The organism is Paenibacillus sp. MAHUQ-63 (assembly GCF_028765165.1).
Taxonomy (GTDB): Bacteria; Bacillota; Bacilli; order Paenibacillales; family NBRC-103111; genus Paenibacillus_E.
Window position 1 is genome coordinate 1,299,055 of record NZ_JARADB010000003.1, and the last position, 57,671, is coordinate 1,356,725.

General features: G+C 45.3%; 49 protein-coding genes and 4 pseudogenes (2 of these 53 only partly in view). 10 read left to right on the forward strand and 43 right to left on the reverse strand.

Features of this window, described 5'->3' with window-relative positions:
- Positions 1-1,537: the 5' portion of a flavin monoamine oxidase family protein gene (locus PUT07_RS21570; protein ID WP_274470509.1), read on the reverse strand. 71 nt of this gene lie to the left of the window's left edge; only the first 1,537 of its 1,608 coding nucleotides appear in the window; its start codon is at positions 1,535-1,537; its stop codon lies beyond the left edge, outside the window.
- A gap of 223 nt (positions 1,538-1,760) precedes the next feature.
- Here PUT07_RS21570 and PUT07_RS21575 point away from each other — a divergent pair, with 223 nt between their 5' ends.
- The 3 genes from PUT07_RS21575 to PUT07_RS21585 all read left to right on the forward strand — a co-directional run bounded on the left by PUT07_RS21575 (position 1,761) and on the right by PUT07_RS21585 (position 3,798).
- Complete coding sequence (locus PUT07_RS21575; protein WP_167064274.1) at positions 1,761-1,997, forward strand: MerR family transcriptional regulator; 237 nt, start codon at positions 1,761-1,763, stop codon at positions 1,995-1,997.
- 28 nt (positions 1,998-2,025) lie between these two features.
- Positions 2,026-2,790, forward strand: coding sequence for a twin-arginine translocase subunit TatC (gene tatC / locus PUT07_RS21580; RefSeq protein ID WP_274470510.1), 765 nt, complete (start codon positions 2,026-2,028; stop codon positions 2,788-2,790).
- A gap of 81 nt (positions 2,791-2,871) precedes the next feature.
- Entirely contained in the window at positions 2,872-3,798 is a 927-nt protein-coding gene (locus PUT07_RS21585) for a LysR family transcriptional regulator (RefSeq protein WP_274470511.1), read from the forward strand.
- On the opposite strand, the gene PUT07_RS21590 is transcribed toward PUT07_RS21585, so the two are convergent.
- From PUT07_RS21590 to PUT07_RS21600, 3 genes and pseudogenes are all read right to left on the reverse strand, one after another.
- Complete coding sequence (locus PUT07_RS21590) at positions 3,743-5,101, reverse strand: APC family permease (protein WP_274470512.1); 1,359 nt, start codon at positions 5,099-5,101, stop codon at positions 3,743-3,745. The two genes, PUT07_RS21585 and PUT07_RS21590, sit on opposite strands and share 56 nt — an antisense overlap.
- Before the next feature lie 1,512 nt (positions 5,102-6,613).
- A pseudogene (locus PUT07_RS21595) lies at positions 6,614-6,944 on the reverse strand (ABC transporter ATP-binding protein); the annotation flags it as partial.
- A 284-nt stretch (positions 6,945-7,228) separates the two neighbouring features.
- Positions 7,229-7,426: pseudogene (locus PUT07_RS21600) on the reverse strand (hypothetical protein); the annotation flags it as partial.
- Positions 7,427-7,538: 112 nt separating this feature from the next.
- Here PUT07_RS21600 and PUT07_RS21605 point away from each other — a divergent pair.
- Together PUT07_RS21605 and msrA are read left to right on the forward strand one after the other, a co-directional pair.
- Positions 7,539-7,692: pseudogene (locus tag PUT07_RS21605) on the forward strand (peptide-methionine (R)-S-oxide reductase); the annotation flags it as partial.
- Positions 7,693-7,728: 36 nt separating this feature from the next.
- A complete protein-coding gene (gene msrA, locus PUT07_RS21610) occupies positions 7,729-8,256 on the forward strand; it encodes a peptide-methionine (S)-S-oxide reductase MsrA (protein WP_274470514.1) in 528 nt (175 codons plus the stop codon).
- A 193-nt stretch (positions 8,257-8,449) separates the two neighbouring features.
- Here the strand turns inward: msrA and PUT07_RS21615 are convergent, their stop codons facing one another.
- The 3 genes from PUT07_RS21615 to pdxR all read right to left on the reverse strand — a co-directional run bounded on the left by PUT07_RS21615 (position 8,450) and on the right by pdxR (position 11,733).
- Positions 8,450-9,121 carry an NAD(P)H-dependent oxidoreductase gene (locus PUT07_RS21615; RefSeq protein ID WP_274470516.1) on the reverse strand — a complete coding sequence of 224 codons (672 nt, stop codon included), beginning with the start codon at positions 9,119-9,121 and terminating at the stop codon, positions 8,450-8,452.
- 151 nt (positions 9,122-9,272) lie between these two features.
- Positions 9,273-9,923 (reverse strand): peroxiredoxin-like family protein, encoded by a 651-nt coding sequence (locus PUT07_RS21620; protein WP_274470517.1) that lies wholly within the window; start codon positions 9,921-9,923, stop codon positions 9,273-9,275.
- A 400-nt stretch (positions 9,924-10,323) separates the two neighbouring features.
- On the reverse strand, positions 10,324-11,733 hold the full coding sequence (gene pdxR, locus PUT07_RS21625; protein ID WP_274470518.1) for a MocR-like pyridoxine biosynthesis transcription factor PdxR: 1,410 nt from the start codon (positions 11,731-11,733) through the stop codon (positions 10,324-10,326).
- A gap of 293 nt (positions 11,734-12,026) precedes the next feature.
- On the opposite strand from pdxR, the gene PUT07_RS21630 reads away from it, so the two are divergent.
- Positions 12,027-12,728: a Crp/Fnr family transcriptional regulator gene (locus PUT07_RS21630; protein WP_274470519.1), complete on the forward strand. Its 702-nt coding sequence runs from the start codon at positions 12,027-12,029 to the stop codon at positions 12,726-12,728.
- A gap of 324 nt (positions 12,729-13,052) precedes the next feature.
- Positions 13,053-13,397 (forward strand): MmcQ/YjbR family DNA-binding protein, encoded by a 345-nt coding sequence (locus tag PUT07_RS21635; RefSeq protein ID WP_274470520.1) that lies wholly within the window; start codon positions 13,053-13,055, stop codon positions 13,395-13,397.
- A 317-nt stretch (positions 13,398-13,714) separates the two neighbouring features.
- Here the strand turns inward: PUT07_RS21635 and PUT07_RS21640 are convergent, their stop codons facing one another.
- The 8 genes from PUT07_RS21640 to PUT07_RS21675 form a co-directional block, all read right to left on the reverse strand.
- The gene (locus PUT07_RS21640) at positions 13,715-14,323 is read right to left on the reverse strand and encodes a thioredoxin family protein (protein ID WP_274470522.1); all 609 of its coding nucleotides are present in this window, start codon (positions 14,321-14,323) and stop codon (positions 13,715-13,717) included.
- Between the two features lie 356 nt (positions 14,324-14,679).
- Positions 14,680-14,991 (reverse strand): thioredoxin, encoded by a 312-nt coding sequence (gene trxA / locus PUT07_RS21645; RefSeq protein WP_057304526.1) that lies wholly within the window; start codon positions 14,989-14,991, stop codon positions 14,680-14,682.
- 56 nt (positions 14,992-15,047) lie between these two features.
- A complete protein-coding gene (gene trxB, locus PUT07_RS21650) occupies positions 15,048-15,977 on the reverse strand; it encodes a thioredoxin-disulfide reductase (protein ID WP_274470524.1) in 930 nt (309 codons plus the stop codon).
- A 382-nt stretch (positions 15,978-16,359) separates the two neighbouring features.
- A complete protein-coding gene (locus PUT07_RS21655) occupies positions 16,360-17,457 on the reverse strand; it encodes a GerAB/ArcD/ProY family transporter (RefSeq protein WP_274470525.1) in 1,098 nt (365 codons plus the stop codon).
- 39 nt (positions 17,458-17,496) lie between these two features.
- Positions 17,497-18,585 (reverse strand): Ger(x)C family spore germination protein, encoded by a 1,089-nt coding sequence (locus PUT07_RS21660; protein WP_274470526.1) that lies wholly within the window; start codon positions 18,583-18,585, stop codon positions 17,497-17,499.
- A gap of 20 nt (positions 18,586-18,605) precedes the next feature.
- Positions 18,606-20,105, reverse strand: a complete 1,500-nt coding sequence (locus PUT07_RS21665; protein WP_274470527.1) for a spore germination protein — start codon at positions 20,103-20,105, stop codon at positions 18,606-18,608.
- Positions 20,106-20,442: 337 nt separating this feature from the next.
- On the reverse strand, positions 20,443-21,684 hold the full coding sequence (locus tag PUT07_RS21670; RefSeq protein WP_274470528.1) for an MFS transporter: 1,242 nt from the start codon (positions 21,682-21,684) through the stop codon (positions 20,443-20,445).
- 53 nt (positions 21,685-21,737) lie between these two features.
- A complete protein-coding gene (locus PUT07_RS21675) occupies positions 21,738-21,968 on the reverse strand; it encodes a hypothetical protein (RefSeq protein WP_274470529.1) in 231 nt (76 codons plus the stop codon).
- Between the two features lie 437 nt (positions 21,969-22,405).
- Here PUT07_RS21675 and PUT07_RS21680 point away from each other — a divergent pair, with 437 nt between their 5' ends.
- Complete coding sequence (locus PUT07_RS21680) at positions 22,406-23,098, forward strand: Crp/Fnr family transcriptional regulator (RefSeq protein WP_274470530.1); 693 nt, start codon at positions 22,406-22,408, stop codon at positions 23,096-23,098.
- A 188-nt stretch (positions 23,099-23,286) separates the two neighbouring features.
- Here the strand turns inward: PUT07_RS21680 and PUT07_RS21685 are convergent, their stop codons facing one another.
- From PUT07_RS21685 to PUT07_RS21695, 3 genes are all read right to left on the reverse strand, one after another.
- A complete protein-coding gene (locus tag PUT07_RS21685) occupies positions 23,287-23,925 on the reverse strand; it encodes an FMN-dependent NADH-azoreductase (protein ID WP_274470531.1) in 639 nt (212 codons plus the stop codon).
- Between the two features lie 226 nt (positions 23,926-24,151).
- A complete protein-coding gene (locus PUT07_RS21690) occupies positions 24,152-24,814 on the reverse strand; it encodes an NAD(P)H-dependent oxidoreductase (RefSeq protein ID WP_274470532.1) in 663 nt (220 codons plus the stop codon).
- 226 nt (positions 24,815-25,040) lie between these two features.
- Positions 25,041-25,739, reverse strand: a complete 699-nt coding sequence (locus tag PUT07_RS21695; RefSeq protein ID WP_274470533.1) for a peroxiredoxin-like family protein — start codon at positions 25,737-25,739, stop codon at positions 25,041-25,043.
- A gap of 204 nt (positions 25,740-25,943) precedes the next feature.
- Here PUT07_RS21695 and PUT07_RS21700 point away from each other — a divergent pair, with 204 nt between their 5' ends.
- On the forward strand, positions 25,944-27,467 hold the full coding sequence (locus tag PUT07_RS21700) for a redoxin domain-containing protein (RefSeq protein ID WP_274470535.1): 1,524 nt from the start codon (positions 25,944-25,946) through the stop codon (positions 27,465-27,467).
- Positions 27,468-27,557: 90 nt separating this feature from the next.
- Here PUT07_RS21700 and PUT07_RS21705 read toward each other — a convergent pair whose 3' ends face one another.
- Positions 27,558-28,217: an HD-GYP domain-containing protein gene (locus tag PUT07_RS21705; RefSeq protein WP_274470536.1), complete on the reverse strand. Its 660-nt coding sequence runs from the start codon at positions 28,215-28,217 to the stop codon at positions 27,558-27,560.
- 201 nt (positions 28,218-28,418) lie between these two features.
- Here PUT07_RS21705 and PUT07_RS21710 point away from each other — a divergent pair, with 201 nt between their 5' ends.
- On the forward strand, positions 28,419-29,309 hold the full coding sequence (locus PUT07_RS21710; RefSeq protein WP_274470537.1) for a LysR family transcriptional regulator: 891 nt from the start codon (positions 28,419-28,421) through the stop codon (positions 29,307-29,309).
- 524 nt (positions 29,310-29,833) lie between these two features.
- On the opposite strand, the gene PUT07_RS21715 is transcribed toward PUT07_RS21710, so the two are convergent.
- From PUT07_RS21715 to PUT07_RS21835, 24 genes and pseudogenes are all read right to left on the reverse strand, one after another.
- Positions 29,834-30,742: a DMT family transporter gene (locus PUT07_RS21715; protein WP_274470538.1), complete on the reverse strand. Its 909-nt coding sequence runs from the start codon at positions 30,740-30,742 to the stop codon at positions 29,834-29,836.
- Positions 30,743-30,777: 35 nt separating this feature from the next.
- Positions 30,778-31,410: a DUF1054 domain-containing protein gene (locus PUT07_RS21720; RefSeq protein WP_274470539.1), complete on the reverse strand. Its 633-nt coding sequence runs from the start codon at positions 31,408-31,410 to the stop codon at positions 30,778-30,780.
- Positions 31,411-31,637: 227 nt separating this feature from the next.
- Entirely contained in the window at positions 31,638-32,237 is a 600-nt protein-coding gene (locus tag PUT07_RS21725) for a nitroreductase family protein (protein ID WP_274470925.1), read from the reverse strand.
- Between the two features lie 165 nt (positions 32,238-32,402).
- The gene (locus PUT07_RS21730; RefSeq protein WP_274470541.1) at positions 32,403-33,347 is read right to left on the reverse strand and encodes an NADP-dependent oxidoreductase; all 945 of its coding nucleotides are present in this window, start codon (positions 33,345-33,347) and stop codon (positions 32,403-32,405) included.
- Positions 33,348-34,135: 788 nt separating this feature from the next.
- Positions 34,136-34,564: pseudogene (locus PUT07_RS21740) on the reverse strand (sigma-70 family RNA polymerase sigma factor); the annotation flags it as partial.
- A 24-nt stretch (positions 34,565-34,588) separates the two neighbouring features.
- Entirely contained in the window at positions 34,589-35,566 is a 978-nt protein-coding gene (locus tag PUT07_RS21745; protein WP_379240238.1) for a formylglycine-generating enzyme family protein, read from the reverse strand.
- Between the two features lie 82 nt (positions 35,567-35,648).
- Positions 35,649-35,828: a chromate transporter gene (locus PUT07_RS21750; protein WP_274470542.1), complete on the reverse strand. Its 180-nt coding sequence runs from the start codon at positions 35,826-35,828 to the stop codon at positions 35,649-35,651.
- Between the two features lie 70 nt (positions 35,829-35,898).
- Positions 35,899-37,227, reverse strand: coding sequence for a sulfatase family protein (locus tag PUT07_RS21755; RefSeq protein ID WP_274470543.1), 1,329 nt, complete (start codon positions 37,225-37,227; stop codon positions 35,899-35,901).
- Between the two features lie 5 nt (positions 37,228-37,232).
- Complete coding sequence (locus tag PUT07_RS21760; RefSeq protein ID WP_274470544.1) at positions 37,233-38,873, reverse strand: sulfatase-like hydrolase/transferase; 1,641 nt, start codon at positions 38,871-38,873, stop codon at positions 37,233-37,235.
- 13 nt (positions 38,874-38,886) lie between these two features.
- Entirely contained in the window at positions 38,887-40,434 is a 1,548-nt protein-coding gene (locus PUT07_RS21765) for a sulfatase family protein (protein WP_274470545.1), read from the reverse strand.
- A gap of 38 nt (positions 40,435-40,472) precedes the next feature.
- Positions 40,473-41,327, reverse strand: coding sequence for a carbohydrate ABC transporter permease (locus PUT07_RS21770; RefSeq protein ID WP_274470547.1), 855 nt, complete (start codon positions 41,325-41,327; stop codon positions 40,473-40,475).
- A gap of 1 nt (position 41,328) precedes the next feature.
- Entirely contained in the window at positions 41,329-42,285 is a 957-nt protein-coding gene (locus PUT07_RS21775) for an ABC transporter permease (protein ID WP_274470548.1), read from the reverse strand.
- Between the two features lie 22 nt (positions 42,286-42,307).
- A complete protein-coding gene (locus PUT07_RS21780) occupies positions 42,308-43,822 on the reverse strand; it encodes an extracellular solute-binding protein (protein ID WP_274470549.1) in 1,515 nt (504 codons plus the stop codon).
- Between the two features lie 111 nt (positions 43,823-43,933).
- Positions 43,934-45,391 (reverse strand): sulfatase family protein, encoded by a 1,458-nt coding sequence (locus PUT07_RS21785; RefSeq protein WP_274470550.1) that lies wholly within the window; start codon positions 45,389-45,391, stop codon positions 43,934-43,936.
- 158 nt (positions 45,392-45,549) lie between these two features.
- Positions 45,550-47,745, reverse strand: coding sequence for a glycoside hydrolase family 3 C-terminal domain-containing protein (locus PUT07_RS21790; protein ID WP_274470551.1), 2,196 nt, complete (start codon positions 47,743-47,745; stop codon positions 45,550-45,552).
- A 149-nt stretch (positions 47,746-47,894) separates the two neighbouring features.
- The gene (locus PUT07_RS21795) at positions 47,895-49,694 is read right to left on the reverse strand and encodes a cache domain-containing sensor histidine kinase (protein WP_274470552.1); all 1,800 of its coding nucleotides are present in this window, start codon (positions 49,692-49,694) and stop codon (positions 47,895-47,897) included.
- Entirely contained in the window at positions 49,691-50,707 is a 1,017-nt protein-coding gene (locus PUT07_RS21800; protein WP_274470553.1) for a response regulator transcription factor, read from the reverse strand. Before PUT07_RS21800 ends, PUT07_RS21795 begins: the two co-directional genes overlap by 4 nt.
- Positions 50,708-50,948: 241 nt before the next feature.
- Positions 50,949-51,623 (reverse strand): ABC transporter ATP-binding protein, encoded by a 675-nt coding sequence (locus PUT07_RS21805; RefSeq protein ID WP_274470554.1) that lies wholly within the window; start codon positions 51,621-51,623, stop codon positions 50,949-50,951.
- A gap of 69 nt (positions 51,624-51,692) precedes the next feature.
- Entirely contained in the window at positions 51,693-52,394 is a 702-nt protein-coding gene (gene sigK / locus PUT07_RS21810) for an RNA polymerase sporulation sigma factor SigK (RefSeq protein ID WP_274470555.1), read from the reverse strand.
- Between the two features lie 222 nt (positions 52,395-52,616).
- Positions 52,617-54,326, reverse strand: coding sequence for an ABC transporter permease (locus tag PUT07_RS21815; protein ID WP_274470557.1), 1,710 nt, complete (start codon positions 54,324-54,326; stop codon positions 52,617-52,619).
- A 12-nt stretch (positions 54,327-54,338) separates the two neighbouring features.
- Complete coding sequence (locus PUT07_RS21820; protein ID WP_274470928.1) at positions 54,339-55,349, reverse strand: ABC transporter ATP-binding protein; 1,011 nt, start codon at positions 55,347-55,349, stop codon at positions 54,339-54,341.
- A gap of 85 nt (positions 55,350-55,434) precedes the next feature.
- Positions 55,435-56,547 carry an extracellular solute-binding protein gene (locus tag PUT07_RS21825; protein WP_274470558.1) on the reverse strand — a complete coding sequence of 371 codons (1,113 nt, stop codon included), beginning with the start codon at positions 56,545-56,547 and terminating at the stop codon, positions 55,435-55,437.
- Positions 56,548-56,620: 73 nt separating this feature from the next.
- Positions 56,621-57,439, reverse strand: coding sequence for an MBL fold metallo-hydrolase (locus PUT07_RS21830; protein WP_274470559.1), 819 nt, complete (start codon positions 57,437-57,439; stop codon positions 56,621-56,623).
- Between the two features lie 20 nt (positions 57,440-57,459).
- Positions 57,460-57,671, reverse strand: partial view of a GntR family transcriptional regulator gene (locus tag PUT07_RS21835; RefSeq protein WP_274470560.1) — the end only. Its footprint extends 931 nt past the window's final position; the window shows 212 of its 1,143 coding nt (coding positions 932-1,143); its start codon lies beyond the right edge, outside the window — the gene reads right to left on this strand; its stop codon occupies positions 57,460-57,462.

Sequence of the window (57,671 nt, forward strand, 5' to 3'; positions counted from 1 at the left end):
AAGCGGTAATGTAGCTGATATGCTCCCCAGCCAAATAAATACGGCCATCCGGCTTGCATAAGGTCGGGTAATAATTTTTACGGTCATCCGCTGTATACGAAGCCCATCCGCCAAGGTTGTACTTGATCTTCTTCCAATCGACGGAGAACGAAGCTTCGAACTCTTTATAATACTGCGGATGAATTTTGGCGCCTTGGCTTAACGCGTAGTCTTCGCGCTGGGCCGGTGTCATTTTGCCGAGTTTATCCGCATTTCCGCCGAAGGCGTAGTACCCGAGCAGAAGCCCTTTTTTCGCAAAATAGTCGGTAGGCGGGTAATAGATGCTGGAAATATCCATATTCGTGAGCGTGCTTCCGCCGTAAATAAACTCATCTTCCTCCCAGAAGCGGCGCTTGAACTGAAGACCGATTTTGCCCGCGGAGGCATATGCGATCTTGGAGATAGCCGTTGACATTTCGGCGGAGAAATCAGCCTTAATATCTTTAAGAACAGGGAGCGGAATGGTGCAGATACAGAAGTCGCCTGAAACCTCTTTGCTTGCGCCCGTGTTCAAATCCTTATACAGAATGCGCACGCCTTCCGAAGATTGCTTAATTTCTTGAACTTCGGAATGGAACTCAATTTTATCGCCAACACGCTTCTCAAAAGCTTTCGCGATCATATCCATACCGCCAACCGGGTGGAACATCATCATTTGCTGATCATAGGAATATTCACTGCTAAAAAATTGTCCAAAACCGGAATTAATGATAGCTTTTAAGCTGAATGGATCTTTGCGGACGCCTGAGTCGAATTTACCGCCTGGCTCCTCCGTGTACCCGGCCCGTTCCGAACCTTTGTAGAACAGATCCGCATTCAAATCCCCTTCGGATTTCAAATACGCAACGAGTTTTGCTTTTTCTTCCGTTGTTAAGGGGAGATCCAGCGCCTTTTGATTCACTGCTTTAGCCAACATTTCAGCCACGTAGCCTCTAACATCCGCTTTCGCTTGGCGCTTCGGAATTTTCACGCCTGACAGTTCGCCGACATTTTCGTTATAGTAGTAGCCGCTTTCGTTCACATTGTTAAATGGCTCGATCGCGACACCAAATTTGCGTGCATAGTCCAAAGTCACGTGAAACTGCGGGATCCTCATCGGTCCAGCGTTAAAATACATGCCATTATCAAAGCGTGCGACTTGTTTGCTTCCTCCTATTTCCGCAACCGTCGTTCCTCTGCGAACCGACCATGCCCTGCCGCCCACTCGAGCTCTAGCTTCTAAAATGGTACATTGATACCCCGCGTTTCCAAGTTCATAGGCAGCAGTTAAACCGGCAATCCCTCCGCCTAAAATGATAACTTTCTTGCCATTGCGATTCGTTGAGGTGAGATCCCAGCCTGAAGGAGGCGTATAGTCGGCAGCTTTCATTGTCTCTGGGGATAACAATCCTAACGTTCCCATAACACTAAAAAGTGCGGCTGAACCTCCTACTTTTCCGACAGTAGTCAAAAATTGTCTACGTGTAATTTGATCTTCTTTAATCGGTGTCTTCTCCATGCTCCCATCTCCTCGTTCATGTTTGGATAAACCGCACATTAAACATATCAAACGAAAAATGGTTTCGTCATTAGTTTATGTCAGATTACATTACATAATTTAAACTTATACCAAGATAAAAATGGATTATTTGATCTAATTTTACCGGAATGATAGAGTTTACTTATATTTACGTCACGTACATGTTAATTTAACTAACATAAACGGAGGTTGGATAACGATGATGACGAAGATGACACAAAAGAAAGTGATCCAAATCGGTGTGGTCAGTGAATTGACCGGATTATCGGAAAGGCAAATTCGCTACTACGAAGATCGGAAACTTATCTTTCCGGAGAGAAGCAAAGGGGGCGTTCGCAAATATTCATTCGAAGATATTGAAATGATTATGGATATACATATAAAAATGACGAACGGCTTCCACACCGTCGAGCTCAAACGCATGTTGGCAGGTTCGTAAGGCAAACAGAGACTTGGAGGTGCCTTCTATGCAAATAAAAGAAATGATGTCACTGGTGGACCATTTATCCGAGCTCCGAACCCGCATTATTCGGGTCTTGTTTGTTCTTGTTCTAACAATGATTGGCGGATTTTTCGCTGCTCAGAAAATTCTTCTATACTTCAAAGAAACTCCCCCGGCATCTAGCATGAGCTGGCACGTGTTCTCCCCTATGGATGGCATTCGCATCTATATGATGATTGCTTTCGTGATTTCGCTTACGATCACATTGCCTTTTATTCTTTTCCAAGTATGGGGCTTCGTGAAGGCAGGTCTTACCAAAGAAGAACAAAGCGCCACACTCCGCTATATTCCTTATACATTCCTTTGCTTCATGATCGGGCTTTCCTTTGCCTACTTTGTCGTCTTCCCCATGTGCATGACTTTCACGATTCGCATCACAGAAAATCTTGGATTGACCCAGACCTACGGCGTTGCTCAATATTTCAGCTTCATGCTCAACATCGTGCTGCCTTTATCCATCGCCTTCGAATTGCCTATCGTCGTCATGTTTCTGACGCGTATCAAGCTTCTGAATCCGAAGCTGCTGCACAAATTTCGCAGATACGCCTATCTTGTGCTCGTCATCACGGCAAGCCTTATATCGCCGCCTGACCTCATCTCCCACTTGATGGTCGCCGTGCCCTTGTTTGCTTTATATGAAATTAGCGTAGTGCTCTCCCGCTTCATATATAATGCACAAATTCGCGAGAACAACAAAATGAACGCTGAAGCGACTGCAACTTCCTATTAAAATAGGCCTTCACTATCATTGTCTTCCTTTGCCGTATGGGATATATTTACACCAATATATCCATCAGGGGCAGGGTGAAGTATGCGGATCGAACAACTACTGTATTTGATCGAGATTAACCAAACAGGATCTATTTCATTGGCAGCCGAAAAACTGCACGTTTCCCAACCGAACATCTCCCAAGCGATCGTCTCGCTAGAGGAAGAGCTTGGTGTCAAGCTTTTTAATCGATCGCGTTTTGGCGCCGTACCGACTGATGATGGCAAACTGATTATAAGTAAAGCTGAAGAAATTATTAGCAAAGTAGAGGAACTCCGGGAATCCGTCGGCCATCATGCCAAAGAGCTTTCCGGGCTCCTCTCCATTGCATCCGTACCAAGCTTGTGCCTAAGCGTACTCCCCCCAGCACTAGCGATTTTCAAAGAAAAACACCCTGGATTAGAGCTGGAAATGCTGGAACTTGACTATCAGCAGATCAAGCAAGAGGTGCTTTCCGGAAACGTCGATATGGGCTTAATCGCTGTTTCGAGGCAGTACGAAGAGACCAATAAACAGTTAACCGTAGAAAAGTTAATGGATAACCGCGTTATGGCCTGTGTAGGCAAAAATTCGCCCTTTTCTGACCGGACAAGCATCTCCATTGAGGAACTTGCGAAACAACCGATCCTTCTAAACTCCGATTATTTGATTGAGAAGCTCAAAAAGCACGGGGAACCGAATATTTTATTCAAGTTGGGCAATTCGGAAGCGGCAAAGCGTGTAATAGCCGAGGGCATTGCAATTGGCTTTTATACAGAGCTCGGCTTAAAATATGACCCCTATATTCTCACCGGCAGCATAGTAGCCTTAGAAATTACCGGAGAGGACATGGATGTGTCCTTCTGTTCCATTAGATTAAAAAATCGGCATCAGTCCATCGCGTGCAGAGAGTTTACTAAAGAGTTGAAAGCCATTATTGCGACAAATGAATCTCGGATCTATCCCCCACAGCATGCTTGTCATTCGTAGGATCGAACTTTCGTCTCCCTACAATCTTTACATATACGATGAAAGCTATGAACAGCACCATGTTTCCAACAATTAAAGGCGCTGATAACCGGCTGAGCAATAAATAACCTTGATAGACCAACAAAATGACGGCAACGGAGACCACCATATACAGAAGGGCAGGTTTCATGGTGAATGGCGCTTTACGATAAAGCTCAGGGTACTTGCGCGGAAGCTGTACTGCCGAGAGTACGGGGAAAATGCTGGAAAAAAGCAGGATGCCGACACCTAACTGGGAAATCGTCGTTAAAGATACGCCCGTCACAATCGGCACGACTCCGAGAATGTAGTAAAACGTCAGCAGCCAGTGCGGTGTGCCAAATCTGCGATTGACAGCGCCAAAGGCAGCTGGCAGCCAACCATCCCGGCATGCAACGAGCATCCCCCTCGTCACCCAGGAGAACGTCACGTTTAGCGTTGAGGCCAATGCGAACATCGCTCCCCCAACAATAAAGAACATAAACAACGGATTCGGCAAAATGGTCCTCGCAACATCTGTAAGTGATTCCCCAGCAACCTCACTAACCGGCAAAACGCCAGTCGCTACAATGCCAATGCCGATATACAGCAACGCGACGATACCACTGCTGATCAGGATCGCAAGCGGAATATCCCGATGAGGACGTTTCATCTCCCCTCCCAGTTCAACAACCGCATAAGCACCGCCAGAGGCGAAGGAAGTCATTCCTACTGCCGTAAGTAAGCCCGTCCAGCCATGAGGCATCATCTCAGCAGGTTGAAACACCGCGTAATCCACCTCTGTAACTCCCCAAGCGATAAAGACAAGCAGAGATATCAGTTTAATCACGACCAACATTTTACCCAATGATGACATGAACTTCACGCCGAAAAGATTAATCAAATAGAAAAATGTGAGCATGACGAACGCAATCAGCATAATGGGAGCTTCCGGCACAAGCCCCTGTAAATATTGCGCGAAAGAAATGGCATACACCGCTATGGTCAAATGACCGAACGTGAATAAGAGCAGATAAACAAACCCCGCGTTCGGAGACAGCAGCCGACTTGTGTAGGTGTACATGCCCCCTGTCGTTGGAAGCACAGAGCCTAGCACTGCAAGAGGGATCGTAACGATGAGCATAAAAATCGAGGAAAGCAGGAATGCGAGCGGAACCCCAGTTCCGGTTAAACCAATGGCGATCCCTGTAATGGACATGATGCCTGCTCCAATAATTTGACCAATTGCAATGCCAATCGCATCTTTTAACCCTAATACTTTTTTCAAATTCGCCTCATCATTCATCACGATGCCCCCTCGCAATTTCGATCGTAAAGTTATCATCCCAATTCTTCATGGATCTGAGATTCCCTGCTTATTTTCAGAATATTTATTATTTTTGTAATTTGGCATAAATCTCGCCCTTCTTTGCAAAGTTTATATAGTTGCTTCATATTGAAAGGCCGCATGAAACTTTTACAGAAAATCATTTTGACTTGGGAAGGGAAGTTGATTTCGTATTCTTACATTTGAGCAAACCGAACAGATTGAAGCTGGTTGACCGAATCCGCAAGACGCCATTATTATCACCCTGCTCACTGATGGCATTGAGGCTCACGAAATTGTTTATTTGAAAAAGAGTGCCTTAGACGCAAAAAAGCAACTACTCACAGTCACGGATTCCTTTGGGGCGAAAAGACATGTCCACATATCAAGGAACGATTTTTCATACTCGTTTTGTGATGAATTTCATGAGCAATGAACAAGGCTACCCATCGTTTCCGATGCAGCCTTGTTCAAGTTCGTTATTCAATATCGTTTCTCCATAGTTTAATTAAAGACGGACTACATGTGATAGATTGAATTCTTCATCGTCTTAGGCACCAGTACAATCAAATAGTTATTTACCCACATAGCATGAAATACAGTTAAGTTTAAACTTCATAAAAGGAAGTGGAATTCAATGTTTTTTATCCCACAACCGCAGGTGTACATGAGACAACCGCAATCTCCTCCACCTGCATTTATTCCCCCAAAACCTGAGGTATCCTATGTAGTTGACTGTTTATATGAATACACATATGTCTGGCTTCTGAATGGAGACAATTTCTGGTTTTATCCGACTCGTGTAGAGTATGGTGAAGTTTCAGGTTATAGGTGGAATGGAGTGTTTTGGATGTTTTATGGCATTGATCCAAGAATTATTGATGTCGTTGCGTGCCCCCCAATTCCTACCCTTTACTAAAAGATGATTATTATGGAGTTTCTGCACGACCTCCTGCCGAGTAGGAAAAGGCAGCCGTCCAAACTGTATCGGCTGCCTTCCTTGTTTATTCAGCTATCGTGTCCCGATAGTTTAATACTAAACGAATATCCAGAAGTATTTACTTCAGTCGTTTTTATCTTGATAAGCTTTTATAAGAGGAGCTATTGTCTCATACGCTTGGAGGAAATGAAATACAATCAAATCGAATTCTTCCTGTGATTATTTCGATTTCTTTACAAAACAACTCAATGTTTTCACTCTCATAATCATAAGCCTTATTTCGATAACTGCAATATCTTCATAAGGGAGTCGCTGCCGACCGCGGCGAACTGCTCCCTTAACTTTCCACTATCGTTCTCCTTTAGCTTAGTTGTCGTTTTCTTTCCGGTTTCGTTTTAATATCATTAGTAACGTAATAATTACAAACAACACCACAGAAATGATAGCAGTAACATTGAGGATTTTACTCGTTTTTTTCAACTCAGCTATTTCTTCAAGGTCATTACTAGCGAGTGATAATTCTTTTGTTCCTCCGCACCAAGTATCTGTCGCTAATCCCTGAAATACACAACCCGCTTCGCCTGCTGGGCAATTGCCAGGTCGTGCGTAATCAACACAATCGTCCTGCCCTGCTCATTCAATCTCTGGAAAATCCCCAGAATCTCCGTCCCGGTCTTCGAATCCAACGCCCGTCGGCTCATCCGCCAGAATTATCGCCGGATCCCCGGCCAACGTCCGGGCAATCGCCACCCGCTGCTGCTGCCCGCCGGACAGCTCGGACGGCAGATGCCGCCTGCGGTCCACCAAATCAACGGCCTCCAGCGCCTGCATGACCAGCGGCTCCCGCTCCTTCCTGATCATCCCCCGGTAAATGAGCGGCACAAAATCCCATCAGCAGGAGGACGCTCAATTATGAATTTTAAATTTCAGGACAAACAAAATAGACTAGTTGAAAAAAATTAAGCTTTCAATTTGTTTTACAGAATGAAGAAAGGACGTCCCAAAGTCATCTATGACTTTGGGACAGCCCCATTCTGGTTTATTGCCGCTATGTACCAAAATGCTCCGTATGGCTGTTACCGCCTCCGCTATTTTTCTGCTCGCGTTCTAGCATGTCCAAATACGTATGTCCGGCATTTACTACTTCAATAATGCGATCGACATCGTAAACACTCCCCCGCCACCGAAATACGGCCGTCTTTTATCGCTTTAACTGCCGATTTCTCCGTTGTAAATACTTTCGCGCGTCCGGTATGGTGGTATACACCGTCTTCTCCTACAACTTCAGGGTCAATGGCGGTCGATTTAATGACTGAGCCCTCAGGAGCAATATTTCCGATAGGAAATGTCACTGTGGACTCCAGAATTCCAAAGTAGGAGCCCCTTTCTTTTAGCTAGATATTACTATTTTTTGCCTGTAATTGTTCATGAATTTTCCAATACGGATTTGGGACATGCTAGACAAGGAGCATCGAGTCCTATGAGATGACAAGGACCGAGGTTAGATCCACTCACGGCGACAGCCATCTCGGTCACATCTTCCCGATTAGCTAATCGAGGTGGCCTACGCTACTGCATCAATTCCGCGTCGCTCCGATTCATCCATCGCGACGAAACGGAGAACGAGGGCACGACAAATATCTCGATCAGATTGAGGAGGTTTAATATGCATCAGCGCGCAGTACTCGCTGGGGGATGCTTCTGGGGAATGCAGGACTTAATCCGCAAGCTTCCCGGCGTCGTCTCGACTCGCGTCGGCTATACTGGCGGTGACACTCCGAACGCGACCTATCGCAACCATGGCACTCATGCGGAAGGGATCGAAATCGTCTTCGATACAGCAGAGACGAGCTATCGGCGCATCCTGGAGTATTTCTTTCAAATTCACGATCCTACGACGCGGAACCGTCAGGGCAACGATATCGGCACAAGCTACCGTTCGGCGATCTATTATACGAGCGACGAGCAGAAAAAGGTGGCGGAGGAGACGATCGCCGACGTGAACGCGTCGGATCTGTGGCCGGGCAAGGTCGTCACCGAAGTGATGCCTGTCGGCGACTTCTGGGAAGCAGAGCCGGAGCACCAGGACTATCTGGATCGCTATCCGAACGGCTACACCTGCCACTTCCCGCGCCCCAACTGGGTCCTTCCAAGGCGGGAGGCCGATGGCGCCCCGTCAAGTAGACAACAATGAAATAAGAGCACAAAGCAGCCTTAGTCCGGTACTCCGCCGGACTAAGGTTGTTTAATTTTTATTGAAAATCGCTTGTGGTTGCCCAAAAAATCCTACCTTTAAACACCATAAAAAAGGAGTTGCCGAACCCACAGCAACCCCCACTTTTTTAACTCAACAAGCATCTGATAACGAAGCATGTCCACTGATGCATTTATCGCCATTCAACAATCTCGTCGAGATGTTGTCTTGTTTGTGGACGTTTGGGATCCTTTTGACGATATCCGAAAGCGACCATACAGGATACACCGAAATCGTCGCCGTCAATGATACCTTCATTTTGTAAAATAGAAGTCACCTGCTTTTTATCAAAACCTTCGATCGGACAGGAATCAATACCAATTTGAGCCGCGGCTGTCATCATGTTCCCCAATGCTATATAGGTTTGTCTGATTGACCATTCAAAGATGAGACGGTCATTATCTTCGAGTTCTGTTTCCACGAAGTTCTTGTAGAAATCGGACCAATCTTGTACAACTTCTTCAGGCATATGATGTATGTCTCTAAACATTTTGTTCACGTGAACCGAGCCAAGCCGTAAGCCTTTTTCTCTTCTGGCCAGTATAACTACAAAATGGCTGGCAGTGGGCAGTTGTCCCTTGGCGCCGCCAGATGCAGGGGATAATTTTTCCCGAAGAGCTGCATTCTGGATGATGACAAACTTCCATGGCTCGAAGCCAAATGAACTTGGAGACAATCTTCCTGTCTCCAAAATAAAATGAAAATCTTCATCAGAAATCTTTTTGTTGGAATCAAACACCTTGCAAGCATGTCTGAACTGGTAAGCTTTTAAAATTTCTTGTTTTTTACTCTCTGTTTTTATCATGTGGAATCAACCTTCCTTCTATTTTACTCTCTTTGATAACCGACCTTGTAATCATCACAACCAGTTTGTGGATTTATGTCTATTAAAGATACTAAAGCAGGTAATTAGTCAGCATTTGATGAGATCTCCAGCTTGTCCCTTTCCCCGCACGTTAAAGCTTTTTTAACTCTCGCAAAATTTCCTCCGGGCTTTGACGCTGCATGAAATTCGGATTGACATAGGAGGAACGAATAATGGCGCTCTCATCAATCATGAAGGTAGCCGGAACCGGCAAAACCCATTGCGATGTATTGTTGTATTCCGCAAGATCGACTCCGATACCTTCCATGAGTTCCCTTACTCCCGTCGGAACATCGAAGAGCAGATTGTACTTGGCCGTTACCAAGCCGTTCGGATCGCTAAGGACTTGAAATTTCAATCCTTCTTTTTCCTGAAGGGATAACGAATGATCCGGCTTTTGTGGGCTAATCGCTATAAGCTGCGCACCTATGGCCTGGATTTCCGGTAATATCTGCTGGTATGCCCTTAATTGCATATTGCAATAAGGACACCATCCGCCTCGGTAGAAGACCAGCACTACCGGTCCTTTCGCCAACTCTTCAAATAAAATGACATCCCGCCCTAGTGCATTTGTTAATTTAAAGTCCGGTGCCTTATCACCTGGTTGTTTTCCGGAAGCAATCCCCGATTTCTGAAGTTCCTCAATCATTTGACCGATCTTGATCTGCGCTTCAATCGGTGCATTGGCCTTAAACTGCTGAGCAGTTGCTTCCAACTGTTCGGTTAAATTTTGGTTGCTCATGTTCTTAAACCTCCAATTTCGAATGATAACTTGATTATAAATTTAAAAATATCGGAGTTATGTAATGTAGTTTACAATTCTCCATTTTTATTTTTGAGATTGGGTATACAGGCAAAACTGTATTAAGTATCGAGAACATGAAACCTAATATACTGTTGAATCACTACTGTCGCACCTAAAATGCTGAAAGATTCCCCGGTTTCTATAACAATCGGAATAACTCAACTGTTTAGTAGCATTTGACTTCTTATCGTTCTGAAACCTCCAAATATGGATTGGATAGATCGATTACAGTTCTAAAAAAAAAAAAAATGGAGTTCTGTAATGTTAATTACTGAACTCCATCGTATTTTGAAGTATGAAATTGAAGTAGATTCGGAAACAATTTCGATCGGTATGTTTATGACATATGTCTTAAGACACTCGCAATCGCCTTGATTCCCTCGAAAATGTTGTTTTCTTCCACATTGCCAAATCCCATAATAAGTCGATCTTCGTACTTCCCTTTAGTGATTGTGTATTTTTGTACGGGATATACTTTAATATGAAGTGCCTCAAGTTTAGCGACTACTTGGGAGTCGCAAACGCTTCCGGCCATTTCCGTAACCAGATGCAGTCCTGCGGCATCCCCAGATATTTTCACGCTGTTGCCGAAAATGTTGGACAAACCGGCGATGAGACATTTTCGTCTTTTGCTGTAAATGCGCTTCATATGGGCGATGTGGTGTTCTAGGTGGCGTTCGGCGATAAATCTTGACAAAGTGATTTGCGGTAAGATCGGACTGTGCATGTCTGTCAGATGCTTTAAACGAAGAAGAGGAGTTATCAGTTCATGCGGAACTACCATATAACCAATACGCAACGCAGGGAACAAGTTTTTACTGAAAGTCCCGACATAGACGATACGTTCCGAGTCAAGCTCTCGTAGAGCATGTACCGGCATTCCTGTATAACGGAATTCGCTGTCGTAGTCATCTTCGATAATATAACATCCGTTTTGACGGGCATAATCTATAAGCTGCAAGCGCCGTCCAATGGAAAGAATGCTGCCTAAAGGAAATTGATGTGAAGGAGTAACAAACACACATTTGGGGAGCCGATGAGTCGGTATCTCGTCAACGCGCAGGCCATGTTCATCTACCGGAACTGGTATAATATCAGCACCTGTCGATGCAAAAATCTGTTGAATGAAGGTGGCACTAGGATCTTCTACGACTACTGCGTCCCCCGGTTTCAATAAGAGCCGGGACAGCAAGGCTATGGCTTGAGTCGCTCCGGCGGTTATGATCACCTGCGAAGGTAAGCACCTAATCCCCTTGGTATGCAGTAAAAACCGACAAATATTCGCTCGAAGTTGCCAATGGCCTGCAGGATCATCGTCATAGCCAAATTCTATTGAATGAATATCTGCATATGCGGCAATGGCAGTTTCTTTCCATCTCTTGAAAGGGATGTGCTCTAAAGCTGGGAAACTTGGGCGAAAATCAATGCCCTGGAAGCGAGCCGGGGGTTCCGGAACAGTCGTTTCACAGGAATAATCGATTTCTTGGAGCTGAGAAGGGAATTGACGTTTACTTCCGCCTAAATCAACGACATAGCTGCCAGAGCCATGACGGCCCTCCAAGTACCCTTCAGCGATTAGCAGTTCAAACACGTCCACAAGGAGTGCCCGCGATACTCCGAATTCGTTTGCCAAATCCCGCGTGGATGGGAGTTTAACACCGGCTGCAAAAACACCTTGAATTATCTGTTCGCGCAGTAAGGAATAGATTTGTTTGGTTTTTGTTGCTGACAACGTGCGTCGGGGCATAAAACATGCCTCCCTCATTTCTATAAGTGGTATGCTGATTTTCAAATAAAAGTGGATCTGATGGAATCCAATTTTACATGCTAATGTGGATATTGCCAATGCAAAGTTTCAGATAGAAGATGAAACCGATGAACCTTACTTATTCGGACCCGTGAACGGAATGCGCGGCCGACTGGCTTCCAATCGCCGAACTGAAATATACGAAACCCCTCTTTTATGTTGGTTTATAAACAACCATGGTATCAAGGATCCGTATCCCGCTGGCTATCACTCATTTGGAGGCTCGATATTCAATGAACAAGCTTTGGTATTTATCGCAAATCAGCATTTTTGAAGAAATGTCGCGAGAAGAAATGAGAGAGATCGATCAGTTAGATACCATCCATCATTTCAATTGGATCACAAAAAACACATTGGTCCAAACCCCGGAGTCCACGCGCGAGGGACTTTATTTCGTCAAGGAGGGCAAGCTTAGACTCTATAAACTGAACGACAGCGGAAAACAGTTCACACTTGGCATTCTCACAAGAGGAAATATATTCGGAGAGTTAAATTCATTCTCGTTCGGAACTAGGCGAGTTTATATTGAAACGATGGAATCGTCGCTTCTTTGCACCATGTCCGAGCCTCAGTTCGAACGGCTGATGATCAATCGACCTCAGCTCGCGTTCAAATTTCTTACAGCACTCAGTGACCGGCTAAAGGAGCGCGAGGATCAATTGGAACAGCTTGCGCTTCATGGTCTTAGAGAACGCGTGCTCCATCTCCTTTACACACTGAGCGTAAAATTCGGAGTCATTCAAGACGGATATGCCCTGATCGATCTGCCTCTTTCCCATCAAGAAATTGCGAATATGCTCGGTGCTAGCCGCGAAGCGGTCAGTGGCGTGATGAGCGAGCTTGCCAAGGAGGGCGTAGTTAAGACATCACGCATGTCTATTCAACTTGCTGTTACAATACTTGAAGAAAATCATTCCCGAAACTCTACACATTGATATGCAAAGACCCCCGGAGTTCAGGCAGTCTTTGCTGGATCATTCAATGGGACCGGACTGAGGCAGCAAGGGTTGACAGGCGGTGTTCGAGGGCACGCCTTTGCGGATCATCTATGCGAAGCAGTCGATCACTGGAAGGTAGTTGGCATACGAATAACTCAACAAGGTGTACTTGCGGAATCGGCAGCTTTCGATAAATAAAAGGATTCTAATTAAAAATTGGGAACGTTCGTTTTATAAAATAAAGATACTGAAGATGCTTACCAACCGTTTAGATAAACGGAGTGGACTATACGTTTTCATTTACCAGGGAGATGAGTCGATTTGTATAATAATATCATGGAATACTGTCTAAACAAAAAAGGAGCGAACTTAGATTATCCTTTGGGTGCGGGAACTGATCCAGTAGCGATAAAAATTGCAGGTAAAATATTTGCTCTTATTTATGAGAAAAAAGGGTATTTGGTCCTAAAATGCGACCCGGTGGCAGCGGAAAACTTGAGAGAGCAGCATGTAGACGTTCGACCGGGGTATCATATGAACAAACAGCACTGGAATACCATTAATCTCGAGGGTTCTTTGCCAGTCTCGGATATCTTTGAAATGATCGATCACTCTTACGATTTGGTTGTTAAACGTCTTCCTAAGAGCACCCGGGAGTCTATTTAGTTTTACCTAAGTCGCACTTCAAAATGCCCAAGTTAATCACAAAACATTTTTTTGGTTTTAACCAACTACTTTCATCATCTTCCGAAAAACTTCCATTTTTTTCACCGCTAGTATTTGTGGCCGTAGTCTTCGAGGCAAAATAAAGCTCTCCTTCCTGTAACAGGCTTTGTAGTTTACCTGTTAACTTTAAAGGGGAGCACCAGTCTCGGCGATCTGTAACTATTAAAATATAATTTTTGCATGAAATGACTGAAATACAAACAGTGCTATGTCGGCTCTTCGATCCAAGCATTTAATCCCATCAATCGGGAAAAAATTCACGAAGGGAAGGTAGTAAACAAATCTTTTAATTCATGAAGTATAACTCCCTGATATTCGTTGCCAGTATGATAGATCTCGCCGATCTCCCGATATATTTGGTTCAATTTCTCCTTATAATCAGGTTCCTGTTTATTTGGATTGTTCTTTTTAAACCTCTCCATCACGGCCTGAATATAGGCTGGACGCGCTCCCCATCTGCCTAGAACATCACCGGACCCATTCAAGAAAACAGCGATCGGCTGTGCCCGCCCTCCATCCGTGAGAAAGAGATCCATAGTTTCCATATGCTCTTCCATAAGCAACACTTCAGTCGAAATGTGACACTGCTCCATCACTCGAAACAGTATTGGGACGTTCCAGATGACGTCCGGACACCAGTCCGTGCATAGAATCAAACAGTGCAGGTCGGAGCGATTGTTTAATGCAGTATAGAATGCTTTCTTGTCTTCATGCGTCCATGCGAAATTATCGTAAACGGAGAAAAACAGATCTTTGGTATTCGGGATATTACTGAGTTCCATCGAACGAATCTGCATGTGATCCATGAACTGTTGAGGTGAAATCCCTTGACCGATTTTGTGTGCTAAATTCAATCGTGATTCCATTCCTTCATGCACCCTTTTCATTATTTTTGGGATATTGCGAACTGAGGATCTCCATAAAATAGTCTTTCGAAGAATCATTTTCAAAAAAACGAGTCCGATTGAGGCTTGATCCTGAAAGCCTTCAAGTTCTCCTTCAATCTCAGGCATTGCATAATACAAAGTGGAACATCTTCGACCGAACAGCTATTTATTACCATAATGATTGTATCATACCCACGTTACGATGAAATTCATGCAGTAATTTCACAACATATATTTCAAACGGGAGCTAATGTCCCTACCGTATATTTTTTTAATTCTGCATGTACACTGCTATTTGAATGGAAATATGGTGTATGGGTGTTGTTTACTGACTCTCAGGCCTGCTCGATAGCGGCCTTCAATCGATCTTTCGGCTGCACGCCGACGAGTTGGTTCACGACTTGCCCGTCTTTGAATATTAACAAGGTAGGGATACTCATGACGTTATATTTGGCCGCGGATTCCGGATTGTCATCCACATTGATTTTTACGATTTTGGCTTTATCGCCGATCTCGGCGGATAATTCGTCCAGTACCGGAGCGATCATTTTACATGGTCCGCACCAAGGCGCCCAGAAATCGACGAGCACGGTGCCCGCTGCGGTCTCATTTTGGAAAGTAGCATCTGTTATCGGTTGAACTGACATGGCATTTGCCTCCCTTATGAATGGTTGAATGATTGAGATTCAGTTATGTGAAAATATTAAGCGTACTGCTCGGACAAGAACCGTTCCGCATCCAACGCGGCCATACAACCGCTGCCAGCCGACGTAATGGCTTGGCGGTAAATGCGGTCCTGCACGTCGCCGCAGGCGAACACGCCAGGGATAGCGGTTTGGGATGTGCCTGGAATGACTTGCAGGTAACCGAGCTCATCGGTTGGCAGCTGCCCGCCCAAGAAGCCTGTATTCGGCGTGTGGCCGATCGCCAGGAAAATTCCGTCGGCTTCCAGCAGCTCCTCTTCGCCCGTTTCGTTGCTGCGCACTTTCAGTCCGCTGACGCCCATCGGCCCCGCCGTTACTTCGAGCGGTGTCCGGTTCAGGCTCCAGGCAACCTTCTCGTTGCCGCGCGCGTGATCCTGCATGATCTTCGAAGCCTTCAGTTCATTGCGGCGATGCACGACGCGAACCTCGGACGCGAACCGGGTCAGGAATTGCGCCTCCTCCATCGCGGTATCTCCGCCGCCAATCACGATGATTTTCTTATTGCGGAAGAAGAAGCCGTCGCAGGTTGCACAGGTGCTCACACCTCTGCCGATATTCTCGGTCTCGCCGGGGATACCCAGCTTCTTGGCCGATGCGCCTGTCGAAATAATAAGCGAGTCAGCTGTCAATTGACCGCCGTCCTCTAAGAACAGCGTGAACGGACGCTTGGACAAGTCCACTGCCGTCACCCGTCCTGACTGAATCGTAGCGCCGAAGCGCAGCGCCTGCTTGCGCATGTTATCCATCAGCTCAGGACCCATAATTCCGTCCGGGAACCCCGGGAAGTTATCGACCTCGGTTGTTGTCGTCAATTGGCCGCCGGGTTGAATTCCTTCAATAATAAGTGGAACAACACTCGCTCTTGCCAGATAGATCGCCGCGGTTAGACCCGCCGGACCCGTACCGATAATAATCGTTTTATAATGCATAAGAAGGCCTCCTCTTGCGTTTTTAATACAACTTTCGTTCATTCCTATTATTAAATTACCACTCAATTCTCTGATTATCTGTAAAACAGATTACAATCGGCAAATACAATAGCGGTTATCCTCGAATTTTACTCGTCTAAGCATTTCATACGAACGGAATTCGACGTAAGGAGGGCCTCCTAGCGAAACTTTCCCCTCCCTCGACCCGACTTTCATCGGTTAAAAGATGCATGCCTCGTGAAATGAGAAAAAGAGCCTCGGTGGCCCATCATTCGAATCATTCTCAAAGGATGATCAACCACCTTGTCCCGTTTTTGAGTAATTACTTAACAACCTGGGTGTACTATTATTCATTCGTTTAAGGCTTCTATCAGCTGTATGATTACCCCTTATTCCATTTTTTCCTTACTTGTGTTGCAACGAACATAATCGGGATATATCCATAAATAAAATAAAGTCCGACGTCAGCATAAAACTTGGACATCCATCTAAATATACTGCGATCCTGCAAAAAATACTCTAGTATCAGAATTCCGAGCAGAAAAATAAGCAAGCTCGCACGCGGTTTGATCTGAAAAATGTTTTTCATTCCGCGGCATGCACTCCACAAGCTTAAAGATATACCAGACAAATTTTTAAGCAACCACAATGAAATCGCTAGATATTCTATTCTCTGGAACACTGGTCCTTCAACTATCTTGAGCATATTAAGCGTAGGCCAAGTGATTTCGCGCAGCTGCCCTTCACTGAAATACATAAACGTTATGATTATTACCATCAAATACAATAATGTAACAAAAAATATCATCAAATGTGCCCACTTTTGAGATTTTTCTGGTGATTTAATGAATGGGTAAAAGAGTAGAAGAGCTTCAAATCCCAAGAATTGATATAGCATACTTTTAGAAGAGAGTAATATATCGGTTATTGAATGGTTAAAAAGAGGCATCAAGTTTAACGGATGTGTATACGGCAAAACTGACATATTCTCTGGAATAATAAAAATAAGTGCCATTAGGAATCCCAAAAAACTTAGTCCTGTAACGCTCCGAAACCCGCCTGATACGGTATAGTATATAAACGATACCAAAAGGGTGCTTATGGGTAAAATTTTCATTGATGGAAACATCCAGACTTGTATAACTTCAATATAGGCTTTGAATTCAATATAAGCCCCGAAAAAAAAATAAAGAACGATTGCGAAATTGATTATGTTTCCTGCAATTTTCCCGAAACATGTTTTGTTGATTGCAGTTACATCTAGACCTTCTTGATTAGAACTTAAAATTTTATAAATCATCCATAAGATTAAATGAATGCTAATCCCCACTAAAACAACAGAGATATAAGCATTATATCCGGCATGTTCGGCCACTTCACGTTGGAAATTCAGAACTCCGACCCCGACCATACTGACATACATTAGAGGAACAATTAAGAAGGGAGATATTAGGTATTTTTCGTCAACAGCATTTTTCATTTACGAAACACCTCACTAAACTGAATTTCCAGACATCGTTCAAGCATTACCAGTATTAGCAATTTTAACTTGAACACTTACAGTTGTTTTTATTACTTGATAAATTTTTTCAAAATCTTGGGCACTCCAATTCATAGACCGACTTCTTACCAAGTCGCCAAAGCCGACTGGATCAACCTTATTTTCTTTCAATAGTGAAAGGAATTTTTCAATTTCTGTTTTTAAATAAGAACCCATCGTTTTTTCAAGCTGTGTAAGCTGCTCTTCTGATCTCAAATCCACCCAATCCGGGACATTCTGAAGTTCCGTCACCAATTTCAACCTAATTGAAATAGAAGGGATTGGATTAACATTGTTCACAATATAGTTTACATTTGAATGCATGCTTCTCAATAAAATAAAATCTTCACTCTGTTTGTCTGATGTTTTTCCTGCAACTGGAACCTTGTAGTCCCCGTTCTTCGAGTTCTGAATAAGCATTTTTAATAAGAAAGCGTCCTTCATGCTGATTTCAGTTATCTTTTGATCACTTCTAAATAAAGCCAGGCCATCGATTATTACTTCTCCGTGATCTATTTTAAAATACGGTAAAAACATGTCTCGTCCTTCACCATAATAATTAAACAAGGATACATGAAGGTTCATCATCGGTAAATTTCCGTTTCTCATGTTTTGCTCAATCATATCCGATAAAAAAAACGGTTCATGGGTTTTTTTGATGATTTCCAACAGTTCCGAAGCATCCCGATCCACGACTCCAAGCTGAAGCCGCGATGAAATTTTAGGATCGCGAAGAAAATGATGGATTTCAGCCCCAATCCCTTTTTCTGCACTCGTTTTTCCGAATAACATCATCCTTAGCTGTCCCCTTTCAAGGGGATCATTTGTCCGCGTATTTAGTCGTGGCAGAGCGCCAATATTAGAGTTGGATTCCGTATGTAAAACGTCTAGTTCTGTTTTTCCCTGTTCTTTAAAGTGAGAAATTAGAGCAGCGCTTTTTTTGCCATTCGCAACGGTATCAAAGCTAATTGCATGGACAAGACAAATCTGATTCACAATTTTTTGATCGGAACATGCCGATAAAACTGCACACAAAATAATAATTGGAAAAATTTTTCTCCTATCCATAATGGCCCTCTTTCCATAATTTATTCTTCATCTAAGACATTTTTCCGTTTAACTGGTTTAGGCAAATACTTAACTGAAGATTTTGGTCTTAAATGTTGAGGTCTTTTATTCAGAATTTGAAAAGATGAACGTATAAAACTGTCTTTAAAAGACATAATCCTGAAAGGAAAAATCGGAACAGCGTAAGGAGAGCCTAGTGATTTCAAACGAATAATATGGACGAACAAAATACCGATCCCGATAAATATGCCAATTCCCCCCCATATCGCTGACAGAATGATGATAGGAAAGCGTAAAAATCGTATCGCATTTGACATCTTATATATCGGTGTCGTAAATGAGGCTAAAGCCGATAGCGCGACAACAATTAATAAAATATTACTTGTTAAAGCTGCTTGGACCGCGGCTTGACCGATAACAATTCCTCCGACAATACCTAAGGTTTGGCCAATTTTTGTAGGTAATCTGGCCCCTGCTTCCCGAAGAAATTCAATGGTTATTTCTAAAAAAAGCACTTCAAAGAAGGGCGGAAATGGAACGTTTTGTCTGGAAAAAATAAGGGGGCTAAGCAAATCTTTTGGAATGACTTCATAATGGAATGTGGTTATCGCAACATACATTGACGTGGCAAACAACGAAAAAATAACACCTAAGATTCGAATCAATCGAAAAAAAGAACCTAATATCCATGGCAAATAATAATCTTCCGCGGAAATAAAAAAATCAAACAATGTAGAGGGTCCCGTCAGAATATAAGGTGATCCGTCGCTAATGACCGCGACTTGCCCGCTAATAAGTGAATACACCGCTCGGTCCCTGCGTTCCGTGGATACAAACAATGGAAATGGTGTCAAAGAATTATCTGACATCATTTGGTCCAGTAAGGACGAATCAAACACGAAATCGTAATCAATATCAGTAAGCCTTTGCTCAACAGTTTGAATATACTGTTCATTTGTCAACCCATCGATATAAATGATTGCGACTTTTGTTTTTGAAGTTGTTCCAAGGATAATTTCTTTTATAATCAAGTTTGGGATATTGATTTCTGCTCTTAGCAAACCGATGTTTGTATCCAGGTCCTCTACGAAACCGACTTTAGGGCCGACGACGCTAAACTCGTTTTCCGTATCATTGTTTTCTCGCATTCCATGATTGTCGGCTAAATTAACCAATGCACACTTTTGATCATTTTCATGAAGTTGAACGATCGCATAACCTTTCAGCAATTTGGATTGAATATTTGTTAACTCGTCGGTAATCTCTACATCATTAATGGGGATCCAAGCCTTTATATCCTCGATTTCCTTGATTTCGGAATCCAAAGCGCGATTTTGCATCACAAGAATCAAATGTTGCTGCATCCATTTCGTATCGATTAGGGTAGTAAAATAAAAAATACTCACTTCTTGTTTACCAAGTAAAATAACTGTTTTCTTAAAGTCACTCGATTTTCCGGATAATTTTAATAATTGATCGAGGTTTTTAAACTCTGTATTCATTGAAAATAAATCCTTCATGGCCAAAATCTCCCAATGCTCATTATTTTTCGTGTTATATTATGGAAAGAACGCCTTTACTATACATGAGGGAATAACAACATAAGGATAACCGAGAATTCAGGCAGGCTTCTACAGCTTCAAAAGGTTTAGAGGGAGTAAACCTGGTGCTCTCGGATGGGTTTCGCCTAAGAAATTTTCCTAAAGGGCATCAATAATCAAAAAGCGCAAGTTCTGAGGTGAATTTCCCTTTTGAACTTACGCTTTTCTTCGTGACTCGTAGAATAAACAACCTCATTCTTAATGTTCAAATGAGAAGTAGGTAATCAGAACGGAGATTATCCCCCGCGCTCATCCGTCAGGATTGCAAGGCCTGCGAACTCATCTTGGATGGAAGACCTTCCGCATGAGTATGCGATCCGTTTCTAGCGGAATAGAACCGCGCAAACCTTACGGAATAACCCAACATATAGATCACCACCAGGGAAGCGAGAACATTCAGGATAATCAGAGACACGTACAAGCCAAATAAGTAGCTCAGTAGACCAACGCCCACGATTGGAACAATAAACCCGATGTAACCCGCAAAGTAGAAAGTCGATATCACCTTCGCCCGCTCCGATGCATTCGGAAGCTCGCCGGCCAGTCGCAGACTGATCTGGAACGTCCAACCACTGCCCAGCGCCTGAACCATCACCCCGATCCACATTAGTCTTATGCTTTCCGACGTCCCTGATAGAACGACAAGCCAGGCTCCGCAAGCCAATAAAGCGATACCGATACGGAGGCGTACAACCGGTTGTTTGAACCAAGGCAGCATTTGCATCATCGTACCACCTCCCATTAGTAACAGAATCAGTAGACCAGACACGGCAAGGTTGGAAGTATGAATCACGTTTTTTACAAACGAAGGAATCAATGAGAGAACGGTTCCGTTCAAGGTAAATAGCGTGAAAAAGGGCAGCGCACTAAAAGACCAGAAGTGAGGCTTAATGTCGGTAGGCACCACAAGTGAGATCGATGCCGGCACCGTTCGACTGTGTTCCTTCCGCGCTTGAAAATCCTTGTCCTGCAGCGTTTCCAAGCCAACCCAACCGCTCAGTAACAGAAGGGTCAAAACCCAAAACGGCGTACGCAGGGGCATCAGATGCAGATACTGGATGATTAAACCTGCCAAAGCAGGACCTAGACCGAAACCAACTGAAACGGCCATACCCGATAACAGAATCGCTTTGCCTGCTTCCTCTTTAGACGATTGCTTTAGCAAAAACGCGACTGCGGTGCCCGTAAAGCTGCCGTAAGCAACTCCTTCCAGCATTCTCGCCACGTAAACGAGCCAGGCCTGCTGGCTTGCCATAAAGAGAAGAGTGGCCAGGATCGACAACAGGATGCTGATACGAAGAACCCGTTTCAGCCCCCAACCGCTACCTCTAGAGCCGACAATGAGCAAAGAGGGCAGAAGAAAGACCGCATATACGGCGAATAAAATGGAGATTTGAAGACTGCTTAATTGGTACTGCTCCTGATACAACGGAAATAAAGGCGAAGTAAAGGAAGTTCCGGTAGACATCATGAGAATGACCCATAACATTTTTTTCATTTAGAACGACCTCCTTTTTTTGAATTTTTCAATGCGCGGTTGGTTGAGTAAAATCAACCAATCCACAGCTCTTTATCTTCATCAAATCTGAAATTCAACGTTTGAGCTTTTAATTGCAGATCGTGTGAATCACCGACTTCATACCCTTTGTACTCAAGGTAGTCACGCATCTGCTCATTGGTATAATGAATTTGACCGATCCTGATCTGTGCTTCAATCGGTGAATTGGCCTTAAACTGCACAGTGGCCGCTTCCAACTGTTCGGATAAATTTGGGTTACTCATTGTTCTGATACCTCCAATATCGAATGATAGCTTGATTGTAATTCTAAAAAAATCCTAGTTATGTAATGCAATTTACAGTTCTTCATTTTATTTTTGAAATCGAGAAAAGAGCAGAATAATGTAAAGTAAATTACAGAAAGCTATTCGGTTGTCATGTTAATCTACAAAAACCAAGAAGCCTGCCATGGACAGTAAGCTATCAATTAGCTGCCAATTGGGAGAATATTCTCTTATTCAAAAGAAATAAAACGTGAAAGGAGAATACGAATGTAGAAACTCGGTTTAGGAGAAACTACGTTATTGATCGCAGGCTGGTAGGTCTATTACCCGCGGAAGATCATGATATGACCATTTACAAAACAACCATGGGAGATGCATGTCAACTTATCAAGAATCCTTTTCCCGTTGGCTAATACTATTTGGAGGATACAAATTCAATGAACAAGCTCTGGTATTTATCACAAATAAGTATTTTTGAAGAAATGTCACGAGAAGAGATAAGAGAGATCGATCAATTAGATACCATTAATCATTTCAATTGGATTACAAAAAACACATTGGTCCAAACCCCGGAGTCCGCGCGCGAGGGACTCTATTTTGTAAAGGAGGGCAAGCTTAGACTCTATAAACTGAACGATAGCGGAAAACAGTTCACGCTTGGCATTCTCACAAGAGGAAATATATTTGGAGAGTTAAATTCATTCTCGTTCGGAACTAGGCGAGTTTATATTGAAACGATGGAATCGTCACTTCTTTGCACCATCACCGAGCCTCAGTTCGAACGTTTGATGCTAAATAGGCCTCAGCTCGCGCTCAAATTTCTTAAAGCACTCAGTGACCGGTTAAAGGAGCGAGAAGATCAATTGGAACAGCTTGCGCTTCATGGTCTTAGAGAACGCGTGCTCCATCTCCTTTCCACACTGAGCGCCAAATTCGGCGTCATTCAAGACGGATATGCTTTGATCGATCTGCCACTTTCTCATCAAGAGATTGCCAATATGACCGGTGCTAGCCGCGAAGCGGTAAGTAACGTGATGAGCGAGCTTGCCAAGGAGGGTGTCATTAAGGCATCACGTCTATCTGTTCAACTTGACGTTACAATGCTTGAAGAAAATATCCCTCCACATTGATAAGCAAAGACCACCGGATTTCCGGTGGTCTACCCAATTTTAGATTGCTGATTAACTACCGGTTAAGCTATCTGACATATTCTTAAATCCAGTCTTCTTTGCAAACAAGACGAGTTAGCGCGGCTTGGCGCCAATGGAGCGATCAACAAAAAAATCCCCTAGACAGGGGATTTTTCGCGTCCGGTTCATTACCAGGCCGCGGCAATCTTGACGGCCTGTTCCATTGCTGCCTGGACGATCTCTTTTGCGCGTTCCGGTTGAAAATCATGGCCTTCCACATACAATGCTTGTACGTCGCGAATCCCGACGATGCCGAGCACCTGGCGCAAATAAGGATGGCTGTGATCCATGACCGCTGCCGGCCCTGCGGAGTAAATTCCGCCGCTCGACTGGATGTGCAGCGCTTTTTTGTCGTGCAGGAGACCGACCGGCCCGCGTTCCGTGTAATAGAACGTTTTGCCGACGATAACAAAGGCATCGATGAACGCCTTGAGCCGAGGGGGAATCCCCCAATTCCACATGGGGGAGACGAACACGTATTTATCGGCACGAATCACCATTTCGGTAATGTCGTTGAGGGCATTAACTTTCTGCCGTTCCACGGGACTCAACTCGGAGAAGTCAAGGCGTTCTTTTCTCAATTTCTCCCATGCCCGCACGACATCACCGTCGACCGTTTGAAACGCTTCTTGGTAGACATCAAACACCCGTACGTCGTCGTTCGGATGAGCTTCCCGATAAGCTTGAAGAAACGCCTGTCCGACCTGTAGGCCGACTGAACGGTCCGGCGACTTGGGAGTAGCGGTAATATATAATAATTGAGTCATTTGCTGCCTCCTAGATTATAATGGGATTTGCGGTAATCTCCGAGTGCTCCATCGTAAATGTGAGAAAGGCGTTTAACGCAACCGGCGTCAGAGGCCCAATGTTTGTCCGCAGCCGATTCTGGACCCATTGACAAATTCACACAGTTACACAAAAATGGTAGTCCCCGGATTAGTTTGAACCCATTTCTGACATGCTTGCGAACCCTACAAATGCCGTCATATTATGTTATTTGACCCACTTCACAACATCATCAAACGGAAGCCGTATTCTCGGTCCCGGCTCTTTTTTACGATAACCGAAGGCAATCATAACCGAGATTGTAAAATGTCCGTCCTCCAGCAGCTCTTCCTCGTTCAACAGCTGATTGATTTTCTCAATGTTAAAGCCTTCGATCGGACATGAGTCAATGCCGATTTGCGCCGCAGCCGTCATCATGTTCGCAAGCGGTATATAAGTCTGCTTGATGGCCCAGTCAGTAAGAAAACGCTCATGATCTAGGAGCTTGAAATCATTTCTCTGGAACTCTTCAAAGATTTCAAGATGCCTTGCCAAGCGTTCCTCCGGAACGGCTTTAGATTGCTGCTCCTTCTGGTAGGCAGAGTCATATCTCATATCCAGCGGGGTCCGGGCCAGAATAATGACGAAATGACTAGCCTCCGGAAGTTTGCTGGCCGCACCATACGAAGCGTTTTTTATTTTGTTCCGAAGCTGTTCGTTCTGAACAACAACAAATCTCCAGGGCTCACTGCTGAACGAGCTGGGCGAGAGCCGGCCCACTTCCAGTATAAATTTAAAGTCGTCGTCGGAAATGGTTTTACTAGGATCGAATTGTTTGGTTGCATGCCGAAAATGATGAACTTCCAAAATTTCTTCCTTGGTCATTGTCATGATATATTCTCCTTTTTTAACTAACAGTTAATGCAGAATTTCAAGCAGCTTCTATATTAGGATGCACCGATTGTCGCTAAGCTCAGACATATTACTTACTCCAGTATCACCATGTTATATGGATATGCCAGTATTACCGTACGGATAATACAAGCGATATCCAATCTAAAGCCTCGGTTATTCAGAGTTAATTGATGATTCTGCTTACAAATGAATGGTGAAAACGTTACAGCTTTTTAAGTTCTCGCAAAATTTCCTCAGGACTTTGACGCTGCATGAAGTTCGGATTGACATAGGAGGAGCGGATAATGGCACTCTCATCAATCATGAAAGTAGCCGGAACCGGCAAAACCCATTGTGAAGTATCGTTGTACTCCGCAAGATCGAGTCCGATACCTTCCATGAGTCCTCTTACTCCCGGAGGTACATCGAAGAGCAGATTGTATTTTGCCGTTACCAAGCCGTTCGGATCACTAAGGACTTGAAATTCCAATCCTTCCTTTTCCTGAAGGGATAACGAATGATCCGGCTTTTGCGGGCTAATCGCTATAAGCTGCGCGCCTATCGCCTGAATTTCCGGCAATATCTGCTGGTAAGCCTTTAATTGCATATTACAAAAAGGACACCATCCGCCGCGATAGAAAACTAGCACAACCGGCCCTTTCGCGAGCTCTTCAAATAAAATGACATCCTGTCCTATTGCGTTTGTTAATTTAAAGTCCGGCGCCTTATCACCTGGTTGCTTCCCGGAAGCGACCCCCGATTTCTGAAGTTCCTCAATCATTTGGCCGATCTTGATCTGCGCTTCAATCGGTGAGTTGGCCTTAAACTGCTGAGTGGCCGCTTCCAACTGTTCGGTTAAATTTGGGTTGCTCATTGTTCTGAAACCTCCAATATCGAATTGATACCTTGATAATAAATCCAAATGAAAGCGGAGTTCTGTGAAGTAGATTACAAATCTCCATTTTTTTGAAATTGTGTAAAACGGCAGAACAATGTAATTTAGATGACAGATCCCGATTCGGTTGGCATGTTAATCTGTAAACTAAACCGCCAACTAGTTTTGTCCTCGATGGCAGGAGAAAATTCGCTCAATTAATAAGAAGTCAAACATGAAGGAGGAATATGGATGAAGATACTCGTTTTAGGAGGGACAACGTTTTTCGGTCGCCGTTTAGTCCAATTATTACTCGGGGATGGCCACGATGTGACCATTGCAACAAGAGGCCAGACACCGGATGATTTTGGCGACGCCGTGACTCGAATAAAGTTTGACCGAAAGAATCAAGAGGCCATGATGGAAGCGTTCGGAAATTGTAATTATGATGTCGTCTACGATCAAATCTGCTTTAATCCCCAAGATGCCAAAATTGCCTTGGAAGTGTTTAGAGACCACGTTAAGCGATATGTATTAACCTCAAGTATGGCGGTTTATAGCAGTAAAGATACCGAAATCACTGAAGAAGATTTCATGCCGGAACAATACAGCTATGATTTAGACGCTCAGAAATATGAGTATGCCGAAGGAAAACGCCAAGCTGAAGCTTATTTCTTCCGGAATGCGGTATTTCCTGTCGTTGCGGTTCGCGTAGCCATGGTCGTATCCGGAACCGACGATTATACAGGCCGTTTTGATTACTATGTGAGGCATGTTGCTGAACATAAGTCTATCGGTGTGTTGGAAGCCGAACATCCTATTACTTATGTGACAGCGTGGGATGCGGCCGAATTTCTTCATTTTATCGGAGCCAAATCCGACTTTGCCGGACCAATCAATGCGGCGAATAGCGGTTACTTAAGCATCCAAGAACTCTGTTATGAGATAGGGGACTGCTTGAATATGCCCCCGATGTTTCATGTAGGCCGACATGAAGAACAAACTTTATCCCCCTACGCCATGTTTCCTTATACTTGGAAGATATTAAATGCCAAAGCAGCATCCTTTGGATTTGAATTCCCGCCAATTCAACAATCGATTTCGCTAATGGTCCAGGACAGTGTTTCTCGATGGGAAAAAAGCTTAAAAGATGAACTTGATGCATTTCAGGCTCAACATCATATGTCGCCAGATGCAGCGGCTACATTTGCCAGATTGATTCAGGACCTTCGAGATCAAGGTGCAGGCAAAGGACTGAATATCGGAGATAAGGCTCCCGACTTTACCTTGGAAGATGCTACGGGCAAACTTGTCACATTATCTGAAGAACTAGCCAAGGGCCCCGTCATTATTGTGTTTTATCGGGGTGAATGGTGTCCGTACTGCAATTTGCAATTGAAGGCCTATGAGCGCATCATGAATGAGATTAAAGCTGCCGGTGCTCAATTGATTGCCATTAGCCCGCAAACACCAGATCATTCGCTTTCCATGAAAGAAAAACATGAACTGAGCTTCTTCGTCCTTACCGATGCGAACAACAAAACTGCGGAAAACTACAATCTTAAATACAAGCTGCCTGACTTCATGCAAGCCGTTCAGAAACGATCTGGTATTGAGCTCCATCAATATAACGGTGACCTTATGTTTGAACTTCCCGTCACAGCCACATACATTATTGATAAAAATGGAACTGTAATAGCAGGTGCTTCAGATTTAAACCATAGAATGCGTATGGAACCGTCAGAAGCCTTAAAAAAAGTCCGTTCACTGCAATAATGTTATGCAACTAATCGATGATGTGAGATTCTTTAAGAGATTCAATTTCTTTAGTCATTGACTTGAACTCGAGCCCAATTACCATCGCTTCTATTTGGAATTACCGGTAAATACTTTACGTTCTTTCGTGATTTCTGAGCGGTTATAGAGAAAAGATTTGAGATTGTATGTGTAATTTCTATTGAGTTTGTCATCGTTTTTAAGTAAAAATTCTATAATCTCTTTGTCACTTAGACAATTTGAGCGGTAGCTACGTGGTAACTTTAATGCTGAATAAATATCAGAGATGGCAGCAATACACCCAATTTCACTCTGATTTGTCGTGCCTTGAGGATAGCCGCTGCCATCAAGTCTTTCATGGTGTGAGTAGCAAAAATGAAGGATATCCGAACCAAAGTCAAGTTCTTTTAACGTGTCATGCCCAACCTTCACATGTTCCAGAACCAAAGATCTTTCTTCAATGTTCAGACGATGTGATGATTTCAAAATGCCATCCGGCATTGATAATTTTCCTATGTCATGTAACAAACCGGCGAGAAACATTCGTTCTGGATTACAGGAGGTACGACGAATGTGCCTAGTTAAGTTGTATGCAATAAATGCAACAACCAGTGAATGATTCGCGGTAGCTTGATCACGGCAATTCATGGAAACGAACAGTGCCCTGCCTTTCTCCCATTCCTGATCACCTTTGTATTTATTGAATAACTGAAGAAGCAAAGATTGAGAGTCCAGCAAAACATCGTCCATGTGGCGCCTCCTATCAAAAAAACACAAAAAATATTCTGCTACATCTATGAAGTAACCTGAAAATTTCATTAATTATTTTCGCATAGGAAATTTCTCAATGATTCGTTTGATCCCCAATCAAATATTACAATACATCAAACCGTAGATAAAATGACTATAACTTATTAGGAGCATACCAACTTTGATATGAATAGAGGGCTAATGCAATTAATTGTTAAGATTTCTGATACGAGAAACTTCACAAAAGCAGGAAAAGAACTCTATATGACGCAGCCTGCAGTCAGCCGTGCAGTGGCAGCACTTGAAGCTGAATTGGGGGTAAAGCTTATTGCCCGCAATCGTCGTCATTATGGCGTTCATTTCACTGATATCGGGGAACGTATTTTGGGATTTTTCAAAGAGATATTGCCTTACTTTGAGAGAATTGATCAAGAAATTGCTCGTGAAAAAGGACTTGATACTGGCATTGTAAGGATCGGTGTTTTTCCCTTAGCCTCTTCCTACTTCATTCCCAAAATCATAAGAAGTATTGTAGAGAAGTATCCGAAAATAGAATTTACACTTCATGAGGGAACCATTACTGAAATAAAGGAAATGCTTGAATCCGGAGACGTTGATGTTGGACTTATCGTACCTTCTGTCCATCACGATGAACTCATAACATTCCCTTTATACCGGGAAGAAATATACACAGTATTTAAGGAAAATCATCCTCTTTCCGCGAAGTCTGTTATTCAGGCGCGCGATCTCATGGATCAACCCTTGATTATTTGTAAATCCGGTTGCAAGCCTCCCGTGATGGATTGGTTTGAGCAATCCGGAATACAACCCAACATAAAATATGTACTCAATAATTACATGACAACAATGAATATGGTCCAAGAAGGATTAGGTATTGGTATCATGTCTGAACTGTCTACAATGAATCTTCCTTCTAACGTAATTTTTCGTAGGTTGGATCCGAAGTGGCATCGTGAAATTCATCTTGCCGTATCCTCATTAGAGGAATCTTCGATTGCTGTCCAATTGTTTATTAGAATGGCGCTTCAACTATTCGAAAGTCGCACAGGCCTCGATGTGAATCTACAATGACTTTAATATCAGGATGTGGAACCCAGTATCTTCTTTCTTCTAATTACAGTGAATTGCCCTTCTCCGTCAGCGAAAAATTTGGAAATCAAAAAAAACACCGGCCTATTAGTATTAGGACGAGTGTTTTTTTTGATTTTATGATTTGATATAGTCAACCTGCTTACATATTGATCCTTAGTGGTGTAGGAAATATGGTGATAATGCTTTCCCGTTAATGATTTGGCTGAAAGGCATGTATCATACGATATCCGGTCCATGTGCCACAATACGAGATCAACATTCCCCGCTAATTGTACCACAAACCACTAAGCAGGCTTGTGGATAAGACTTGGTTGTCAAAGGTGCAATGTCCGAAAGTACCACGAACAAATATGTAAAGGAAAACCCGCTCCTAGGTTAATCATAAAGAGCGAGTCACTAGTGTTTTAATACTTACTGGTCAATCTTAGTTCGTCAAATTTAAATCGGTGCTGTAACAGCACATCCAGTCTTTAAGGATTTTAATTTGTTTCTTTTGGACTTAGCTATTGAGAGGCGTGAGCGGTTATTTGTAATACCTGTTTCCGCTTTATTGCAATTAATAACATACCGGCAATCGTCATGAGTCCCCCGAGCATCTGCGACATCTCCAAAGCATGTCCCAAGGTAACCGAAATAATTGCTGTAAAGACAGGAATCAGATTCATCGTTATGCCGGCCTTGGTCGCACCTAGTATCTTAACTCCTTGATTCCAAAAGATAAACGAACCGACTGACGGGAACACTCCCATGTATATAACCCCTACGATCCCCAATGAAGTGATTTTGTCGGAGTGAATCGGCTGGAAAAGTAAAAAAGGAATCATCAAAATAGCACCGACCAGCGCAATCATCGCTACCAATGTTACAGGTGGAATACCTCTTGCTTTTTTTAAAAGCAATGAATAAGCAGTCCAACATAAAACGGCCAATAGCATGATCGCATCGCCCTCGTTAAACTGAGTATGAAACAACTGCAATAGGTTGCCTTTGGTCAACACAATCAGAACACCAATAAACGAGGTGATTAATCCAAAGAACTGAAAAACACTTACTTTGTCTCTTAGGAAAATCAACGAAAAGAGCATAATCAAGCCAGGAGTAAGGGTAGTAAATAGAGCGCTGTTCGTCGCAGATGTGAACCGCAATGAAGCATACGATAGATAGGTGTAGAGTACGATGGATAAGGCAGCCAGCAAAATGATTAACACCCAGTTATTCCTCCATAATTGACCCCATGAAGGCTTCTCAATAAATTGAGCAATAGGAATAAGAAGTATTAGTCCGACGACCCACCTTAGAAAGACTGTCCATTCAGAAGGTAATTCACCTACAATCAATTTTCCAAAAATGATATTACCGGCCCAAAATAGATTAGCCCCGATCAAAAATGCCCATGCCTTAAACTTCACCATATTTTTCACCTTTTATCTTTAAAATTTTATTCTCACTATGATGCATCTACAGCCAGCTGATACAACAGGATGAGCTTCTCGAAGGTTTGTGTGACCAGTTGTTTGAACTCATCGGGCTTCGTCAACACCTGATCTTGGAAGTGTAGGTTGCGGCCGATCAGTAGTTCCGCCTTCTTCACATCCCGGAAATGAGCCAGTGCTTCTGTCCAGCCGCTGTTGTCCAATTCCGCTACAGGTGTGACGTCTTTTTTCATATGGTCAAACGAAATGAAGAAGTTGGAAGGAACTTCCTTACGGATCTGCTCGAGATGCTTCATATAAGCAGTGGCTATGTTGCTTTTGTTCGGCAGCTCGTAAATCAAAGCAAGCCATATAAAGACTCGGTCATCAAACAGTCCAACCTGAAAGTGTGGGACTTGTTTGTAGCCCCGTTTGTTCGGACAGATGGCCATCCAGGTATCCACAGGAGGATTAATTTTGCGGCGCAAATGTTTGGCGATATGCAAGTACATCTCGGTTCCGGCAAAGCTCGAGAGATCTTGCGTCAAAGAATCCCCTAGCTCCTTGAATTTTGGTTGAATGCGTTCACGTATTGCTTCCATCCGGCCATCAAGATTGTCTATGGCAAAGGTGTCAAAATCATGCTGTGTAAATCCGGTAAAACTCATAGTGGTATGCCTCATTTCACTTACGTTTATTAATATTTCAAGTGCAGATCCAGAAGCCTTCAGAAGAATCAGTAGACTCAATAATATGTTTAATGATGAATGACGTTCACAGCTTCATCATGTCTTTCGGAAATCGGCCGAAGTTAATGCGATATCCTTATTTATAAAAATGGGATATTATGCCGTTAAATAAAGAGACTGTCATTGAGACAGTCTCAAGGTTAAGTCTATTTAAAAACTTTTATACGTTCTTGTACGGGATTAAATTTCTTTTCACCTGCTGAGGCAGACGGTTTACCGAACGGCATTTGAGCAATCAGTTTCCAGCTTTCCGGCAGCTTCCATTCTGCTATTACCCGATCATCAATCAATGGATTGTAATGCTGTAGGTTTACACCTAGCCCTTCAGCTTCCAGTGCCATCCAGATCACCAATTGGTGCATTCCATTTGTTTGTTGTGACCAAGTCGGAAAATGTTCTCGGTAAGATGGATATTGTTTCATAAAACTTTCAACAGTTGACTGATCTTCAAAGAAAAGAACTGTACCGTATCCGTTCCGAAATCCGTTCATTTTCTCCTGAGTAGAAGAAAATTGTTCGTCAGAAACGACTGCTTTGAGAACTTCGGTCGTAATATCCCATAACTTGTCATGTTGTTCACCCAAGAGCAGAACAACGCGGGTAGTTTGGTTGTTAAACGCCGATGGTGTATGTTTAACGGTTTCCTCGATTATTTCTTGGATTCTTTGGTCCGAAATTGGTGATTCTTTGCTAATTCCATAAATAGAGCGCCGTTCACGCAGTGCAGCGAATAAATTTTTCTCCAAATCCTTCATGATACCACTCCTTGACCTATTTTTAGATTTTCATCGACTGAATCCGGCGGTGATTTCCGAAGTGGAAGAGTTGCACCAGAAAGTATCGATTAATGTAAAGACTTAAGTGCAAATGATAACTACCCTACAAACATGGATGCACATTTTCCTTGTGCCTCACGGACGAACACGGATGATTGTCTTCCCCTTGACCCGGTCGGTAGAGTTGAAGGCGGCGATGGCATCGTCGAGGGTAGCGATTTTGCCGATGTTCATCCGCAGCCGTCCGTCACGCACTCGCTGGGCGATTTCACTCAATTGGGCGCGATCGGATACAACAACGAAGTCTACCGCCTTGCCGTTGGCGGGCAGTACCTCGGGCGGTCCGGCGACAGTCACCAGCATTCCTCCGGCTCGAACAAGACCCGCAGACCGATTCCCGATCTCGCCGCCGAAGACATCGAAAACCAGATCAACGCCACCGACGTCTTCCAACGAGTCGTTCTCAAGGTCAACGAACTCCTGTACGCCATAGTCGATCGCCGTCTGACGGTGGGCAGCACGTCCTGTGCCGATAACGTAGGCGCCGGCCTGACGTGCGAGCTGTGCCGCCATCGAGCCGACTGCTCCGGCCGCACCGTGCACGAGGACACTCTGTCCAGCTCGGAGGTGACCGTGCTCGAACAGACCTTGCCAGGCGGTCAGGCCCGTCATTGCGACTCCGGCGCCCACCGTGAAGTCAACATCACTCGGCAAGGGCGCGAGGTTTCGGGCCTCGACGACTACATACTCCGCGAGGGATCCGTCGCGCGTCCAGTCCGTAAGCCCGAATACCCGCTGTCCCACCGACAAGCCGGTTGTACCATAGCTAAGGGCGGTGACCACTCCGGCCACTTCGTGGCCGGGGATCGACGGCGTCCGGTCCCGCCCGAAGCGATCGATCCATGTCGAAGGCCACATCAATTCATCCCAGGTGAATCCCGATGCATGAACCTGAACAACGACATCACCGTAGCTCGCACCCGAGAGGCTGGCAAGCCTAGCCACGTCCGGCTCCGGCCGCTCCACCAGCTTCATCCCGGCCGTTCCCGCGGCCTCGTCCGTCACCACAATCGCTTTCATTTGGACACCTCCTTGTATAGTCTTTCCTTTTTATCGAATGTTTCCATGATAGGTCTCCTTACCATATTTTTCTTTTTCCAACTTTTTAAAGTCCCTAATTCAACAGCATCTACTGTCTGTTAGAGGCTCCTTAATGTTTATCAGTCCTCTTTTAAGAACTGAATTTATTGTAACCATTACAAAAAAAAAGGTATGTAAAGTAAATTACATACTTGTTTACAATGATACCCGGATCATATGGAGTATTTTGAGCACAGTCCCTGTCAAGGAAGTAGCTGTAAAATTCAGTTTGAATTAGAATTTCAAATTATCCAACAATGACAAGATTAACTAGCACCAAAACTAAAAGCAGACCCAGCGATATCTCGTTAGGTCTTTGTTTATGACGGAACATGTCTTATACCGTATTTGTGGAATCTGATACTTCCGGGCCATCGATAACATCGATCATACCAATAGCCTGAATGCTGATAGCACCCATTTTTCCTAGCTTTTTGACGTAGGAACCATTATCAGTTTTGTTACTTTGTTATATTACACCACGCTTCCTTCCAAAATTACACTCAAATCCATGTAGTTTGGCAAACCAAAAACCGGAACCCCATCGGAGTCCCGGCCCTCACTACCCTACCTCGCTCAACTACCCATCCCGAAAATACACAACCCGCTTCGCCTGCTGCGCAATCGCCAGGTCGTGCGTAATCAACACAATCGTCCTGCCCTGATCATTCAATCCATAGTCCCCACGATCCGCAACATCCAAGCACCCCAAAATGTTCATCAGCGTCCAGCTCCTTCGCAATTTCCCGCTGCGTCCGTTCTTCCCCTCCGAGCTCCAATCCGAACCGCCCGACAGCAACTTCCTTCTCGCGGTCATCCAATATATCCAAATTCCGATAAATCTTACTTTTCTCTATCTTGAGCTGAACCTTATCCACGACATCGTCCGCTTCCGTACCGAGGATGTCGATGAGCGTAATTTCATTCCCCTCTTTGTCCGTTCCGATGGGATCATGCAAGGATACGCCCTTGCGCGTTTTCTTCAGCGAGCGCAGATGCATCAAGATCTCGTTCTCGATACAGCGCGCCGCAAAAGTCGCCAGCTTCGTCCCCTTGTTCGGTGAAAACGACTCGATCGCTTTGATTAGACCGATCGTGCCGATCGAGATCAGATTCTCGAGATCTTCACCTGTATTATCGAATTTTTTGAGGTTGTGGACACGAAACGATGTAGATTCTCCTTAATCTACTTGGACAAAGTCAGCCGCACAGCGAAAACCCATGTTTCCCGTTGAACTGTCCGGGGTATTCTTGCTTCGGGCAGCTAAACGGTAACGGTTGCAATATGATTTATGGCATAGATACGAGCCGCCGCGCATTACACGGCTTGACCCGCTGGATGGACCGACAGGGTTTACCCGCGGACCGTTCACATGAAAATTCGGACTAAACCAATCCGAGCACCATTCCCAAACGTTACCCGAAATTTGATATAAACCATACCCATTCGGCTCGAATGTCTTTACCGGCGCCGTTCCGATAAAACCGTCGCTTGCGTTGTTCTTGACAGGGAACTTCCCTTGCCAGATATTGCACATATGATTGCCCTCCGGCTTTAGTACATCTCCCCAAGGATATCTTTTTTGAACCAAGCCCCCGCGGGCCGCAAACTCCCATTCCGCTTCTGTTAGGAGCCGTTTCCCTGCCCATTGGCAATATGCCATCGCATCGTTCCAAGACACATGAATAACCGGATGATCCGGTCTGTCTTCGATTGTTGATCCAGGACCTTCCGGACTGTTCCAGCAGGCGCCTTCAACAGCAAGCCACCAAGGTGTTTGTACGGTAGAGCCCAGTATCTTGACTCCGTGCGCAGAAACAAACAGATGAAACACGAATGACCATCCAAACTTCTCCGCATCTGTCACATAACTGGTAGCATCAACAAAGCTCTTGAACTCCAGGTTTGTTACCGTACATGGATCGATATAAAACGGATCGACAGTAACGGAACGAACGGGTCCTTCTCCATCCGAAGGAAAGCCATCCTTGTCATCTGTGCCCATAAGAAACTCTCCGCCAGACAAATAAATCATATTATTCTTGTCAGCTTGCATCGAGCCAAACAACTTTGGTTTTTTTAGCTCCATGGAGGTGTTCATCAAAGCGTTATTTCTGGAGACAGAGCAGCAAGATGGTTTTGTTATTGTATCGGTCATAAAATGGTCTCTCCTTATAGTATAATCACAGCCATTGGGTGCATTCTATATTTCATTACACCTACTATTACACCTCCGATGATCATGAGGCCAACGAAAGTTTTCCAAGTATAGCCTCCCAACTCCTCACCTGAAAAACCGAAATCGACGGCAGCTGTATTACCGGAATCATGGCATAGCCGCCGCCAAATGTGGTTGGTCCGATTTTCAGAAAAGTCCCAAAAATTTCCCAAGGTCGATTCATTAAAGCCCTGGCCATCATGACCATCCTCCTTTCAACTAAATGACTTAAAAAGGTCAACCAGATTGCTCTGAGTGACCTTAGTGCTTCCCTACCTTTTGGCTACTTTCCCCCAGTTACTCTCCGGATCATCAATAGCTTGCCGAGTGAATCCGCCTGTAGCATCCCACCACGTTTGAACGGCCTGGCGCAACCCTTTTCTCACTTCCTCATTCGTCGGTTGTCCAGCAATGTTGATAATTTCATCGGGGTCAGTTTGAAGGTCGTACATTTCTTCCAAATTATCTTCAAGGTAATAGACATACTTCCACTGCTTCGTCTGCACACCTATCATCGGATGGCGTCCCCAATAGGCTTTATAATGTTCGAAAAAGACGCGTTCCTCTGCCGGAGGCTCCTCACGGTCCAGAATGGGAAGCAGCGTTCCTCCTTCGCACTCTTCGGGAACTGGGATCCCGGCTGCGTCCAGAAGTGTCCCCGTTACTGCCGCAGTAGAAATGAGGTCCGGAATGACTTTTCGTTTCGGTGTTACCCCTGGCAAATAGAGCAGCAGCGGTACATTATATAGCTCTTTATAAGGAATAACGCCTTTCAGACGCAATCGATGCGCACCCTGCATGTCTCCATGATCACTTGTAAATAGAATGACCGTATTCTCCAACATGCCCTTCGACTCGAGCTTATCCATCAAACGTCCCAGATTGATATCCATAAGGACTAGCATCGCCCGATACCGCTGGGCATCCCGCCTCACAAGCGCCTCCGTCAGTTCAGACTCCCCTTCGGATGCCCGTTCTCTTTGGAACGGCGGTTTGGTAGATAAATCGTCCTCATAAAAGCTGCGTGGAATTGGCATATCTTCAAGCGGAAATTGTCCTGCATAACGCTCGAGCAACTCGAACGGCTGATCAACAGGGGAATTCGGATGCGGCATATACCAGTTCAGCTTCATGAAGAAAGGCTTCGCGCCGTCGTAATCGTCCAAATAATTTAGGGCTTGTGTGGTAGTTATCGCATCCTTGTGACTGTGAAACCGCGGGTCTTCGTTCGCTCCCGCCAAATCCAGCCCGTCCGTGCGATAATCTGTAATTTGGAACTCGTGCGCACCAGGCGACAGGCCCAAATGCCACTTTCCAAAATATACCGTTTCATATCCCGCCCGATTGAATTCCTTAGCGATCCCCCATTCTTTAGGATCAAGCACATGCCCAATCTGATAAACGCCTACCTGATGGGGATACTTACCGGTCATCCAGGTCGAACGTGACGGGGAACACTGTGCGGATGTGCTGATGGCCGCAGTGAATCTGACGGATCTTTCGACCAGGTTGTCAAGATTGGGGGTTGAGTAGCTGGCATCCACACAGCCCATGGCATTGACTTGCTGCTGATCGGTTGAAATCATAATGACATTTCTCATAGGCTCTAACTCCTTCTCTCGATTACATACGATGCAGCCGCTTCCTCGCTGTCCTTATAACCAAGCCGAACCGCCTTGGCGCGGATCAAAGTTCTGCCATTTGTTAATGTAATAGGTCCTGTATATAGCCTCCATCGTGGCGCAGACCCTTCTTCCGTCGTATAAGCAATGGAAGCTCCTTGAGTAGCGGAATGCAGCAGAATGGCCGTAGGTTCATCATATTCAAAGTGAGCGGCTGGTTCGATGCCCGGATTTCCCGAATTGATCGCTATGAAGATGGGAGCAGCGGTTTGGGGCTGAACGCCGTTCGGCCACATCTGTCTAACCATCTGTTCTTCCGGCACATCTCCCCAGACATCATACTTATCCCGCCATGCATCCATTTCGGTTCGCAGCCGTTCCAGCTCCTCACGATAGTTGGGATCATCAGCCAGATTGCGAAGCTCGTAAGGATCGCTTTCACAGTCGTACAATTCCTCGACTGGACGGTGGGTCTGCATCATGATTCGTTCGTCTCCCTCAAGCTGACCTGCAAGCTCCAGTCTCCATAATTCTTGAAACATAGCATGTTGATGGCTAAACTTAATCCATTGGAGGTAGGGATTCAGCGGACAGTAGTTGCGGATATATTTAAAACGTTTATCTCGTACAGCTCGAACCATATCATACGATTCATCGTATCGGTCACGGGTGGCAAAGATGTACTCTCGAGGCTTCATCCGTTCTCCCAGGAACGGCTGACCTTGAAGATGATAAGGAAGTGGCGTGCCCGTTATGGACAACATCGTGGGACCAAGATCAATCAGACTAACCATCTGATCGCTGATTTCTCCAGCTTTTACAACACCTGGCCAACGAACGATTAGCGGTACATGGATGCCCGCATCATAAGGCCATCGCTTGGCTCTGGGCAACCCCTCACCATGGTCGCTCCACAGGATGACAACCGTGTTATCCGCTAGCCCATCTTCCTCCAGCTGCCGCAGAAGATTACCCACTGCACAATCCGCCTCTTCAATCAAATCATAGTGCTTCGCAAGTGCTTCACGCGATTTAGGCGTATTCGGTATATACGGAGGAACGGTAACCTTGTCCGGATCGGTTACAGGCGTCAAATCTTCAGTCAACCCGTAATACTTACGTATCTGGTCGCCCCACATGGCACTTTCGTGTGTCAGAATATGATTAAATACGGCGAAGAACGGCTGTCCAGGCTCACGGTGGCGCCAGTGTGCCTCCATACCGTCTACGTCCCATGCCGTAAGAGGAGAGGCAAATTGATAATCAGTTTTGAAATTATTAGTGCAGTAATAACCCTCAGCCCGTAAATACTCCGTAAATGTCTTGACATTGGCGGGAGGAACCGCGAAGTAAGGCGTAGGCAGCTCCGGCGTATATTTATTTGTGTGCTCTGTCCGCATATGATGTGTACCGATCGCCGTCGGATACATACCGGTAATCACTGCCGAACGGCTAGGGGAACATACCCCTGCCGTTGCAAAGGCGTTGCGGTAAAGGGTCCCCTCCGCCGCAAGCTTATCTATATTCGGTGTCCGCGCCAGCTCGTCGCCGTAGCAGCCGAATCTAGGGCTTGTATCCTCAAGCGAAATCCATAAAATATTAGGTCTGCCCACTGACGGATTCATATGAGACACCTCCCTATTTCCCCGCCATTCTGGCGCCAATCTTCGCTTGAAGCTGACCCAGGAAGGCGTTCGGCTCCTGCACAAACTCTTCCGGATGCCTGCGAACCAGTTCAGGAACGAGATGACCCCTACCCGTCTCTTCCAATCGCTTGATGTATCCTTTTAAGTAGCCTTTCGCGTGGAAGGGCCCGCCCTCCTGCATAACCGTCCACAGCGGATCGACGGCGTCACTGTTTCGGCGCATCATATCGTCATGCCACTGATTGAGATAATAAACCGCTTCCATACAAACGCTGCGATTATCGGCAGCGACATTATGCTGCTCTTTCGGATCTTCAGCAAGATTATAGAGCATCTCCTCATCAAAGAGATGGAAACCGTCATGATAGGAACGGATATAGATCCAATCTCCGAACCGCACGCTGCGCTGAACCACATGCGCGCACTGTGAGACAACCAGAAACTCGCGTCCGCAATCGGAGCCGTCTTGTAATGCAGGGGCGTAGCTTCTGCCGTTCCATTCTGGGAATGCGGGCTGACCAAGCATATCAGCAAAGGTCGGCAGTAAATCCAGGTGATAGTGAAGACCTTCGTCCACGTGCCCCTGCTTCATTCCTGGCCATCGGATAATCATCGGAATACGGCAGGTGCCTTGATCGGCCGTGGCATGCTCGCCATAGATGCCCAATTGTCCCATATTCTCGCCGTGATCGGCCGAAATGAGGATGATCAAGTCTTCCATAACGCCCTGCTCCTCCAAAGCTGCGAATAGGCGTCCCAGGTGCTGATCCATATAACGGATTCCGCAATCGTAGCCATCAATCATTTCTCTCATGTCATCCATATTTTGAATCTCGCCGGGGTGGCGAGGGAATGCAGCAGGCCGCTGGTTATCATAGGTCTTATTCTGGTAATCGATATTCAACTCATTCGCACAGTGGGAACCGACCATTTGCTTATGCCGCTCCAGCACGTCGTCCGTCAACCACGCCGGAAGCGGCTCGTTCTCAAACGGATTGCCGAAATCCATCGGCGCACGATAAGGCGTATGCGGGTCCCAATAATTGATGTATAAGAACCAATTATCCTTATTCGCATTGCGCTCGATCCAATCCAGCGCAACCGGCGTGACATGCTCAGCAGACTCGTTGCCATATCGGCCCGTATTCAAAATCTCATTGAAACCGGCGTAGAAATGGAAAGTTGAATGTCTTTGGGCAAACGGGCTGATCAGCACGGTGTTCATATCTCCCGCTAACCCGAGGTAGGTCGGGAGCGAGCCTCCGCGCGAAAGCTTGCCCATCAGCTCGCGCTCCTTGCCCTCAAGCTTCATATCCCCAGCCGTTCCGCCATGACCGACCAAGCCGTTAATAATACCGAACTTTCCGCTCATGAGCGCCGTCCTTGAGGGAGCACAAGGCGCGTCGGATGTATAATAGTTCGTAAAACGGACGCCCTCCGCAGCGATTTTGTCAATATTAGGTGACGTATTGCGATGATACCCGTAGCAACCTAGGTGATCCGGGCTTGTTGAGTCCAAATCTAGAAACAATATTCGCATATGACCCATCCTTTCGGTTTCCAATTGCAATAGAGTTCTTAGCCTTTTACAGAGCCGACCATCATGCCTTTATTAAAATATTTTTGTAAAAACGGATAGCAAATTAACAGAGGTAATGCTGTTGCAATAACGGCGGCCATTTTAACGGGAGGTCCATATTCGAATCCGCCCACGTTTGTCAACATGCCGCTGTCGGAATCGAGCAGGAACTGCCTCAGGAACGTTTGGATCGGCCACTTATTCGCATCGTTTAAATACAATACGGCTTGAAAATAATCGTTCCAGCGGGCAACACCGTACATAAGGCCGATCGTCACCAGCGAGGGCATCGACAAAGGAAGAATAATCTTATAGAGCAGCCTCCACTCTCCGCATCCGTCAATTCGAGCCGCTTCTTCCAGTTCCACCGGAATGTTCGAGAAAAAGCTTCGCATGAGAATCAATAGAAAAGGAAAAATAGCTCCTGTCAGGAAGATCGCCCAATAGCTGTCGATCAAGTGCAGTTGACGCACAACCAGATAGGTGGGAATTAATCCGCCGTTAAAAATCATTGTAACGAGCACAAGCATATTCATTGTTTTACGTCCCCACAGCCAGCCTTTGGACAAGCCATATGCCATTAGTATCGTAAACACCAGGCTGATCGCCGTTCCGCAAATGGTGATGACGAAAGTATTCTGATAAGAACGCATGAAATTATCGTTTAACAGCAGGTATCCGTAGGAGTTTAACGTCCAGTCATGCGGGAAAATAAAAAATCCGCGTGTTAAAAACTCAGTCTTCGAGGAAAAGGAGCTAAATAAAATATAGGCAAACGGAAAAGCGATAAAGAGAAATATGACAATCATCAAGAGATAGATAACGCTGTCAAACAATTGGTTAGACTTTTTCATTTTAATAGACTCCCTCCTCTCCGAATTTCTTCGCCAAACGATTGAACGTCATGACAAGCACAAGTCCGACGACTGATTTAAACAAGCCTACCGCTGTCGAATAGCTGAATTCCCCCTGCTGTACCCCGTTGCGGTAGACAAAGGTGTCAAAGACATCGGAAACCGCTATATTCAGAGGATTTTGCAGCAACAAAATTTGCTCGAAGCCTACGTCCATGACGTGCCCAATCCGCAAAATAAATAGGACGACTGCAATATTCCTGAGACTAGGCAGCGTGATATGCCACATTTGCCGCCAGCGTCCTGCGCCGTCCACGTGCGCCGCTTCGTATAGGCCGGGGTCTACAGAGGCTAGCGCAGCAAGGAACAAGATACTGTTCCAACCCATTTCCTTCCAAACGTTTTGTGACAAGAATAACGCTCTGAAATACGAAGGATCCGTCAGAAGCTCGAATCGGGCAACGCCGTGCTGCGCCAAGAACATATTGATGCCGCCATCCTGAGTTGCGAACAGGAGCACCGTAATCCCGGCTACAACCACCCATGACACAAAGTGAGGAATATAGATCGTGGTTTGCACAATCTTCTTCACCCATGGCTTTCTGACTTCATTCAGCAGCAGGGCTACGACGATCGGAATTGGAAAAAATAAAAATAAATTAATTGCACTTAACAAAAAGGTATTGCGCATGATCATCCAGAAATCAGCATCCGTAAACAGTTCTTTGAAGTTTGCTAAACCAACCCAAGGGCTGTCGGCAAATCCCGTAATGGGGTCATAGTCCTTAAAAGCCAGGACCAGACCTCCCATGGGGATGTAACGGAATACCAGAAAATAAAGCACTCCTGGAAGAATCATCAGATAGATCGGCCAACTCCGGTTCCCGAATAGCTGCTGCTTGATACCTTGCCTCTGAAGCGCCGTATTGCTCCCTTTTAATGTTCGCTCCATATTCATGTTGGTTGATCAACTCCAGATCTTATTGATGAAGCTGTTTATACTGCTCGTTGTATTCTTTAGTGATTTGATCCCCGCCATTTTTGAGATACTCCGCCGCGGCTTGCTCGACGGCTTCGACCGGAGATTGCCCCATAATAATTTTTATAATCGCTGACATCCACTTCTGCTCCGCCGTTGGGCCGAGCTTGGATTGTGCGTCGGAAACCACCTCCGCGCCAGCATTGGGCCAAGGATATTTCGCATTGTTATCAATCCATGTTTGAAGCTGCGCAACAACCGTTTGATCATCCCATTTATGCATTTGAATCAGCGGGTCGAATTTGCGGAAAAACCAAGTGGACAGCAGCTGCGGACGTTCTTTATCGTAAGCATCCAGTTTCACATATTTCCCGTTGTCCGATTTATAATGAATGCCTTCAATCCCATTCTTAATTAAATCGTAGCCCTCGTCCGATACCATGTAATCCAACAACATCAGAATGCGCTGCTGTTTCTCTTTATCAATAGCATTATTAATTACAATTTTGGCCATCGTCATTGGATTAGTTTGCGATCCTTGCTTGCCGTCAGGACCTTTAGGCGGGATAATTTGGGCGATCTCTGCAGTTGGCTGTGCCTTCTTCAAAGCCGGGAACGAAGTGGTCATCAGTTCGCCAGGCACATATTCCGCGATTCCGATTTTACCGGATGAGAACTTGTCCTTATGATCGGTCGCTTTATTGGTTGCGAAGTCTTTATCCAAGCTGCCGTCTTGATACATTTTGTTCAAATAGGTTACAAATTGCTTAAGCTCCTTGGTCTGTGTCCGGTAATTGACCAATTGTCCGTCTTTCAGAATCCATTCGTTTCCAAGGCCGAAAGCGGCCTGAATCGGCTCCAAACCACTAAACCGATTGTTTACAAAGCCAAACGATAACCCCGTCGTATCCTGTTTGCCGTTGCCATCCGGGTCTTGCGTCGCGAACGCCTTGGCCACTTGGGCAAATTCATCCACCGTCGTTGGCATTTTCAAGCCAAGCTTATCAAGCCAATCTTTGCGAATAACCATGGAATCGCGTGTATCTTGGATATAGTATGGGAAACCGAAGTACTTATCCTTCGGATTATTCAGTTGCAGTGATTCCGGTGTTAGGTTCTTCGCAAGATTCGGAAAGCTGTTCAGGTAAGGCTTGATATCCATAAATACATTTTTGTCACGCCATTTAACAAATTCATTTTGCTGGATCCAGAACACGTCTGGAAAGCTGTTAGAAGCCGCCATCACGTTTTCTTTTTGAGCTACAGCATCAAGGGGAACCCATTGGATTTTCAAGTCGATATTCAGCTTCTCGTTTAGCTTCTGTATGACCGCATTGGTGTCTGACCATCCTCCGCCCGCCGCGCTGTACGCCATTAACTCGATCGATAACTTTTTGCTTATATTGTTACTTGCTGCTGCCGCCTCAGGCTTTGGCGTATCCGATGCCTTTCCGCATCCGACAAGACTTGCGATAAGTACAGATGACAGTGCAATTGTAGTTATTTTTCTCTTCATTTGTTTTCCCCTCTTTCTCATCTGGTGATCAAGATCACACCCTAACTATACGCTAAGGCCTGCTTTCATTTCGTTACTTAATCTTATTGTTTCTTGTCTTATCTTTTTACGCTAGCGACTGCTCCCAATAATCGGTGCCCACTGCAGTTGAGCTGGAGGCGTTCGATCAAGGACATACGCTCTCCTCCTGCGGCACCATTCGGCCGCCTCCGCATAAGCGGGGTTATTAATTACATTATGAACCTCGTTAGGGTCTTCTCGCAGATCATACAATTGCTCCGGGACCTGGTCCGGATCGTCGTATCTCAGATATCGAATATACTTCCACTCCGAGGATTGGATCATGTGCCACTCTCCGAAGCATTCGGAGAAGGCATAGTCTCGTATCTTTTCGCTTTCGCCGGTAAGGATAGGAAGGAGTGAGCAGCATGGTACCCGATCATGGAAGGCTGGCCAATCCTTGCTAAGCGCCTTCTGCGGATCGATGCCTGCAGCATCCAGTATCGTGGCGGTCAGATCAATCAACTCACAAGGAAGATCGTTAATGATCCCGTGCAAATAATCCGGGTGGCGAATCGCAGTGGGCACAACAGCGGATGCACGGTAGGGAGACTGCTTTTGAGCGCGCCCATGATCCCCCATCATTTCGCCATGATCGGCTGTGAACAGGATGACCGTCTCGTCCAAAATGCCCTGTTCTTCAAGCTTGGCCAATATGCGCCCCACCTGCTCATCGATAATCGTAATCATTGCTTTGTAGGAGCGACGAAGCTTGAAGAGACGCTGCTTAGTTTCTTCCGTAAGCGAACCTTCCGGGCCCGGCAGGAAATCGTCTATTTCCTCATAAGCTACCTTGTCCAGATACGATTGAGGAGCATCGTACGGCGGATGCGGACCGACAAATGAACCGAAGAGGAAGAAGGGCTGATCTTTCGGACGATCCTCAATTGCCTTGATAATATGGTCGCCGATGACGATGTCCATGTAGTTCTCCTCGCCGAATGGGAACGGCTCTCCAGTAAAATTCTGCGTCTCGGCCAGATTGGTATTCATGCCGCTGCGGGTATTAAATTCCCGGTATTTCTCAAGCAAGCCCTGACGGTCTAGATGCTCTGCATAATCACAATAATTGCGGCTCACGAGTTGCTTCCCGGAAGCCTCCCAAACTTCGTGGAATCCGAATTGCTTCATGTCCTCTTTGATGCTTGTCAGCGGATGTCCTTGGCCGATCGGGCATCCGAATTTCCATCCCTGCAGCCAGTGAAATTTGCCGATGCCGTAAGTCCGATAACCGTTCTCTTGCAGCGCCCGAGGATACGTCGGATGCTGCAGGGACAAATCGCCCGACATCGCGGTCATTCCGATTTGGTGCGTGTACTTGCCTGTTAAGAGCGCCGCCCGAGCCGGTGTGCAGACCGGATTCACAGAGACGCAATTCGTAAAACCGACGCTTTCCGCTATTCTGTCTATGTTTGGAGTATCCAATTTGCCGTAACCGTGATAGCTCACGTGATCGAGCCGATGCTGGTCCGTCATAAGCAAAACGATATTCTTTTTCCTGTGAGACATGTCCAACCCTCCAGCGGTGTTAAAGTCATTACGAACAACACTATACACTAGGCAAATACGTTTGGATTTAGCGGATTTTTTTATTTCTTAACCAATCTTATTGCTCCCATAGCATAGAGAAGAGGGGTCTGTTCTCGTAACAGCCCCCTCTTAATGGTTTATATTTTCATAAATGCTAAATCAGAGAAACTTTCCGATTCAAATGCGGCAAACAACTGGTCAGCTTTCTCCTGCGAAAATCCCAAGCCTGGAAGAAACATCAGAATCGTGCGTATCGGCATTCCCAGGAATAAAGGATACATGGGACTATCGGATTCTATTCTCATTTCACTCAAAACATGTCTGACCTTATCGGAGTGCCTGTCGTCCTTCAACCACGCTTGCAGCGAATGCTCCATTGTCAATGGTTCACGTACGTCTTCAGCAGCTTGAAAATGAACGAGCTGTGCCAAACGGATGTCGCGCGACGATGCGCCTACTAGAATTTCGAATTCTCCCGATTCAACGGCGAATCTTCCCAAATGGTTGACGAAATGGGAGAAGTCCCGCTCTCTCAGCTCGAGTTCCACCGTTCTTGTCTCCCCGGGCGCCAGCTCCAGCTTGGCAAAGCCCTTCAGCTCTTTATCAGCCTTAGGCACGGATGAAACAAGGTCCCGCACATAGACCTGTACAACCTCTTTGCCTGCACGGCTCCCAGTATTCGTCACGTCGACTCTCACCTTCAGCGTATCTCCGCTTCCCAAACGATTTGCAGACAGTTGTAAGTTCGTATATACAAATTCTGTATAGGAAAGTCCATAACCAAAAGGATATTTAACCTCAAGCTTCTTTGTGTCGTAATAGCGATAACCGACGAATATCCCTTCCGCATAGACGGCCTGCTTCACATTGCCTGGAAAAGAGAGGTACGACGGATTGTGCTCAACAGCCATCGGGAAGGTTTCCGACAACTTGCCCGAGGGGTTAACCTCACCGAAAAGGATGTTAGCAATTGCGGCTCCGCCCGCTTGACCAGGCAGCCATGCCTGCAGCACGGCTTTGCACATCGTGTCATACGCACCGATATCCGTTGCGGACCCGCTGTTTACTACGACGACGACGTTAGCGTTTACTTTTGAAACAGCCTCAATTAATCTCGTATGACCGCTTGGAATATTAAGGTCGGTTCGATCATAACCTTCACTCTCAATCCTTTCTGTAGTCCCTGCGAAAATAATTACAGCCTCCTGTCCCGCGGCAATTCGGCAGGCTTCGTCAATTGACGCCTCGCTATCTGTCTCATCCATGCCCGCTGCATAAGAAGCTTGCGCATACTTGGAAATTTCCTCAAATGGAATATCCAAGCGAGCAGGGTTCATATGCGAGCTTCCGCCCCCTTGGAACCGCGGCTCTTTGGCGAATGGTCCCAGCACCGCTACTCTGGATTGCTTAGAGAGTGGAAGTAGTCCCTCGTCGTTCTTCAGAAGAACAACCGCTTCTTCCGCAACCCTGCGCGCCACTGCATGATGACCATCGACATCGAGGACAGGCACATTTCTCTTCTGTGTATGTACCTTCTCCACAACGTTCAGGATACGTAGAACATGCTCATTTATCTCCTGCTCCGTAATCCTTCCCTGACGATATGCTTCCAATACCTCGGCATCACGTGTGCCCGGGCCGGGCATCTCCAAATCAAGTCCGCCTCGAACGGATGCCGCCTTATCAACGACGGCTCCCCAGTCGGACATAACGAGGCCGTCGAATTTCCATTCTTCCTTCAGGACTCCGTTTAATAACTGGCCGTTATTTGCCATATGCGTGCCGTTCACGCGGTTATAAGCACACATTACTGTCCAAGGAGCGGCATCCTTCACCACCATTTCGAACGGCAGCATGTACACCTCTCTGAGTGCTCGCTCTTCTACTTCTGAACTCACTACCATACGGTTCGATTCCTGTTCGTTCGCAACGAAATGCTTAATCGAGGTGCCGACTCCACCTTGCTGAACACCGATGACGAAAGCTGTTCCCATCTTGCCCGTCAAGTAAGGATCCTCAGAGAAATACTCGAAGTTGCGCCCGCCTAGCGGAGAACGCTTTCCGTTGAGGCCGGGTCCCAACAAAATGCCGACATCGTAATGTTGGCATTCCTCTGCCATAACCGCCCCTGCCTCTTGAATTAACGCCTCGTTCCATGTAGCTGCCATTGCAGCTTCAATCGGAAACGCTGTAGCCGGCTTTGTATGCGATAGCATATCGCCCATATCCGTGCCTGTCGACAGCCGAAGTCCATGGGGACCATCTGTAAGCGTAATGGATGGAAGCTGAAGTCTTTCGATTTCCCTCGTCGTCCAAAAGGATGACCCTGCCAATAAACTAATTTTCTCCTCTATCGTCAGTTGACGAATTAAATCTTCCGTTGGAATAGGAAACGCCCTCCCTCAGTTTTGGGGTATGTCACATCCCCTACTATACAATTCGAGGGAAACTTTATCCTTACTCTATTTTTTTATTTGTTGACCTATCTTTCACTTGCGTTTTCGATGGACAATAAGGGGATCCGTACCGAAGTTACAGTCCCCCGTCCCGGAAACGAATGAATAGCAATGCCATAGCCTGCTCCATACTTCAATCGAATGCGATTATGAACATTGGGTAATCCAAGCGACTCGCGGCCGTGAATCGTGTCGTCAGCCAGACTGACTTGAAATTCCTGATGGTAACTTCTTTGCTTCGCTTCATCAATGCCAGGACCATTATCGGCTATTTCAATAATAAGATCTTGTCCCTCAGCGAACGCTGTTACAATAATCGCGCCGCCTCCGCCACGAGCTTCGACACCATACTTCACCGCATTCTCGACAATGGGCTGCAAGGTCAGCTTCAGAATTCTACAGTTCAGGTATTTCTCATGAATTACCACTTTACTATCGAACCTTCTAGGAAATCGGACATGAATGATGTCTAAATATTTTCTGAGAATGGACAGTTCGTCGCTAAGTGTTACTTCCATATTTGAAAAACTGGCCGCATACCGATATATATCCGCAAGGTTTTGCGAAATGGTCCCGATTAACGGGCTATCCTCAATTGAAGCAATACCGCTGATGATCCCTAATGTATTGTAAAGCAAATGCGGATTAATCTGATTTTGAAGTGCTTGAATGGTCGCCTCCTGTTGGTGAAGCTGTAGTTTCACTTCTTTCACTTCCAGCTCAGCTACCATCTGGATGTTCTCATTCAGTTGATCAACCATTTTATTGAAACTATGACTGAGACTTTGGAATTCATTAATATCGGATATTTGATCTACCCGAATAGACAAGTCACCTCGTGATACGCGCTCCATCGCCGACTTCATTTTTTTGACCGGCTCGATGAATTTACGGAGCACTAATGGAATGATTCCAACCAAGCAGATAATGATGATGATCACTGTGATTATGGAAGAGTTGATAGCTGAATTCAAACCGCTTGCAATTTCTTGATACGGAACGATTGCGACGATATACCAGCCAGTTTGTTCAGACTTTATTACATCCACAAGCGACTTGCGGCCGTTCCACCATTGAACGCTCGAACGTCCCGTATCCCTCAAATCCAGCACAGCCAAATCCGTCTCCTGAAGCGGCTGACCTAGCCAGCTTTCTTGCGGGTAATAAACCACTTCACCTTTGTCAGACAACATAAAGAAGAAACCGTTAGAACCTAAATTGGATTTCATGAAGGTGGATTTAACTTCAGCTAAAGAAAACTCGATGACCAGATTACCGATTAACTTCACATCCTGCGTACTGTACACGGGAATTAACATACTCATCACAGGCTGGCCATTATCCGTACGATAGGTTGGCATCGTTGCCGATTTGCCTGTGGGAGTCTGCTGAAACCAAGGTTCATGCGAATAATCGTTATTTTTGAGCGGATTCAAAGCAAAAACGCGTTTATCCGACGATACAAGGTAAAGGTTAACAATTTCACGGAAATTGAACGAGATATACATTTCTAAGGCTCTATGCAAATCATTAACATCCTGGGAGGTGAGCGGACGTTCCCCCTCCAACCAGTCCTGAGTCAACGAATTCGTGATCATCGTGCCAGTAGATTGAGCCATTTGTTTCAAATAGAATTCAAGATGATAACTGAGTCGTTCTGAAGCTTCACCTGTTATCGTTTTAAAATCATGCTTAACAGCTTTATTGTAGAAATAAAATGAGAAGCTGGCCATCAAAACAACGACAAGAATGGAAAGGCCAAAGAAAAGCGTGAACATTCTTGCCGTGATCGAGGAGTTTTGGATGAACTTTAATCCCCGCCTCATAATCCCAAGCTCCTCTTATATTCGTTTGGAGAGTGTCCGGTTACCGATTTGAACAACCGGTTGAAATATGGCAGAGTGGAAAATCCCACCATATCGGCCACTTCATAAATTTTCAAGTCCGTCTCTAACAACAGTTGCTTCGCTTTATCAATTCGAACTTGATTGACATAATTAACGAACGAATCGTGATACTGCTGTTTAAAAATCACACAAAACCTCGACACACTGAGATCCGCAATCTCTGCGATCTGAGAGAGCGTAATATCGTTCATATAGTTTTTTTGCACATATTCTTGAACCTTTTTGATAATCAGTTGCTTATTGGAATCTGGCGACTTTTCGACATTTCTGAACCAGTTTTCCAATAGACCATAAAAATATTTCAGAACTGACTCTTTATCCTGCACATGAATCGTGAAAACTTCAACTTCCCGCAACTCACTTTTCGAGCGCATTTGGTCTGTCATTTTATCTGAGAGGATGCGGAGCATCCCGGTTTTCTCCGTTGGAAGAGCCGTTTTAATATTTAAAATGGATTTGATTAGTTCGGATAGTTCTCTCCAAGCACTCGCTTGTTCCATGGTATCTAACTTATGTGAAAACTCATGAACCGAGAGAAAATAATCACGGAACCTATGTGTTCGTTCCATGTGGCGTACGGATTGCTCCAGCGCGTCTTTGATTTTGTCCTTGGAGAGGGGCTTTAGTAAATATTCGGATATACCGAATCGTATGGCCTGCTGAGCATAAGAAAAATTATCATAACCACTAATAATAATTGGTGAAATCGAGAGATTATATTCATAGATTCTTTTTAGTAAAGCAAGTCCATCCATTTGAGGCATCATAATATCCGTAATCAAAATATCCGGCCATTGCTCATTGATTAGCTTCCAGGCCTCTTCCCCATCCTGTGCTGCCCCAATTACTTTGAAACCCTGTGTTTTGTCCACAAGTTCAATAACTTGATTCCGTATCCAAAATTCATCTTCAGCAACAAGCACTTGATACATAGAAGCACCCCTCTTAGAAGAAAACAAATCTGAAATCGCTTTCAATTGTTGATACACAGCTAACTTTATTTTGCACAATTATTAGAATTCTAAGTATACCTTGTTTGTTCTAAATACGCATTATCCTGCTTTATTGTTTATTGACTTATTTTTTTGTTATATTGAATCCATCAGAGTACATCCATTGTAATGAGATTCACGAAATCCAAAAACCGGAACCCCATCGGAGTCCCGGTCCTCTCTACCCAACCTCATTCAACTTCCCATCCCTGAAATACACAACCCGCTTCGCCTGCTGCGCAATCGCCAGGTCGTGCGTAATCAACACAACCGTCCTGCCCTGCTCATTCAATCTCTGGAAAATCCCCAGAATCTCCGTCCCGGTCTTGGAGTCCAACGCCCCCGTCGGCTCATCCGCCAGAATTATCGCCGGATCCCCGGCCAACGTCCGGGCAATCGCCACCCGCTGCTGCTGCCCGCCGGACAGCTCGGACGGCAGATGCCGCCTGCGGTCCACCAAATCAACGGCTTCCAGCGCCTGCATCACAAGCGGCTCCCGCTCCTTCCTGCTCATCCCCCGGTAAATGAGCGGCAGCTCCACATTCTCATACGCGTTCAGCCGTGGCAGCAAATTAAAGCTCTGGAAGACGAAGCCGATCTTTCGGTTCCTTATTTCAGCCAGCTGAGAATCCTTCAGCCGATTAATCGCCTTCCCATCCAAAACATAGTCCCCACGATCCGCAACATCCAAGCACCCCAAAATGTTCATCAACGTCGACTTCCCCGACCCTGACGGCCCCATAATAGCCACGAACTCACCGTGGTCAATCTCTAACGAAACATCGTCGAGCGCTCGAATCATTTCTCCGCCCATCGCATAATTCTTGCTCACATGCTCCAACTGGATTAAAGTCATACGCTTCGCCTCCATTATCTGAAACCAAATAAATGAAGTATGCGACTCATCCGACACGCCAGACCAACCCTACCGCTTCGCCTTATAAAACTCATGATACAGCTTCATGAGCGCCCGCTTCTCAATCCGTGAAACATAAGAGCGGCTAATCCCCAGCTCCTTCGCAATTTCCCGCTGCGTCCGTTCTTCCCCTCCGAGCTCTAATCCGAACCGCCCGACAACAACTTCCTTCTCGCGTTCATCCAATATATCCAAATTCCGATAGATCTTACTTTTCTCTATCTTGAGCTGAACCTTATCCACGACATCGTCCGCTTCCGTACCGAGGATGTCGATGAGCGTAATTTCATTCCCCTCTTTGTCCGTTCCGATGGGATCATGCAAGGATACGTCCTTGCGCGTTTTCTTCAGCGAGCGCAGATGCATCAAGATCTCGTTCTCGATACAGCGCGCCGCAAAAGTCGCCAGCTTCGTCCCCTTGTTCGGTGAAAACGACTCGATCGCTTTGATTAGACCGATCGTGCCGATCGAGATCAGATCCTCGAGATCTTCACCTGTATTATCGAATTTTTTTACTATATGGGCAACTAACCGTAAATTGTGTTCAATCAGCTTATTCCTTGAATGATCGTTGCCTTCTGCCATCAGTCTAAGATGCTTTTCTTCCTCTTCTTCCGTTAAAGGTTGTGGAAACGCGTTATTTTTGACATAGGATACAAGTAACGTTAACTGCTTAATCAACACAGCAATTGCACTGAAAATCCCAGGCACTCCAGCCACCCCCTTCAATGTTTGCGGATCTTAGCTGCTTCGGAAGCCTCCGCTTTCAAGACTAGTATTAGTCTATGTGGGTTTGTGCCTAGAAGTGCCTGTACGGAAGAAGTTGCTTGAATTTCGTCAGCGAAACGAAGGGGAGCCGAAAGCCTCGGGTCAGCAAAAAACCTCCCTAAGGAGGTTTTAACCGTTCCATATTTGATCCGGCCGCTGTTAGCACTAGCCTTTACTTCTTCTGCCGTATACAAAATATAAAGTGAGGGTAGACATAACCATCAAAACGACAGAATAGACCAGGGTCAGCGCTTTGGTATCCGCTACCGCATCTGCGTCCGTGCTATTTTTGATAACGATCCCCAACGGCTGGTATAGAGGGTGATACAGGAATACGGTCAGGTCATAATCCGCTAAGATCCCGTTGAAATTCAAAGCTAGGACAGCCAGCGTAGAGGGAAGAATGATGGGCAGAAGTACCCTTCTGAACGTATAAAAGGATTTGGCACCCAAATTTTTGGCTGCATCCTCAAGACTGCTGTCAATACTGAAGAAGGACGCCTTCACCATACGAAGGGTAAATGGTATGTGGACGATCACATAGGCAATGAGCAACAACCATGCGGATCCGACCAACACGTAATTGCCAATAATAAGCCTCGGTGTACCAAAGGTAACAATCAGGCCTATTGCAATTAAGGTTGAAGGCAGCATCCACGGGATCAGCAGGGAATATTCCAGCATACTGCTCCAGGCATTCTTATATTTATGCAATATCCGGGAAGCCATTAAAGCCAAGGCCACAACGGCGACTGACGCTGCAGCTGCATAGCAGACACTTACCAAATAAGGTTTAAAAGCCGAAAGACTTGAAAACACATGGATGTAATTGTCCAAGGTCAAACTGCTGAAGGTAATCGTTGCTTTTGCAATACTTTGGGCATCTGTGAAGGAAAAAGCAATAATAAGAATGACCGGGATGATATAGATCAGAAAGAGCAAATAGGCTGCGGCATGGGTAAGCACATTCGCAAGCTGATGATTAATTTTTTGTTTAACCATCTCGGATTTAACTTTGGATACCGACATGAAATTTCCTTTTCGTTCAAATCGGATCATGATTGAAAGCAGTACCATTGTTGCCAAACCGAGAACGAGTGCGAGCAGTGCAGCTAAATCTTTGGAATACGTGCTGTTCGCGAAGGCAAGAATCATAGGCGTAATGGTTTGAAACTCCGTCCCCCCCAGAATCAGAGGTGCCGACGTTGCCGCCAAACCTGTAAGAAAGAGGAGGATCGTCAACGCATAAATGGTTGGTTTTAGCACGGGAAGAACGACGCGTCTCAGAATATAAAAGGGTGACGCCCCCATGTTTTTCGCTGCTTCGATCGTTTGGAAATCCACTTTGCGCATAGCATTGCTTAGAAAAAGGACATGGTTGGACGTACAGGCGAACGTCATAACGAAGAGGACCGCCCAATAGCCGTGAAACCAATTCGTATCAAAGGAAGGAAATACAAAGGCCAAAACTTTCGTCATAAGTCCCGTTTCACCGTAAATCAATTTGTAACCGGATACCAACACAACGCCGCTGTAGATAAGAGTTGTAAAATAACCAAGCCTTAATATTTTTGCGCCTTTGATATCAAAGTATTCGACCACCAGAACCAAAAAGATCCCGACAAGGTTTACCGTGAAAATAAGCGAAACCGCCAAAATAAAGCTGTTGTACAAGCTTTTCATGGCACGGGCGGAGGATAACAGCTTTTGAACGGGTTCAAATGAAAAACTTCCCTTACCAAAAAAGATTTCGTAATAAACATTAAGATTCGGATAAATCAGAAAGGCGATGACAAACCATGCTATCAAAGCATAGAAAATCAATGTTGACAAAGCCACGGACGGCCGTGCTTTTTTAGTATTCTGTACGTTCAACAAGGTTACCCCCTAGTACTGCAAAATATCGCTGGCGTGCATAAAGATGTCAATCTCATCTCCTGTTTGGTATTGATCATGCCCTTTTTCGGTTTCGACGGTCTTCAGGACCCCGCCGCCTGCAATCTCGACCGAATACTTCGTATATATGCCATAAAATTCCTGATCCACAATTTTCCCTTTTAATTGAACGGCATTTTTATCGGGAGCTATTGGTGTTAGGCTTATTTTCTCGTTTCGGATATAAGATTTCTTATCAGGGTCAATTAAATCCTTTAAAGGTGAGTTATGAATAATCGCTGGTTGAATCCGATTAATATCGCCGATAAAGTTACATACAAATTCCGTCTTAGATTCATTGTAGATTTCCCGCGGTGTGCCTACTTGTTCAACAATTCCCTTGTTAAATACTGCGATTCGATCCGATAAAGTCAAGGCTTCTTCCTGGTCATGCGTTACATACACCGTTGTGATTCCGAACTTCTTCTGAAGATCCTTTAACTCATTACGCAGCTGCACTCTCAGCTTGGCGTCCAGATTGGACAAAGGCTCATCCAATGCGAGGATGCTTGGCTTGAGCACAAGAGCTCTGGCGATAGCGACACGCTGCTGCTGACCACCCGATAACTCGGACACTTTTTTGACAAGCTGTTCCTCGCTTAAATCGACTTTTCTGGCAATCTCTCTAACCTGCTTATCTACCTCGGCTTTAGAGAATTTCTTCACCCGCATGCCAAAAGCAATGTTTTCGTATACGTTTAATGTGGGAAACAGAGCATAGCTTTGAAAGACCATGCTGATTTCTCGCTTTTCTATCGGCACTTGGGTAATATCCCGGTCATTCAACAGGATCTGTCCGCTCGCAGGATTGATAAAACCGACCAAACTCCGGAGAATCGTCGTTTTCCCGCATCCCGATGGCCCGAGAAACGTAAAAAATTCTCCTTCTCTGATGTTGAGATTGAGGTTCTTGATGGCATGGAAATCACCGAAATGAATTTGAACATCTTGGAATGTAATCATCTTTACCCTCTGTAAAAAGTATTTTTTTAATAACAGGCTGCATCCATGGCAAAATCCCATCATGCAGCCTGCATCATTCATAACCTTATTTCATAATTTCCAATTGAATTTTTTCTACCCATTTCCCGAGATTTCCTGCAACAAAAACCCAATCAAAAGCTATAGGCTTAATCGAAGCATAAAGGTCCTGTACGTCTTTGTTTGCTTTTGCAGCAGCTTTCGTATTCGCAGGCATCGCATTGAACTGTGCGGCAAATTGTCCTTGCACGTCCGCGGAACCGATCCAGTCGATAAACCTTTTCGCCGTTTCCATCTTCTTGGTCCCATTCGCAATGGCCGCATGTTCTACAATCATAGGTACTCCGGCACTCGGACTTACAGTTCCCGCTTTAACCCCATATTGTTTCTCTTTTGCCTGCAGAGTGCCCGAAACGACAGCCCCGATCGGAGTTTTCCCGTTGACCATATTCTGATAGAAGTCTTCCCCTTTAACCGCCGGGACGCCGTTGTCATACAGCTTCTTGATTTCATCCCAGCCTTGTTTGGAAATTCCGTACTGGCCATTGTCGTCTTTGTATTTGGTCAAAATGCTTGCCACGATGAGCTGCGGCGTAATTTGATCCAGCTGAGTCGGAGTCTCATATTTCCCCTTGAACTGCGGATTGCTATACACATCAGACCAATCCTTCGGTGCTGTATCCGGCGTATAAGACTTTGGATTATAGCCAATCAGAATCGCTTGCTTGACCAAACCGTGGTAATATCCTTCTGTGTCGTTCAAGCCCGCTTCAATTTCCCCCGCCCATGCCGGGGTATATTTGGCAAGCACTTTTTCTTTCTTTAAATTTTCATACAGCATGTTGTTCAAGCCATAAATGACGTCCGCAACCGGATTGTTTTTCTCGGCTATTAAGCGATTCGTTAAGTTGGCTCCGCCAGCCCCGACAATATCGATTTCAAAACCGGCTTCTTTCGCCTTTTGGATTAACCAGTCGCCTCTGCCATCTGAATTCGCATTGGTGTATACGATCAATTTTTCATTCTTGACCGGTTCTTTCGCAGCCGGCGCAGATGCAGAGGGTGTACTGGCCGGTGCGGCAGTCCCTGCCGTGTTACCGTTCGTATTGCCTCCACCGCAAGCCGTTACCGCTAAACACAGGATGGATATCAAAGATACGCCTACCATTTTTCTTATCATTTACATGACGCTCCTTTAGGTATAGGGTGGGTTATTTGTTAAAGAGACATGATAAACATTCGCAACTGTATTTCTAAATATTAAGGATCAATCCGTCATAGGCCACCACGACCCCGGCGGGTTTGAAAATTTCGTCAAATTCATCGTGAAGCAGTTTGGAATTATGGCTGAAGTGCGTGACGACGATCTGCCCTTCCTCTTTCAATATATGCTCTTTCCGGAACTCACGCTGAGCCTCCAGCACCGTCTCAATACACATATGATTGCGGTCGCGGGAATTCCCCGTGTATCCGTGCGTGCAGTCGAGTATGGCGCAATCCAGATTTTTCCCCTTCAACCATGCCCATGTAGCTTCCGGAAACCAGCCCGAATCATGACCGTACAGCAGCTTTTTGCCTTCCTTTTCGACCACGTACAACAAACAGGTTTCCATCCGGTCATGATCCGCAAGGAGCGGTGTGACAAGTGCATCACCTACCTGTATCGTCTCGAATGGGCGCAGCAGATGAAATGCAAACCTTTCTCCTTCAAAGCGGCCGATGGCGACACGCGTGTGGTACATCACGGCATCATTCCCATAGATATGCAGAGGATTCTGAAGCTCGTGAGCAATTCCCGCTCTCCGGCATTCCAAATCATAAGCATTGAAATGATCAGAATGCGTATGAGTGACAAGCAGGTGCTCGATAGCGCCCATATCAATGTTGTCTCGAAGCGCCTGCATATAAGAATCTGGCGAATAATCGAATTTGATGACATCGTCAATGATGGCGGATGTTCGTGTGCGTATGTTTTTTCCCCCGAGTTTCCGTGCCTTGAGGCAATACTCACACCGGCAAAATGCATTCGGAAAGCCCTCTGCTGCTGCGGTTCCAAGAAAATGAATTTTCATATAAACTCCTTCTGTCAATCCTAAAGAACGGATTTCCTCTCTACGATCTTCGTTTGAATTTTAATGGTAATCTGTTTCTCCTGCGAATGATGGATGCGCTTCATAAGAAGATTAAGAGCCGATTGGGCAAGCTGCCCGGTATCCTGTCTGACCGTTGTAAGCGGAATCGGTGTTAACGCTGATAAATGGATATCGGAGAACCCAACAATTGAAAGCTTATCGGGGACAGAGA

Coding starts and splice junctions, on each gene's coding strand:
- PUT07_RS21760 (WP_274470544.1), bottom strand. CDS start 38,873: ATGAATCCGTCAGTGGGCAGACCTAATATTTTATGGATTTCGCTTGAG.
- PUT07_RS21765 (WP_274470545.1), bottom strand. CDS start 40,434: ATGCGAATATTGTTTCTAGATTTGGACTCAACAAGCCCGGATCACCTA.
- PUT07_RS21710 (WP_274470537.1), top strand. CDS start 28,419: ATGCAATTAATTGTTAAGATTTCTGATACGAGAAACTTCACAAAAGCA.
- PUT07_RS21660 (WP_274470526.1), bottom strand. CDS start 18,585: ATGGATAGGAGAAAAATTTTTCCAATTATTATTTTGTGTGCAGTTTTA.
- PUT07_RS21705 (WP_274470536.1), bottom strand. CDS start 28,217: ATGGACGATGTTTTGCTGGACTCTCAATCTTTGCTTCTTCAGTTATTC.
- PUT07_RS21575 (WP_167064274.1), top strand. CDS start 1,761: ATGACGAAGATGACACAAAAGAAAGTGATCCAAATCGGTGTGGTCAGT.
- PUT07_RS21805 (WP_274470554.1), bottom strand. CDS start 51,623: ATGACTTTAATCCAGTTGGAGCATGTGAGCAAGAATTATGCGATGGGC.
- PUT07_RS21800 (WP_274470553.1), bottom strand. CDS start 50,707: ATGTATCAAGTGCTTGTTGCTGAAGATGAATTTTGGATACGGAATCAA.
- trxB (WP_274470524.1), bottom strand. CDS start 15,977: ATGCATTATAAAACGATTATTATCGGTACGGGTCCGGCGGGTCTAACC.
- PUT07_RS21745 (WP_379240238.1), bottom strand. CDS start 35,566: ATGACCGATACAATAACAAAACCATCTTGCTGCTCTGTCTCCAGAAAT.
- msrA (WP_274470514.1), top strand. CDS start 7,729: ATGCATCAGCGCGCAGTACTCGCTGGGGGATGCTTCTGGGGAATGCAG.
- PUT07_RS21830 (WP_274470559.1), bottom strand. CDS start 57,439: ATGAAAATTCATTTTCTTGGAACCGCAGCAGCAGAGGGCTTTCCGAAT.
- tatC (WP_274470510.1), top strand. CDS start 2,026: ATGCAAATAAAAGAAATGATGTCACTGGTGGACCATTTATCCGAGCTC.
- trxA (WP_057304526.1), bottom strand. CDS start 14,991: ATGTCAGTTCAACCGATAACAGATGCTACTTTCCAAAATGAGACCGCA.
- PUT07_RS21640 (WP_274470522.1), bottom strand. CDS start 14,323: ATGGAATCACGATTGAATTTAGCACACAAAATCGGTCAAGGGATTTCA.
- PUT07_RS21585 (WP_274470511.1), top strand. CDS start 2,872: ATGCGGATCGAACAACTACTGTATTTGATCGAGATTAACCAAACAGGA.
- PUT07_RS21615 (WP_274470516.1), bottom strand. CDS start 9,121: ATGATAAAAACAGAGAGTAAAAAACAAGAAATTTTAAAAGCTTACCAG.
- PUT07_RS21620 (WP_274470517.1), bottom strand. CDS start 9,923: ATGAGCAACCAAAATTTAACCGAACAGTTGGAAGCAACTGCTCAGCAG.
- PUT07_RS21655 (WP_274470525.1), bottom strand. CDS start 17,457: ATGAAAAATGCTGTTGACGAAAAATACCTAATATCTCCCTTCTTAATT.
- PUT07_RS21685 (WP_274470531.1), bottom strand. CDS start 23,925: ATGACTCAATTATTATATATTACCGCTACTCCCAAGTCGCCGGACCGT.
- PUT07_RS21755 (WP_274470543.1), bottom strand. CDS start 37,227: ATGAGAAATGTCATTATGATTTCAACCGATCAGCAGCAAGTCAATGCC.
- PUT07_RS21675 (WP_274470529.1), bottom strand. CDS start 21,968: ATGAGTAACCCAAATTTATCCGAACAGTTGGAAGCGGCCACTGTGCAG.
- PUT07_RS21780 (WP_274470549.1), bottom strand. CDS start 43,822: ATGAAGAGAAAAATAACTACAATTGCACTGTCATCTGTACTTATCGCA.
- PUT07_RS21750 (WP_274470542.1), bottom strand. CDS start 35,828: ATGATGGCCAGGGCTTTAATGAATCGACCTTGGGAAATTTTTGGGACT.
- PUT07_RS21720 (WP_274470539.1), bottom strand. CDS start 31,410: ATGAGTTTTACCGGATTTACACAGCATGATTTTGACACCTTTGCCATA.
- PUT07_RS21825 (WP_274470558.1), bottom strand. CDS start 56,547: ATGATAAGAAAAATGGTAGGCGTATCTTTGATATCCATCCTGTGTTTA.
- PUT07_RS21670 (WP_274470528.1), bottom strand. CDS start 21,684: ATGAAAAAAATGTTATGGGTCATTCTCATGATGTCTACCGGAACTTCC.
- PUT07_RS21590 (WP_274470512.1), bottom strand. CDS start 5,101: ATGAATGATGAGGCGAATTTGAAAAAAGTATTAGGGTTAAAAGATGCG.
- PUT07_RS21700 (WP_274470535.1), top strand. CDS start 25,944: ATGAAGATACTCGTTTTAGGAGGGACAACGTTTTTCGGTCGCCGTTTA.
- PUT07_RS21770 (WP_274470547.1), bottom strand. CDS start 41,327: ATGAAAAAGTCTAACCAATTGTTTGACAGCGTTATCTATCTCTTGATG.
- PUT07_RS21715 (WP_274470538.1), bottom strand. CDS start 30,742: ATGGTGAAGTTTAAGGCATGGGCATTTTTGATCGGGGCTAATCTATTT.
- PUT07_RS21785 (WP_274470550.1), bottom strand. CDS start 45,391: ATGTCTCACAGGAAAAAGAATATCGTTTTGCTTATGACGGACCAGCAT.
- PUT07_RS21775 (WP_274470548.1), bottom strand. CDS start 42,285: ATGAATATGGAGCGAACATTAAAAGGGAGCAATACGGCGCTTCAGAGG.
- PUT07_RS21680 (WP_274470530.1), top strand. CDS start 22,406: ATGAACAAGCTCTGGTATTTATCACAAATAAGTATTTTTGAAGAAATG.
- PUT07_RS21730 (WP_274470541.1), bottom strand. CDS start 33,347: ATGAAAGCGATTGTGGTGACGGACGAGGCCGCGGGAACGGCCGGGATG.
- PUT07_RS21630 (WP_274470519.1), top strand. CDS start 12,027: ATGAACAAGCTTTGGTATTTATCGCAAATCAGCATTTTTGAAGAAATG.
- PUT07_RS21795 (WP_274470552.1), bottom strand. CDS start 49,694: ATGAGGCGGGGATTAAAGTTCATCCAAAACTCCTCGATCACGGCAAGA.
- pdxR (WP_274470518.1), bottom strand. CDS start 11,733: ATGCCCCGACGCACGTTGTCAGCAACAAAAACCAAACAAATCTATTCC.
- PUT07_RS21820 (WP_274470928.1), bottom strand. CDS start 55,349: ATGATTACATTCCAAGATGTTCAAATTCATTTCGGTGATTTCCATGCC.
- PUT07_RS21665 (WP_274470527.1), bottom strand. CDS start 20,105: ATGAAGGATTTATTTTCAATGAATACAGAGTTTAAAAACCTCGATCAA.
- PUT07_RS21690 (WP_274470532.1), bottom strand. CDS start 24,814: ATGACAATGACCAAGGAAGAAATTTTGGAAGTTCATCATTTTCGGCAT.